This window comes from Micromonospora sp. WMMA1976 (assembly GCF_027497335.1).
GTDB classification, from domain to species: domain Bacteria; phylum Actinomycetota; class Actinomycetes; order Mycobacteriales; family Micromonosporaceae; genus Micromonospora; species Micromonospora aurantiaca.
Genome location: NZ_CP114912.1, coordinates 507,237 through 562,979 on the forward strand (window position 1 = coordinate 507,237; position 55,743 = coordinate 562,979).

Below are 55,743 nucleotides of genomic sequence, written 5' to 3' on the forward strand. Positions count from 1 at the left end.
CCGCAGCCGCCTCGGTGGTGGTGCCGGGCGGGAGCTGCCGTCCGATCACCCCGCTGAAGATGATGTCGGTGGCGTGGCCGAGCACCTTCGGCCCGATGACGCTGAGCCCGACGCTGGCCAGGGCCAGCGCGAGCACGCCGGTGAGCTGGAGCCGGTACGGCCGCAGCCGCGCCAGCAGCCGCCGTGCCGAGGGCCCGAAGTTCATCGCCTTCTCGGCCGGCATGCCCATGCTCATGTGCGGCGGACCGCCGCCGGGCCGCCGCCCGGCCGGTGGCAGCCGCGTCGGCTCGTTCTTCTGCTGGGGAACCGACGAGGTCACGCGGCCACCTCCGCCGTCTGCTGCGACGCGACGATCTCGGCGTACGTGGGGCAGCTCTCCAGCAGTTCCTCATGTCGTCCCATCCCGACGACACCCCCGTCCTCGAGCACGATGATCTGGTCGGCGTCGACGATCGTGGAGACCCGCTGGGCCACGATCACCACCGCCGCGTCCGCGGTGACCGGCTTGAGGGCGGCCCGCAGCCGGGCGTCCGTGCCGAGGTCGAGCGCGGAGAAGGAGTCGTCGAAGAGGTAGATCTCCGGTTTGCGGACGAGCGCGCGGGCGATGGCCAGGCGTTGCCGCTGGCCGCCGGAGACGTTCGTGCCGCCCTGCGCGATCGGCGCGTCCAGCCCGCCCGGCATCTCGGCGACGAAGTCGCGCGCCTGGGCGATCTCCAGCGCGGCCCACAGGTCGGCGTCGGTGGCGTCCGGGTTGCCGTAGCGCAGGTTGCTCGCGACCGTGCCGGTGAACAGGTAGGGCCGCTGGGGCACCAGCCCGATCCGCCGCCACAGCTCGTCCGGGGCCAGGTCCCGTACGTCCACGCCGTCGACCAGGACCGCGCCGGCGGTCGGGTCGACCAGCCGGGGGATAAGTGTGAGCAGCGTGGTCTTGCCGGCGCCGGTGGAGCCGATGATCGCTGTGGTCCGGCCCGGCTCGGCGCGGAACGAGATGTCGTGCAGCACCGGGGCGCTCGCGCCCGGGTACTGGAATCCGGCGCCGCGTAGTTCCAGCTCGCCCCGGCCGGTGACCTCGGTGACCGGGTCGGTGGCCGGCACCACCGACGAGTCGGTGTCCAGCACCTCCTCGATGCGCTCGGCGCAGACGGCGGCCCGGGGCACCATCATCAGCATGAAGGTGGCCATCATGACCGCCATCAGGATCTGCATCAGGTACTGCAGGAACGCGGTGAGCGCGCCGACCTGGATCTGACCGGAGTCGACCCGTGCCGCGCCGAACCAGAGCACCGCGACGCTGGAGACGTTCAGCACCAGCATCACGATCGGGAAGATCAGCGCCTGGAGCCGTCCGATCCGCAGTGCGGTGGTGGTCAGGTCGGTGTTGGCGACCCGGAACCGGTCGGTCTCGTACGGCTCACGGACGAACGCCCGGACCACCCGGATGCCGGTGATCTGCTCGCGCAGCACCCGGTTGACGGTGTCGATCCGGGTCTGCATGAGCCGGAAGCCCGGCACCATCCGGCGGATGATCAGGCCCAGCGCGACGGCGAGCACCGGTACGCAGACCAGCATCAGCCAGGAGAGCCCGACGTCCTCGCGTAGCGCCATCACCACGCCGCCGACGCTCATGATCGGCGCGGCGACCAGCATGGTGCAGCTCAGCAGCACCAGCATCTGCACCTGCTGGACGTCGTTGGTGTTGCGGGTGATCAGCGACGGCGCCCCGAACCGGGCGACCTCGCGGGCGGAGAAGCTGTTGACGCGCCGGAAGATCGAGCCGCGTACGTCGCGGCCGAACGCCATCGCGGTCTTCGCGCCGAAGTAGACGGCGGCGATCGAGCAGGCGATCTGGAGCAGGCTGACGAGCAGCATCCACCCGCCCGTACGCAGGATCTGGTCGGTGTCGCCGACGGCGACGCCGCGGTCGATGATGTCGGCGTTCAGGCTGGGCAGGTAGAGCGAGGCGATCGTGCCGACGAACTGGAACGCCACCACGGCGGCCAGCCATCGTCGGTACGGGCGCAGATGTGTGCGGAGCAGGCGGATCAACACAGATGGCTCCCCGTTGGCGGCTCGGTGTCGGACTCGCTGTCCCGGTTCAACCGACGGAGGTCCCCGTCGGACATGCCGGTGATGATTTCGATCAGGAACTGGCGGATCACCGCCCGGTTGGCCGGGTCGGCGTCGACCGACGTCAGCGGCCGGTCGCTGTGGATCATGTCGCTGATGGCGCGGGCGTGTTCGCCGCCCTTGTCGGTCAGCGTGAGCCGGACCGTGCGGCGGTCCTCCGGGTCGCGGCGGCGGCTGACGAAGCCGTCGCGTTCGAGGGTGTCCACGATGCCGGTGAGCGTGGCGGGCCGGACGAAGCACAGCTCGGCCATCTCCCGGTGGCTCACGTCGCCGGCCCGGAGGAGGATCATCAGGACCCGCATGCCGGCGGACGTGAGCCCGTGTTCGGCGAGGTACCGCCCCCAGTGCTGTTCGACCACGTGACCGGCGATCGAGATCAGCCGGCCGAGTGGCGCGTGGTGCAACGCGTCGGGGAAGCGGACGAGCGGGCCCATGTTCACGAGCGTCAGGTTAGCCCCCGAACCATCAGGGCCCAAACTAATTCTGAGAATCTCCTCAGCCGCGGTCGGCGCGGGCGCGTGGCGGCTCGTCCGGGGCGGTGGCGACGTACTCCCGCATCACCTCGGTGACCTCGCGCAGGAACGCCGTGGTGGCCTCGGCCTGCTCGGGGGTGAGCCGGGCGACCGCCCGGTCGACGCCGACGAGCATCGGACGCAGCGCCTCCAGCACCTCGCCGACGGCGCTCTCGGTCACCTGGAGGCTGAGCCGCCGCCTGTCGTGCGGGTGCGGGGTCCGGGTGACGTGACCGGCCTGCACGAGCCGGTCCACAAGCGTGGTCGCCGAGGCGGATCGGATGCCGAGCCGGTTGCCCAGCTCGACCGGGCCCAGCGGCTCCGGGCTGGAGACCAGGTGGTCGATCGCGGCGGCGTCTGTCGCGTTGAGGCCCAGGCGGCGGGCCAGCGCGGCCCGGGTGTCACCGGCCAGGCGCAGCACGTCGCGCAGTGCGCGGGACGCCTCGCTGCTCGGCGGCGCGACCCGCGCGGACTCTCCGGTTGACGGCACCCCCTCCACGGGATAAAGCTAGCATCTCAGGTAGCTAGAAAATCTAGCTAAAGGGAGGGCGCCATGCGCGGCGACGGGCGCGGCCGCTGGTTCGGCTTGCTGGCCATCAGCCTCGGCGTAGCGATGATCATCGTGGACGCCACGATCGTGAACGTCGCGGTGCCGCAGATCATCCGGGACCTCGACATCACCTCCACCGACGCGCAGTGGGTGCAGGAGGCGTACACCCTGGTCTTCGCCGCGTTGCTGCTGGTCGCCGGCCGCTTCGCCGACCGGTCCGGGCGGCGGCGGATGTTCCTCGTGGGTGTCACCGTGTTCGTGGTCGCCAGCGTGCTCGCCGCGCTCGCCGGCTCCGGCGAGACGCTGATCGCCGCCCGCGTGCTCCAGGGTGTCGGCGGGGCGATGATGCTGCCCACCTCGCTCTCCCTGCTGAACGCCAACTTCACCGGCCGGGAGAAGGGCATCGCGTTCGCCGTCTGGGGCTCCACGATCGGTGGCGCGGCGGCGCTCGGGCCGCTGCTCGGCGGCTGGCTCACCACCACGTACTCCTGGCGGTGGGCCTTCGGCATCAACGTCCCGGTCAGCCTGGCCGTGATCGTGGCGACGCTCGTGCTGGTGGCCGAGTCCCGCGACGAGCGGGCCGAGCGCGGGCTGGACCTGCTCGGTGCGCTGCTCTCGGTGATCGGCATGACCGGCGTCGTCTTCGCGCTGATCGAGGGCCGCACCTACGGCTGGTGGGAGCGGGAGCGGCCGTTCAGCCTCTTCGGGCTGGACTGGACCGCGTCGATCTCGCCGGTGCCGGTGGCCGCGCTGGTCGGCCTCGTCGCGCTCGGGATCTTCCTGGCCCAGCAGGTACGCCGCAACCGGGCCGGCCGTCCCGCGCTGCTCGACCTGTCGCTGTTCGGCATCGGCTCGTTCCGCAACGGCATCCTGGCCGCCGCGATCGTCAGCCTGGGCGAGTTCGGCCTGCTGTTCGCGCTGCCCCTGTGGTTCCAGAACGTGCTCGGCTACAGCGCCTTCCGGACCGGCCTGGCGCTGCTGCCGCTCGCCGTCGGCAGCTTCCTGGCCAGCGGCATCGGCGCGCCGCTGACCCAGCGCTGGGGCGCGGCCCGGGTGGTCCAGCTCGGCGTCGCCGCCGAACTGGTCGGTGTGGCCGGGCTCGGGTTCGTGGTCGCGCCGGACACCAGCTGGTGGGCGCCACTGGGCTTCCTGTTCGTGTACGGCGTCGGCGTCGGCCTGGCCACCGCCCAGCTCACCGGCGTCTCCCTGTCGCAGGTGCCGGTACGCCGCAGCGGCCAGGGCTCGGGCCTGCAGAGCACCGCCCGGCAGGTCGGCTCCGCGCTCGGCATCGCGGTGCTCGGCACCGTCCTCTTCGCCGGCCTCGGCGGGATCCTCGGCGACCGCCTGGCCGACCAGCCCGGGTTCACCCCCGCCCAGCGGGACCAGGTGGTGAGCGCGGTCAAGGAGAGCGCCGGCGCGGCGATCGGCGGGCTGGAGGCGGACCCGCGTACCGCGCCCATAGCCGAGGAGGCGAAGGCGGCGTTCTCCGAGGCCACCCGGTACGCCGCCTTCGCGGGCGCCGGATTCCTGCTGATCGGCCTGGTCGCCTGCCTGCGCCTGCCGACGGTGCGCGCCGAGGAGACCGGGGACAGCCCGCCCGCCGAGGCGGAGCCGGCCCGGGCCTGAGCCGGGTTCCGCCGTTCTCGTCCCGCCGGCTCGGCGCGGGCGGCTGGGTCGGCGGCGGGTCATCCGCCGAGGGCCACCGCCAGCGCCGCGGCCACGAAGACGACCTGGAGCACGGTACGGACGCCGAGCGGCGTCACCGGGCGCCCGGCGAGCGTGAGCCGTCGCCGTGCGGCCGACACGTTCGCCGGGAACATGGCGAGCATCAGCAGTGCCAGCCCGGCGGCCGCCGGGCGCGCGGTGGCCGGGAACAGCAGCGCGAGCGCGCCGGCGAGTTCCAGTACGCCGGTGACGGTGACCAGGAGATCGGGCCGGGGCAGCGCCGGCGGGACCATCGCGATCAGGTCGGCGCGGCGGGACGCGAAGTGGGCCACGCCGGTCAGCACGAACATCAGCGCCAGCCCCACCCGCAGCGCGGGGTGCCACCCGTCCAGGGCGTCCACGCCGAGCAGGCCGGCGATCCGGGCCAGCGCGTTGCCGGCGAACAGTGCGATCAGGGGTGCCATTGTCGATCCCTCCGACGAACATCTTGTCGCTGACAAGATTGCGTCGATGGTGCCATCTTGTCAATGACAAGTTAGGGTGACGGCATGGCCTCGTACCACCACGGCGACCTCCGCCGCGTCCTGCTGAGCACCGCCGCCGAGGCGATCGCCGAGTCCGGTCCGGCCGCGCTGAGCCTGCGTGAGCTGGCCCGGCGCGCCGGGGTCTCGCACGCCGCGCCGGCGCACCACTTCGGCGACAAGGCCGGGCTGCTCACCGCGTTCGCCACCCAGGGCTTCGACCTGCTCGCCGACGCGTTGCGGCAGGCCGGGGACGACCTGCTCGACAGCGGCGTGGCCTACGTCGGGTTCGCGGTGCGGCACCGGGCGCACTTCGACGTCATGTTCCGGCCCGAGCTGTACCGGGCCGACGACCCGGAACTGGTCGCCGCCCGCGCGCGGTCGGGGGCACTGCTGCGCGGCGGGGTGGCCCGGCACACCGGGCGGGAGCCGGACGCCGACGCGCTCGCCGCCTGGTCGATCGTGCACGGCTTCGCCACGCTCTGGCTCTCCGGCGCGCTGCCACCACGGGTGGGCGACGATCCGGAGGCCGCCGCCCGTACCGTGATCAGGCGGTTGTTCGACTGAGCCGGCCGGGCGTCACCAGCTCGTCGGCAGCGGCATCCCCTCGGTGTAGCCGGCGGCGCTCTGCACGCCGACGAGCGCCCGCTCGTGGAACTCCTCCAGGCTGCGCGCCCCCGCGTACGTGAACGCGCTGCGCACCCCCGAGATGATCTCGTCGATCAGGTCCTCGACGCCGGGCCGGTTCGGGTCCAGATACATCCGGGCCGAGGAGATGCCCTCCTCGAAGATCGCCTTCCGGGCCCTGTCGAACGCGCTGTCCTCGGCCGTCCGGGCGCTCACCGCACGCGACGACGCCATCCCGAAGCTCTCCTTGTAGCGCCGCCCGTCGGCGTCGGTGTAGAGGTCGCCGGGGGACTCGTAGGTGCCGGCGAACCAGGAGCCGATCATCACGTTCGAGGCACCAGCGGCCAGCGCCAGCGCCACGTCGCGCGGGTGCCGTACGCCGCCGTCGGCCCAGACGTGCCGCCCCAGCGAACGGGCCGCCGCGGCGCAGTCGAGCACCGCGGAGAACTGCGGGCGCCCCACGCCGGTCATCATCCGGGTGGTGCACATCGCGCCCGGACCGACGCCCACCTTCACGATGTCCGCGCCCGCGTCCACCAGGTCACGTACGCCGTCTGCAGTCACCACGTTCCCGGCCGCCACCGGCACCGGCGGGTCCAGCCGGCGGACCGCCCGCAGCGCCTGGAGCATCCGCTCCTGGTGCCCGTGCGCGGTGTCCACGACGAGCGTGTCCACCCCGGCCTCCAGCAGCGCGGCGGCCTTGCCGGTGACGTCACCGTTGATGCCCACGGCGGCCGCGATCCGCAGTCGCCCCCGGTCGTCGGTGGCCGGCTTGTACAGCGTGGCGCGCAGCGCGCCCTGCCGGGTCAGCACGCCGACCAGGCGGCCGTCGTCGTCCACCACCGGCGCGAGCCGCCGCCGGCCCGCCGACAGCCGGTCGAATCCGGTACGCGGGTCCGCGTCCGCCGGCACGGTGTGCAGCTCGGTCGACATCACGTGCCGGAGCTGGGCGAAGCGGTCCACCCCGACGGTGTCCGCCTCGGTCACCACGCCCATCGGCCGGCCGTCCGCGTCGACCACGACCACCGCGCCGTGCGAGCGTTTCGGCAGCAGGTGGATGGCGTCGCCGACGGTGTCGGTCGGGCCGAGCGTGATCGCCGTGTCGTGCACCAGGTGCCGCTGCTTGACCCAGCCGACCACGTCGGCGACGACCTCGATCGGGATGTCCTGCGGGATCACCGCCACCGCGCCCCGCCGGGCCACGGTCTCGGCCATCCGCCGTCCGGCGACGGCCGTCATGTTCGCCACCACGAGCGGGATCGTGGTGCCGGTCCCGTCGGTGGTGGCCAGGTCGACGTCGAGCCGGGAGCCCACCTCGGACCGGTTGGGCGCCATGAAGACGTCGTTGTAGGTCAGGTCGTGCGCGGGGACCGCGCCGTGAAGGAACCGCACCCGGACATCATTCCCGCCCGGCGGCGCTCCCGCCCTCCGTGGTGGCTCAGACCACCCGCCCCCGCGCTGTTGCGAAGGGGTCCTTCCGCACTCCTCAGGCGATGGTGCAGATCGCGGCGCCGGACGTGATCACCGCGCCGACCTCGGCGGCGAGCCCGCTGACCGTGCCGGCCTTGTGCGCGTGCAGCGGCTGCTCCATCTTCATCGCCTCCAGCACCACGACCAGGTCGCCCTCGGCCACCTCGTCGCCGTCCGCGACGGCGATCTTCACGATCGTGCCCTGCATCGGGGAGGTGAGCGTGTCCCCGCTGACCGCGGCGCCCGCCTTGCCCCCGCCACCCCGGCGGGCCGGCTTCTTCGCGGCGGGCGCGGCTGCCGCCGTACCCGCGCCGAGCCCGGCGGGGAGGACGACCTCCAGCCGCTTGCCGCCCACCTCGACCACGACGGTCTCGCGCTCGGCCGGTTCGTCGGCGGCGCCGGCGCCGGCGGTGAAGGCCGGTACGGTGTTGTCCCACTCGGTCTCGATCCACCGGGTGTGCACGGCGAACGGCTCGGCGGTGAACGCCTCGTCGCGGATCACCAGGCGGTGGAAGGGCAGCGCGGTCGCCATGCCCTCGACCACCATCTCGTCGAGCGCCCGGCGGGCCCGCTCCAGCGCCTCGGTACGCGTCTCGCCGACGATGATCACCTTGGCGAGCAGCGAGTCGAAGTTGCCGCCGATCACGTCGCCGGCCGAGATGCCGGTGTCCACCCGCACGCCCGGCCCGGAGGGCAGGCGCAGCGCGGTGACGGTGCCCGGCGCGGGCAGGAAGTTGCGGCCCGGGTCCTCGCCGTTGATCCGGAACTCGATGGCGTGCCCGCGCGGCGTCGGGTCCTCGGTGAAGCGCAGCTTCTCGCCGTCGGCGATGCGGAACTGCTCGCGCACCAGGTCGATGCCGGCGGTCTCCTCGGTGACCGGGTGCTCGACCTGGAGCCGGGTGTTCACCTCCAGGAACGAGATCGTGCCGTCCGCGCCGACCAGGTATTCCACGGTGCCGGCGCCGTGGTAGCCGGCCTCCCGGCAGATGGCCTTGGCGCTGTCGTGGATCTGGGCGCGCTGGGCGTCGGTGAGGAACGGCGCGGGCGCCTCCTCGACCAGCTTCTGGTGGCGGCGCTGCAGCGAGCAGTCCCGGGTGCCCACCACGATCACGTTGCCGTGCTGGTCGGCCAGCACCTGCGCCTCGACGTGGCGCGGCTTGTCCAGGTAGCGCTCGACGAAGCACTCGCCCCGGCCGAACGCGGCGACCGCCTCGCGGGTGGCCGACTCGAACAGGTGCGGGATCTCCTCCATGGTGCGGGCGACCTTGAGGCCGCGACCGCCACCGCCGAACGCGGCCTTGATGGCGACCGGCAGGCCGTGGTCGACGGCGAACGCCATCACCTCGTCCGCGTTCGCGACCGGGTCCGGGGTGCCGGGCACCAGCGGCGCGCCCGCGCGCTGCGCGATGTGCCGGGCGGTCACCTTGTCGCCGAGGTCGCGGATCGCCTGCGGGGTGGGGCCGATCCAGGTCAGCCCGGCGTCGATGACGGCCTGGGCGAAGTCGGCGTTCTCGGAGAGGAAGCCGTAGCCGGGGTGCACCGCGTCGGCGCCGGAGCGGGCCGCCACATCGATCAGCTTGTCGATGCGCAGGTAGCTGTCGGCGGCGGTGTCACCGCCGAGCGCGTACGCCTCGTCGGCGAGCGTGGCGTGCAGGGCGTCCCGGTCGGAGTCCGCGTAGACGGCGACGCTGGCCAGCCCGGCGTCGCGGCAGGCGCGGATGACGCGGACGGCGATCTCGCCGCGGTTGGCGATGAGAACCTTGCGCACCTTGTGGCTCCTCCCGGGAGGTCGTTGCCGGGAGTTTAGCGGCCGAGCTGCGGGGCCTAACGATCGCTCAGTGTGGGATGCGGCACTGTAGTCAAACTTGGTTATTACGCTTGTCCCGTGTCGGCAACGAGGATGATGATTCTTGGCCTGGTTCGGTGGATGCAGCCGGTGCACGGCTACGACGTGCGCCGCGAGCTGCTCAGCTGGAGCGCGGACAAGTGGGCGAACGTGCAACCGGGCTCGATCTACCACGCGCTGCGCAAACTCACCGACGAGGGCCTGCTCCGGACCGTCTCGGTGGAGCAGGTGGGCGCCCGCCCAGCGCGCACCACGTACGAGGTGACGCCGAAGGGAGAGGACGAGTTCGAGACGTTGCTGCGGGCGCAGTGGTGGCAGCTCCACGAGCCGCCGGACCCGTTCGTGGCGGCGTTCTCCTTCCTGCCGGCGATGCCGCGCGAGGAGGCCGCGGCGGCGCTGCGCAACCGGGCGAACCTGCTCCGGGCCGGGGTCGAGTCGACGCGCGCCTCGCTGGACTCGGACTGGGTGCGCACCCGCAAGCCGGTGCACGTCGGGTGGATGTTCGAGCTGTGGCTGGCCCGCGCCGAGGCGGAGTCGGCCTGGTGCGAGCGGATCGCGGAGCGGATCGAGTCGGGAGTGTCGTACCTGCCCGATGGGATGGAACGGGCTGAGGGCTGGTCGGGCTGGTCCGACGGCTCCCGGTGACACGACATAATCAACGTTGACTAAAAGAGCTATATCGCGTTAGCCTCGGCGGGAATCGCGGGGGATTCGTGCGTCCTCGCGGACGATCGGCGGCCGCTCAGGTCCGCCCGGACGACCAGGAGCAGAAATGATCGAGACCAGGGGGTTGCGGAAGTCCTACCGCTCCCGCGCGGGTCGCGAGACGAAGACAGTGGACGCGGTCCGCGGCGTGAACCTCGACGTCGCAGCGGGGGAGATCTTCGGCTTCCTCGGGCCCAACGGCGCCGGCAAGACCACCACGCTGCGGATGCTCGCCACGCTCATCGAGCCGGACGGCGGCGAGGCCACAGTGGCCGGCGCCGACCTGCGCAAGGACCCGGCCGAGGTGCGCCGCCGGATCGGCTACGTCGCCCAGGGCGGCAGCACCTGGGACGAGTCGAGCGCCCGCGAGGAGCTGGTGCTCCAGGCCCGCCTCTACGGCATCGGCAAGGCCGACGCGCACCGCCGTGCCGAGCGCGCGCTCGAAGCCTTCCAGCTCACCGAGTACGCCGACCGCAAGTGCAAGACCTACTCCGGCGGTCAGCGCCGGCGCGTCGAGATCGCGCTCGGCATCATCCACGAGCCGAAGATCGTCTTCCTGGACGAGCCGACCACCGGCCTCGACCCGCAGAGCCGCGCGCACATGTGGGACGAGATCCGCCGGCTGCGTACCGAGGGAATGACCGTCTTCATCACCACGCACTACCTGGACGAGGCGGACGCGCTCTGCGACCGCATCGCGATCATGGACCACGGCGAGGTGGTCGCCGAGGGCACACCGGCCGAGCTGAAGCGGGAGATCTCCGGCGAGGTAGTGATCGTCGGCCTGGACGCCCCGAGCACCCCGCGCGCCGCCGAACTGCTCGACACCGAGGCGTACGTGAGCAAGCTGGAGACCGTCGACGAGGGCGGCCTGCGTCTCTACGTCGACGAGGGCGCCACCGCCATCCCGCAGGTGTTGCGCCGCCTCGACCACGCCGGGCTGGACCTGCGCTCGATCGAGCTGCACCGCCCCAGCCTCGACGACGTCTTCCTCACCAAGACCGGCCGCTCGCTGCGCGAGTCCTGACCCCCGGAGAAGCTGTCATGAAACTCGCCCGCGACACCTGGCTGATCTTCCAGCGCCAGACGCAACTGCTGCTGCGCAACCCGGTGTGGATCTTCGTCGGCGTCTTCCAGCCGGTGATGTACCTGCTCCTGTTCGCCCCGCTGCTCAAGCCCGCGCTGAACGCGCCCACCCAGGCCGCCGCGTACAAGATCTTCGTACCCGGCCTGCTCGTGCTGCTGGCCATCTTCGGCGGCCTGTTCCAGGGCTTCGGCCTGATCGCCGAGCTGCGCGCCGGCGTGATCGAGCGCTCCCGGGTCACCCCGGTCAGCCGGCTCGCCCTGCTGCTCGGCCGCTCGCTGCGCGACGTGGTCTCGCTGATCGCGCAGGCGATCATCATCACGCTGCTGGCGCTCGCGTTCGACCTGCGCGTGTTCATCGGCAACCTGCTCCTGGCGTACCTGATGCTCGCGCTCATCGCGCTGATGACCTCGGCCGTCTCCTACGGCATCGCGCTCAAGGTCAAGAGCGAGGACGCGCTCGCCCCGCTCATGAACACCGTCGCGCAGCCGGTGCTGCTGCTCTCCGGCATCCTGCTGCCGCTCACCTTCGCCCCCGGCTGGCTCCAGGGCGTGGCCAAGTGGAACCCGTTCTCCTGGGCGGTCGAGGGCACCCGCGCGCTGTTCAACGGCGACCTCGGCAACGACCGGGTGTGGCAGGGCCTCGGCATCATCGCGGTGCTCGCCGCCGCAGGCGTGTTCTGGGCCGCCCGCCAGTTCGCCCGCAGCGTCCGCTGAGCAGGGGGAGAGCTACCTCTCAGCAAGGGCGGGGCACCGGCCGGGCGCGCGTAGCGTGGGCCGGTGCCCCGCCTCACCCGTGACCGGATCACCTGGCTGACCTACGCCCAGCTCGGTCTGTGGGGCTTCTTCCTCTACGGGTTCGGCCCGGTCGTACCCCTGCTCCGCGACGAACAGGGCACCAGCGCCGCCGTCGCCGGCCTGCACAGCACCGGCATCGCGGTGGGCGCGCTCGCCGGCGGCGCGCTGTTCGCCCCGGTCGCCCGCCGCCTCGGCCGTGGCCCGGCCATCTGGCTCGGCCTCGCCGGCGTCGCCGCGGGCGTGACCGCGCTCGGCCTGCTCCGCCCGCTGCCGGCCACGCTCGCCGCCGTCGCGGTCATCGCCACCTTCGGCATGATGGTCGTCAGCGGCGTGAGCGTGGTGCTCACCGCCCGGCACGGCTCCGCCGCCCCGGCCGCGCTCACCGAGGCCAACGCGGCCTGCGCCGGCATGGGCATCCTGGCGCCGCTGACCATCGGCGCCACCGTCGACGCCGGCCTCGGCTGGCGACCCCTGATGGCCGTCGAGGTCGGGCTGATCACGCTCGTCGCGCTCGCGGCCCTGACTTTCCGGGTACGCGTGCCGAAACGCGCCCCCGCTGACGCGGCTGCCGGCACGCCCGTCCCCGTGGCCGCCGCCACCCGGGTGCCGGCCGTCCCCGCGTCCGGGGTGCCCGAAGCCGTCGTGCCCGCTCCCGTCGTGCCCGCTCCTGCCGTGCCCGCGTCTGCCGTGCCCGCCTCCGGGGAGCCCGTTTCCTCCGGCTCCGGGGCGGCGGGGCGGTTGCCGCGTGCGTACTGGATCGCCTGGGTCCTGATGTCGGTCACCGGGTCGATCGAGGTCTGCCTGTCGCTGTGGACAGCCGACGTGCTGCGGACCCACGCCGGGCTGAGCGCGGGCGGGGCGTCGGCGGCGGTCGCCGCGATCGTGTGCGGCATGTTCGCCGGCCGGATCGCCGGTGGCCGGGCCGCGCTGCGCTGGGCGCCGGTGCCGCTGCTGCTCGGCGCGCTCACCGTCTCGATGGCCGGGTTCGCGCTGTTCTGGGGCAGTACGGTCGGCTGGCTGGCGGTCACCGGGCTGGTCGTGCTCGGGCTCGGCAACGCGCTGCACTACCCGTTGGCGATCTCGATCGCGCTCGCAGTCGCAGGCCCGGCCGCCGACAAGGCGGCGGGCTGGTCCGCGTACTCGATGGGTGTGGGTTTCGGGATCGCGCCGGTGGCGCTCGGGTGGGTGGCCGACGGCCTCGGCCCGCACCCGGCGTTCCTGCTGCTGCCCGCGTTCATCGCGGTGGCGGTGCTGCTGACGGTGCGGCTGGGACGTGCCCTGCCCCCGCCGGTCCGCGCGGCTTGATCGACTCCACTACGGCGAGGTGGTGGTATCCGGTGCTCGGGGTTGCCGCCACCTCGGCGAGGTTGTGTTCGGTCGGCTCAGAGCACTCGGGCGAGCGTGACGCCGTCGGCGATCGGCAGCATGACCGCCTCGACGCGGACATCAGCGATGACCGCGTCGTTGAACGCGGCGATCGCCCGGTCGTCGGCGTTGCGCGGGGCGAGCACCCGGCCGTCGCGCAGCGTGTTGTCGACGGCGATCACCGCGCCGGGACGCATGCGGGGCACCAGCTCGTCCCAGTAGATCGGGTAGCCGACCTTGTCCGCGTCGATGAACGCGAAGTCCAGGTAACGCTCGCGGGGCAGCTCGCGCAGCGTCTCGGCGGCCGGGCCGATGCGCAGCTCGATGCGGTCCTGCACACCGGCGCGCTGCCAGTAGCGCCGGGCCACGCCCGTGTACTCCTCGGAGATGTCGAAGCAGGTCAACCGGCCGCCCTCCGCCAGCCCCCGGGCGATAGCCAGCGAGGAGAGGCCGGTGAACGTGCCGACCTCGACCGCCTGCCGTACGCCGAGCAGCCGGGTCAGGAACGTCAGGAACGCGGCCTGTTCGGGCGCTACCTGCATGACCGCCTCGGCGGGCAGGGCCGCCCGGGTCTCCTCGGCCAGTTCCTGGACGATCTCGTCCGGGGCGGACCCGTGGGCCACCAGGTAGGCGTGCAGTTCCGGGGTGAGCGGCAGCGGCTTCGTGGTCATGTCCGGACGTTAGCCGAGATGTTCGATCTCCTGGCCCCCGGGCGCGATCTTCGTCCACAGGTCGACGACGCTCAGCTCCACCTCGGCGAGCAGCCGGCGCAGCAACGGCAGGGACAACCCCACCACCGTGCCCGGATCACCCTCGATCCCGGTCAGGAACGCCCCACCCAGCCCGTCGATGGTGAACGCGCCGGCCACGGCCAGCGGCTCGCCCGTCTCCACGTACGCGGCGATCTCCTCGTCGCTGATGTCGGCGAAGTGCACAGTCGTAGAGGCGACGGCCTCGGCGCGGGACTCGTGCGTCACGTCGATCAGGCAGTGCCCGGTGTGCAGGACGCCGCTTCGCCCGCGCATCCGCTGCCACCGCCGCGTGGCGTCCGCCGCGTCGTCGGGCTTGCCGAGGATCTCACCGTCGAAGGCGAGCACCGAGTCGCAGCCGAGCACCAGCGTGCGCTCGTCCGGCGAGGGCCGCAGCCGATCGCGTACCGCCTGCGCCTTCAGCCGGGCCAGTTCCAGGCACAGATCCTCGGCCCGATCGCTCACCACCTGCGACTCGTCCACGCCGCTGACCAGCACGTCCGGCTCGATCCCGGCGGCCTGGAGCAACTTGCGGCGGGCGGGGGACTGCGAGGCGAGCACGAGGCGCACCGGTACGGAGGTCGACACCCCGCCGACGCTACCGGCTGACCCTCGGCGGCGGGTCGTCGGCACGTCGGCGCCGCCGCCAGAACAGGTAGCCGCCGCCCGCCGCCACCAGCATACCCAGGGTGGCGAGCCCGCGTACCGTGCCGGCGCTGTCACCCTTATCGGGTGCTGCCTCCGCCGACGCGGGTGGCGTGACGTTGGAGGACTCGAAGCCGAGCGGCGGCACGTCTGCGGTGAGCGCGGCGACCAGGTCGATGACGCCGTAGCCGTACTGGTCGTCGCGACCAGGTGGTCCCTTGTCGACGGCGGTGGCGGTCAGGCGGTGGGCGACTTCCTGGGCGGGCAGATTGGGGTACTTGGAGCGGATGAGAGCAGCAGCCCCGGCAACGATCGCAGTCGCGCTGGACGTCCCCGTGCCCTTCGAGTACTTGCCGTCGTAGCTCGTGCTGTAGATGTCGACAGCAGGCGCAACCACATCAATCTCCGGGCCGCTCACCGAAACGGGGGCATGTTCTCCGCTGCGGTCAACGCCTCCAACTGCGATCACACCTGCTGCGCTGGCCGGGTATCCAACGTACCCGTCTTCTGGCCTATTTCCGGCCGCCGCAACGACTACAATATCGGCCAATAAGGCCGCTCGGATTGATCGAACTAGTTCCGGGCTCGATGCGCCACTGCTGGAAATGCTAATGACAGTCGCATTCTTTGCGATAGCAAAATCAATTCCCGCTGCCAGATCATCCGGCAGTCCCGTATTCTCTGCCCCAGACGACTGGATTGGGAGAATTTTTGCACGGGGTGCAATCCCAACCGCTCCTGTCCCATCGCTCTGGCCGTGGGCGGCAATAAGGCCAGCCATGCCCGTGCCGTGGCTGTTTTTGTCGTCGCGGCCATCCCCGGTTGCACCCTGGACTGTGGTAGTGCCCGGTAGCAGGTTGTTGCGTAGGTCTGGGTGAGGGGCGACGCCTGTGTCGGGGACCGCGACAAGGACTCCCTCGCCTTGAGCTATTGAATTAGCGACGTCTGACTTCAAGTAACGAAGGTGCCACTGGTCCGCTCTTACGCGGTTGCCCGGTTCGTCAGCCGATTGAGATGGAATCTGGCGCCCTGGCGCCACGATGGCCAGGACTAAGAGAGCGGCCGCGATTGATCGCGTCACGCTCACCGGTCGAAACCGATTGCAGGACCTGGGTCTATCGGTCCACTGTCGTCGGGGGGACGCATGACTGGATCGACGCCTCGGCTCGTCTCCCAAGGATGATCGGCGTCCCAGACTGGCTTGCCTTCGCTGTCAGGATCCCGTCGGCTCCTAGGATTCGCTGATGCTGAGGGGGAGCCGCCAATCGGGAAAGGGCCCGCTCCGGGCGGTACGGTCCGCCCAGTTCCCGGCCTGGATCCTGCGGCGCCGCTGGGGGCTGTGCCTGCTCCGCCCCCACCAATTACTCCACCCACCGGGTTGACCCGCCGCGGAGCGCTTGGCGCTGGTTGGCTGATGCCTTGGCTCGGGGGTACTCCAACAAATCCGTTAGGTAGAGCTGGACGCCCAGTGCTGCCTGAAGGTGGGCGAGACGTCCCCACGTCACTTGTGGGAAGGTTCGGCTGTGCGGGTGCTGCCGAGCGGTGAAATGAGTTTCGCCCGAGGTTTGCCGTTGGTGAAAGGCCGATCTGCCCTCCAACCCCAGTCGTGGGATGGAGGGCTTGGCTGATCGGTGGCGATGGCGCCAGCGGCGGGACTGGCGCTGCCCCGGGTCCGGCCCCGCCCAATATCGGTCCAACGTTGCTCGAAGGTGTTGTCGGTGACTTGGCCGCTGATGGGGAGATCGTCGATGGCTTGGCGGGTGACCGTCGTGCTGAGGCCGGAACCTGGACTGGCGCAACCGGTGGGATGACCGGCGGGACCTCGCCGTAGGCGTCGGGATCGCTGATCTGGCGGCCTGGGCGGATTGGTGTGGGTGGGCGCTGGAGCATGACCTGGGCGTGCTGGAGTTCGCCGCTCAACCCCGTCATCAACCCGCGCGCCCGTACGTTCAACTGCTCCAGGTCGTCGTCCGTCACCGGGGGCCGCTCCGGCAACCGGCTGCCCGCAACCGCCTTCGGGTCGGCGATCGTCGCCTCGTACGCCTGCTTCTGCCGCAGCTTCTTCGCGTACTCCTCGTGCAGTGGTTGCAGCTCGGCCCGCGCGCTGCCGATGGCCCGGGCGGCGGCCGCCAGCGCGTCGTAGTTCGCGGCGGCCGCGTCGTGGGTGCGCTGCACGCGCTCGATGAGCTGGTCGAGTTCGGCGATGTACGCCCGCGCGGCGGCGTTGGTCTCCGGTGGCCACGCGTCGGCCAGGCCGCGCCGGTATTCGCGCAGGCGGCTCAGGTGGGCCAGGGCGAGGTCGCAGACCTTGCGCCAACCGGCGACCTGCTTCCACTGGCCGGCGGTGTCCTGGTCCTGCACGCACGCCCACATGCTGAGGACGTCCATCAGCCGCCAGTCGGTCAGCCCGGAGGTGCGTCCGCTGCCCCGTTCGATCACGGCAGGATCACCCGGCTCTGTTCGGGGGCGGTGGGGTCGGCCAGTGGCGGCATCGGGCGGGCGACGGTGGCGGACGGCCCGGCGAGCGCTCGTTCCACGTCGGCCACGCGGGCGGAGGAGAACGCGTCGGCGTCGCCGTAGCGGGCGGCGATCCGCCCGGCGGCGTCGGCGAGCCGGCCGGTCGCCGGTGCGAGATCCCAGACCGCGCTCACCGCGGCGGTCTGGGTGTCGTGGTGGGCCTGGAGGAACTGGACCAGCTCGATGAAGGCGTCGGCCGGGTTGGGCACCGGCGCCTTCATGTCGTCGGCGATGTAGGACAGGTGCGGCGAGTAGTTGCGCGTCACCTCGTCCTGGAGGCGGTCGGCGAACTCCCGCATCTGTCGGATGTCGGCCTCGATGCCGCCGTAGCCGCGCAGCCAGCCGGCTGGCTGGTTGTCCTCCGGGATCATCGGAGCCTCCTGCCCGTCACCACACGGTTTCCCTGAGTGAGGTTAATGGCTCGACGCTGATCCCGGCAGCCCCGCCCCGTCGCCGCGAGCGGGAGGTGAGGTCAGCGGGGGAGGCCGGAGGCCCGCCACGCGCCGGGGCCCGCGACGTGCCCGGCCAGGGCGGGGCGTGCGCTGCGCGCCCACTGCGACACGGGGGCCGGCGCGGCGGCCTGGGCCGGGCGGGTGCGCACCACGATCGCGCCGACCAGAGCGGCCAGCTCCTCGGCGGTGGGCACGCCACGGACGATCCGGAACAGCGGCTCCTCGGCAGACATGACCCAAGGGTACGCGTCGCGAATTCGACCTTCGCCGTACAGTGGCGTGCCGACGGTGTGGGCGTCGCAGCGGCCGGGTACGGTTCTCTGCGATGTCGAACGCGCTCCCCCAACTCGTCGCCGACCGGTACCGGCTTCTCACGCCGCTCGGCCAGGGCGGCATGGGCCGCGTCTGGAAGGCGCGGGACGAGGTGCTGCACCGGGACGTGGCCATCAAGGAACTGGTCCCGCCCCCCGGCCTCACCCCGGAGGAGCGCCGCGAGATGCGCGAGCGCTCGCTGCGTGAGGCGCGGGCGATCGCCCGCCTCAACAACGTCAACGTGGTCCGCATCTTCGACGTGCTGCGCACCGACGGCGATCCGTGGATCGTGATGGAGTACGTGGCGTCGAAGTCGTTGCAGGACACCATCGCCGAGGACGGCCCGGTCAACCCGGCCAAGGCGGTCGAGATCGGCCTCGGCGTGCTGAACGCGCTGAAGGCCGCGCACAAGGCCGGCATCATGCACCGCGACGTCAAGCCGGGCAACGTGCTGCTCGGCGAGGACGGCCGCGTGGTGCTCACCGACTTCGGCCTGGCCACCATCCCCGGCGACCCGAACGTGACGCGTACCGGCATGGTGCTGGGCTCGCCCGCGTACATCTCGCCGGAGCGTGCCCGCGACGGCACCGCGGGTCCGGAGGCGGACCTGTGGTCGCTCGGCGCCACGCTCTACGCGGCGGTCGAGGGCAAGTCGCCGTACGCGCGCCCGTCGGCGATCGCCACGCTCGCCGCGCTCGCCACCGAGCCGATGCCGCCGCCGCGCAACGCCGGGCCGCTCAAGCCGGTGCTCCAGGGCCTGCTGCGCAAGGATCCGGACGAGCGGATCACCGCCGAGGTCGCGGAGCGCATGCTGCGCAAGGCCGCCGGCCGTCGCGCCAAGAGCATCTCGCTGCTGGACGGCGTACGCCGGCCCGGGCCCAACGGTCCGCGTGTGCCGCGCCCGCCGCTGGTGCCCGCGCCGCGCCCGGCCGACCAGGCCGAGCGATCGGCGGGCGCCGCGTCCGGGGTCGCCGCAACCGGAGGTACGGCGGCAGCCGCCGACCCGACGGCGAAGGTGCCGGCACCCACCTCGGACGCCGGGCCCACCGCGGTGACCCCGCCGCCCGCCGACCCGACGGCGAAGCTCGACCCGGCGCCCTCGGCCGACGAGACGCTTGTGGACGACGAGGCGCGGGTGGACGGCGTCGACCCGGCGCTGGACGAGACGCGGCTCGACGGCGAACCGGTCGCCGACACCCCGGCGCCGGTGAGCCCGGCCGTGACCGGCTCCGCGCCGGTCAGCCCGGCTCCCGTGCAGGAGGCGTCGTCGACCGGCCGGGCGACGGTGCTGCCGGTCGAGAAGTCCGCGCCGAACCGGCGCAACCTGCTGATCGGCGCCCTGGTAGTGCTGCTGCTCGTCGGTCTGGTGGTGGCTGTGCCGCTGCTGAACAACGGTGACGACGGCGGTGAGCCGACTGCCGGCACCTCGGCGTCGGTGGCGCCGCCGCCCGCGCCGAGCGAGAGCGCGTCGCCGAGTGCCCCGGCGGCGAGCGCGTCGGCCAGCCCCACGCCGTCGGCCAGCCCGTCGGCGTCCGGGGCCGCGTTGCCGGCCGGCTGGCGCCTCTACACCGGCCCGAACGGCTTCAAGGTGCCGATCCCGAACGGTTTCGAGGCGCGGGTCCGCAGCGACAACGTCGTGCTCTACGAGGTCGGTGGCGCTCGGCGGGTGCTGTTCATCCAGTGGACGCCGAACCCGAAGCCCGACGCGTACGCGGACTGGAAGGGCCAGGAGCCGAGCCGGCGTAACTACGTGCGCAACTACAAGCTGGTCGGCATCACCAAGTGCGACGGCTACTACCGCACCTGCGCCGACTGGGACTGGCTGGAGACCCGCGACGACGGCACCCGCTTCCACGTGCGTAACCGGGGTGTGGCGACGGCCAGCAACAGGGGCTTCGCGCTGCGCTGGGAGGTGCCCGCGAAGGACTGGGACGCCAACCTGGCCAACTGGGAGATCATCACCAAGGGCTTCGTGCCGGACCGTCAGAACTGACCGGGAATCCCGCCGCTCACGAAACTCGCTCGCATGGCTTTCCGTCCTCGGGGGTATGAATCCCTCCGACGACGGAAGGAGGCGCGACATGGGTTACCGACGGAGGTACACCGGCCCGCGGCTGGCACTGTGGATGCTCGTTGCGCTCGGCGACGTCGTACTGCTCCTGATCAGCGCCGGTCTGTCCGCGCCGGTCGCGGTCCTCGGCGTGCTGACGCTCACGGTAGTGGGCGTGGCGGCGTGGCGCCTGACGCGCCGCACGCCGGTGCCCGTCCCGGCCACCGCGCGCCGCAGAGCCTGACCTCGGGGTACGACGACAGCGGGACCGCCTCGTGACGAGGCGGTCCCACTTGTGTCGCACGTACGTCAGGCGGTGTTGTTCGCCAGCGCGATCAGCCGGCTGCGGTCACCGTTCCAGTAGTTGCGGTCGACGTTGCCGCTGATCCCGGAGACGGCGCCGGTGCTGGTGTACTGCCAGAAGCTCCACACCGGGGCGCCGGCCGGCAGCGTGCCGGGCGCGCTGGCCCAGCGGGCGAGCCACAGCGGGTGGTTGGCCCACGGGCCGGTCCAGCTGCCCGTGCACTGGTTCCACCAGCTCGTGGTGGTGTAGATGACCGCGTACCGGCCGGTGCGGGAGCGGTAGGTGTTGAGGAAGTCCTGGATCCAGTTGCGCATGCCGGTGGTGCTCAGGCCGTAGCAGTAGCCGCCGCTGTACGGGTTGCCCTCGATGTCCAGCGCGGCGGGCAGCGTACGGCTGTCCGCCGACCAGGCGCCACCGTTGCTGGCCAGGTAGTTGGCCTGGGTGGAACCGGCGGAGATGTTCGGCCGGGCGAAGTGGTACGCCCCGCGGATCACCCCGGCGTTGTACGCGTTGACGTAGTTCGCGTTGAAGTTCGGGTCCTTGTAGCTCGTGCCCTCGGTGGCCTTGATGAAGGCGAACTGGATACCCGAGTTGCGCACGCTGGTCCAGTTGATGCTGCCCTGGTAGCGGGAGACGTCGATCCCGGGCGTGGTCGCGGCGGCGGCCGGTCCGGCGGTCGCCACGAGGGCCACGGCCGCGGTGGCGGCGGCGGCCAGGCCGGCGGCGAGAAGCCGGCGTACGGAGAGTCTGGTGCTGGGCATGGTTGCCTCCAGAGGGACGTCCGTCTATTGACGCCCATCTTTGGAGCTTAGTGCCCTAGATCGCAATAGGGGGAAAGGAAATTTTCATCGACGGCCGTCGTTCGTCCAGGTGGCGCGACGGATGCGGGTCAGCGCAGGTCGCTCGGGTCCATCGCCCAGCGGAACGGCTCGGTGACACTCAGCGTCTCGCCCGCCTTGGTGACGGCATCCTCGACGTAGTGCGCGCCGCCGAGCCGGTGCAGCAGCACGCCGGTCGAGCGACACGGCTCGGGGCGGTAGGCTCCCCGCCCATGCCCCTGATCGACGGTCTCACCACGCTCTGGGACACGCTGACCAGCGCCCAGCCGGACCCGCCGCCGCTGCTCGTGGTGGTCACCGCCGTGGTCGCGCTCGCGGTGGTCGTGGCCCGGCTGCCCTGGCGGATCGCCCGCAACGCGGTGACCATCGCGCACGAGGGCGGCCATGCGCTCGTCGCGTTGCTCACCGGCCGGCGGCTGCACGGCATCCGGCTGCACTCGGACACCTCCGGGCTGACGCTGTCCGCCGGCCGTCCCACCGGGCCCGGCATGATCCTCACGCTGCTCGCCGGGTACGTCGCGCCGTCGCTGCTCGGCCTCGGCGGCGCGTGGCTGCTGGCCGGGAACCGGATCACGCTGCTGCTCTGGCTCGCGGTGGCGCTGCTGCTGGGCATGCTGGTGATGATCCGCAACCTGTTCGGCGTGCTGTCGCTGCTGGTCACCGGCGGCGTGGTGCTCGCCGTCTCCTGGTACACCTCGCCCGAGGTGCAGGCCGCGTTCGCTTGGACGTCGGTGTGGTTCCTGCTGATCGGCGGCGTACGGCCGGTGTTCGAGCTGCACCGGCAGCGCGCCCGGGGCCGGATGCCGCAGTCCGACGCCGACCAGCTCGCCCGGATCACGCCGTTCCCGGCGCTGTTCTGGGTGGGCCTGTTCCTGCTGGTGAGCGTGGGCGCACTCGCCGCCGGAGCGCTGCTGCTGGCCGGCCCGATCCTCGCCGACACGGGCCTCACCGCCTGACCGAGCCGAACCGCATCTCGTCCCGGAGCGGACCGCCTCGCGACAGGGCAGAATCGGACCGTGCGATACGTGATCATCGGAGCGGGCGCGGTCGGCGGCACCATCGGCGTACTCCTGGCCGACGCCGGCCACGACGTGACGCTCGTGGCCCGCGGCGCGCACCTAAACGCGCTGCGGGAACGGGGTCTGACGCTGCGCACGCCGGACCGCGAGGTGACGGGCCGGCTCCCCGCGGTGGCCGGTCCGGACGGGCCGCCACTGCCGGCGGACACCGTGCTGGTCCTCACCGTGAAGTCGCAGGACACCGTGGCGGCGCTCGACACCTGGGCGGACGCCCCGGTCGAGGGCGGCGGAACGGCGGGCGAACGGCTGCCGGTCGTGCTGGCGCAGAACGGCGTGGCGAACGAGCCGGCCGCGCTGCGTCGCTTCGCCCGCGTGCACCCGGTGTGCGTGTGGCTGCCCGCCACCCACCTGGAGCCGGGCGTGGTGGTCGCCAACGGCCATCCGCATCCGGGCATGCTGCACATCGGCCGCTACCCGACCGGCGCCGACGACACCAGCCGCGCGGTCGCCGCCGACCTGACCGCGGCCGGGTTCGTCGCGCCTGTCCGGGACGACGTGATGCGCTGGAAGTACGGCAAGCTGCTCGCCAACCTCGGCAACGGCCTCCAGGCCCTGCTCGGCCGGGACGTGCCCGAGCCGCTGTCGAAGCGGGTACGCGCAGAGGGAGAGGCGGCGCTCGCCGCGGCGGGCATCGCCCACACCACTGTCGAGGAGGAGGCCGCCGAACGGGGCGACCTGGTGTCGCACCGGCCGGTCGGCGGCGAGGAGCGCTCCGGCGGTTCCACCTGGCAGAGCCTGGCCCGTGGTGCCGGCTCGGTCGAGACCGACCACCTCAACGGTGAGATCGTGCTGCTCGGGCGCCTGCACGGCGTACCCACCCCGGCCAACGCGGCCGTGCAGACCGCGGTCCGCCGGGCGGTCCGCGACCGGATCCCGGCCGGCGGCTTCCCGCTCGGCGAGTTGGAGAAATTGCTCGGCTGAGCGGGCAACCCGCGCCGCGCCGCCAGGCGTGTCCCCTCACGAACACGGGGAGGTGGCAGGTGCCCGACAGCGACGGGTTCGACGAGTTCTACCGGGGCAGCCGACAGCGGCTGCTCGGCTTCGTCTACGTGCTCACGGGTGACCTCGCCGAGGCGCAGGACGCCGTGCAGGAGGCGTACATCAGGGCCTGGCAGCGGTGGTCCACGGTGCGCGGGTACGACGACCCGGAGTCCTGGGTGCGGGTGGTGGCGAGCCGGATCGCGGTGAGCCGCTGGCGCAGCCTGCGCAGCCGGGCGCGCGCCTACCTGCGGCACGGCGCGGTGGCGGACGTGCCGGCGCCGAGCACCGAGACGCTGGACGTGGTCGCCGCGCTGCGCCGGCTGCCCGAGGCCCAGCGCACCGCAATCGCCATGCACTACCTGCTCGGCATGCCGGTCGCCGAGGTGGCGCGCGAGACCGAGGCGCCGATCGGCACCGTCAAGGCCCGGCTCTCCCGGGGGCGGACCGCGCTCGCCGGGCTGCTCGCCGTGGTGGACCTGGAAGAGGAGGCGGCAGATGCCTGACGACGTCGCACTCGTGGAGTTGCTGCACCGGGATCTGCGCAACGTCACCTGGCCGGAGCCGGAGGCGATCCGGGCCACCGCCCGGCGGCGCAGCCGGCGCTCCGCCGCGCTCGCTGCGGCTTCGGTGGTGGTCGTCGCGGCGCTCACCGCGACGCTCGTGGACCGGGCCGGCGCGCCGCCACCGCCCGCCGCCGGTGCCGTCGACGGGCGGGGGGAGATCGTGGCCGAGGCGATGCTGGAACCGGCCGACGTCCCGGTACCGACCGGTGAACGGCTCGGCGAGACCGGCCTCGACGAGCCGGTCCGGGTCGACGACCTGCTTCAGGTCTGCGCCCGGGAACAGGGGCGGCCGGCCGAGGAACCGCGCTCGCGCTACTCACGGGGGCAGACCCTGATGGAACCGCCGACCGAGCCCGCTACGACCATCGGATCGGTCCTCACCCAGGACGTCTACCGGATGGAGCCAGGCGAGGCGGGCCGGTTCGTCACCGACCTGGAGGGCACTGTCGCGGCCTGCGGGGCGTGGCGGACGACCGGCCAGGCCTACACCGAGCGGGGGATGGTCAGCGCGGATGTCGTGCACCGCTGGTACGTCGCGGCGACCGGCTTCGCCGGAGACCAGGCGCTGCTGCTGCGGCACGAGGCGAGCGTGCCGCCCGACGAGACGACCGGCTGGCCGCCCGGCTACGCGCCGTTGTTCGAGGACCGGCTGGTCGTACGGGTGGGTGACCTCGTGACGGTGCTGATCCCGTCCGGCCGGCTGCGGACCGACCTGCCCGAGGGCCAGGTGCCCGAGGCCAGGGTGACCGAGGAACAGGTGCGGCAGATGGCGCAGGTCGCGGCCGAGCGGATGTGCGTGGCCGCGAACCCGGGCTGCTGACGCCGGTGCCCCCGCCGCCTCAACGTCGGGGGCACCGGGCCGGCTACAGCGGGATGTTGCCGTGCTTCTTCGGCGGCAGCGTCTCGCGCTTGGTGCGCAGCACCCGCAGCGCCCGCACGATCTGGGTACGCGTCTCGTGCGGCGGGATCACCCCGTCCACGTAGCCGCGCTCGGCGGCGATGTACGGGTTGGCGAGCGTGTCCTCGTACTCGGCGATCTTCTCGGCGCGGACGGCGGCCGGGTCCTCGGCGTTCGCCAGCTCCGAGCGGTAGAGGATGTTCACCGCGCCCTGCGCGCCCATCACCGCGATCTGCGCGGTCGGCCAGGCGAAGTTCAGGTCCGCGCCCAGGTGCTTGGAGCCCATCACGTCGTAGGCCCCGCCGTACGCCTTGCGGGTGATGACGGTGACCTTCGGGACGGTGGCCTCGGCGTACGCGTAGATGAGCTTCGCGCCGCGGCGGATGATGCCGTCCCACTCCTGGCCGGTGCCGGGCAGGAAGCCGGGCACGTCGACGAAGGTGAGCACCGGGACGTTGAACGCGTCGCAGGTACGCACGAACCGGGCCGCCTTCTCCGACGCGGCGATGTCGAGCGTGCCGGCGAACTGCATCGGCTGGTTCGCCACCACGCCTACCGGGCGTCCCTCGACGCGGCCGAAACCGACCACCATGTTCTGCGCGTACAGCGGCTGCACCTCGAGGAACTCGCCGTCGTCGAGCACGTGCTCGATGACCCGGTGCATGTCGTACGGCTGGTTCGCCGAGTCCGGGATCAGCGTGTCCAGCTCGCGGTCCTCGTCCGTGACGTCGAGGATCGCCGGCGCGTCGAAGACCGGCGGCTCGTCCAGGTTGTTCGACGGCAGGTACGACAGCAGCGCCTTCACGTACTCGATCGCGTCCTCCTCGTCGGTGCCGAGGTAGTGCGCGTTGCCGCTGCGGGTGTTGTGGGTACGGGCGCCGCCCAGCTCCTCCATGCCCACGTCCTCGCCGGTGACCGTCTTGATCACGTCGGGGCCGGTGATGAACATGTGCGAGGTCTGGTCGACCATGACGGTGAAGTCGGTGACCGCCGGGGAGTAGACGGCGCCGCCCGCGCACGGGCCCATGATGAGCGAGATCTGCGGGATGACGCCGCTGGCCCGGACGTTGCGGAAGAAGATCTCGCCGTAGAGGCCGAGGGACGTGACGCCCTCCTGGATCCGCGCGCCGCCGGAGTCGTTGATGCCGACGACCGGGCAGCCGATCTTCATGGCGAGGTCCATCAGCTTGACGATCTTCTCGCCGAAGACCTCGCCGAGGGAGCCGCCGAAGACGGTGAAGTCCTGCGAGAAGACGCAGACCTGCCGGCCGTCGACGGTGCCGTAGCCGGTCACCACGCCGTCCCCGTACGGGCGGGTCTTCTCCAGCCCGAAGTTGGTCGAGCGGTGCCGGGCGAACTCGTCCAGCTCGACGAACGAGCCCTCGTCGAGGAGCATCTCGATCCGCTCGCGGGCGGTCTTCTTGCCCCGCGCGTGCTGCTTCTCGACGGCGCGTGCCGACCCGGCGTGCACCGCCTCGTCGAGCCGTCGCTCCAGGTCCGCCAGCTTGCCGGCGGTCGTGTGGATGTTGAACCCGGTCTCGGTAGTCACCCGTGGAATATAACGATGGTTCAGGTCGAAGAGGCTGTGCAGTGCGCCTCACTCGGGCCGTAGGCTGGCGGGATGCCCGGCTCGCCGTACACCGATCTGGACCGACCGCCGCTGTCGGCGGCCCGGCTGCGGCGCGCGCTGGTCGCGCCGCACGGCCCCTGGCGCCGCCTGGAACTGCTCGCCGAGACGGGCTCGACGAACGCCGACGCGGTGACCGCGGCGCGCGCCGGCGAGCCGGAGGGCCTGGTGGTGGTCGCCGAGCGGCAGACCTCCGGCCGGGGGCGGCGGGGCCGCGTCTGGCAGTCGCCGCCGCGTGCCGGTCTCGCGACGAGCGTGCTGCTGCGGCCCGGCGAGGCGGACGCCGAGCGCGGCTGGTCGCCGGTGCCGGTCACCGGGTACGGCTGGCTGCCGCTGCTCGCCGGTGTCGCGCTGGTCGAGGCGGTACGCCTGCTGGCCGAGCTGGACGCGCGGCTGAAGTGGCCGAACGACCTGCTGGTGGACGGCGCGAAGTGCGCCGGGGTGCTGGCCGAGGCGGTGCCGGGGGAGAGCGACAGGCCGCCGGCGATCGTGGTCGGTGTCGGGCTGAACGTGACGCTGCGCGCCGACGAGCTGCCGGAGAACCCGACCGGGCTGCCCGCCACCTCGCTCCAGCTCGCGGGTGCCACCGCCACCGACCGGGATCCGCTGCTGCGGGCGCTGCTGCGCGCGCTCGCCGACTGGTACGAGCGCTGGCGTGACGCCGGAGGGGACGCGGAGGCCAGCGGGCTGCGCGAGGCGTACCTGGCCCGGTGCGCCACCATCGGCCGTCAGGTACGGGTGCTGCTGCCCGACGGCAGCGAGGCGTACGGCACCGCCACCGGCGTGGACGGCGACGGGCAGCTCCTGGTCGAGACGGGCGCCGAGACGCTGCGGCTGGCGGCAGGCGACGTGCTGCACCTGCGGTGAGGGAAGGGCCCCCTGTCAACAACCACGGGTAGCCGTCCGCGCGGCCGATGCCGACCGGATGCGCCGACCGGTTACGGTCAGCGCGTCCTGTTCTGCGAGGAGGTTCCGCCGTGGCGTTCCCCGAAGACGTGCTCACCGAGGACGAGCACGTCGTGTTGCACCTGCACCCGCACTGGAAGGCCCTGATCCGGCCGGTCCTGGTGCTCGTGCTCGCCGTCGCGGCGGTCGTCGCCGGCTGGCTCCTGCTGCCCGACGGCAGCGGCGGCACGATCGCGCTCTACGCGATCGCCGTGGTCGCCCTGGCGCTGGTGCTGTGGCTGGGTCTGTGGCCGTTTCTGGTCTGGCGCACCACGCACTACCTGTTCACGAACGAGCGGGTGCTCCTCCAGCAGGGGGTGCTGTCGCGTAACCGGCGGGACCTGCCGCTGACCCGGATCAACGACCACGCCATGCACCAGCGTTTCGTGGAGCGGCTGCTCGGCTGCGGCACGCTGACCATCGAGTCGGCGGGTGAGCGTGGCCAGTCGGTGCTGCACGACGTGCCGGGCGTGGACAGGGTGCAGACGAAGCTCTACGAGCTGGTCGAGTCGCACCACGACAAGCACAGCCTGGGTGACGGCGAGATGCGCGAGATCCTGGCCGACATGACCGAGGGCAAGTCCCTGCGCGAGCAGCCCTGACCCGTCTGACGGAGAAGGCCGGCACCCCTGACCAGGGGTGCCGGCCTTCTCGTGGTTCAGCGGCGGGCGCGGCGGGGCTGGAGTTCCGCGGCGAGTTCGGCGTCCAGGTCGGCGCCGAGCGCCCCACCGAGTCCGGCGTCCGCCGGTGCGGGGCGACCACGCGGTGGCGGGAAGCCGGCCGCCCGGCCGGTGCCCGGAGCCGGTTCCTCCTCCTCCAGCTCGCTGACCGACTCGGCCAGCTCGGCCACCGGGTCCATCTCGGCGACGTTGTCCCACTCGTCACGCGGCACCGAGTGCCAGGTCTCCTCGGCGTGCTTGGGGACGGGCTGGAAGACGAACGTCCGGTAGGACCAGAAGCGGAACAGCGTGGCCAGCAGGACACCGATGGTCTTGGCGACGTTCAGCGCGAGCAGCCCGTGGACGCCGAGGCCGTACTTGGCCAGGGCCAGGACGCCGAGCTCGATGAGCAGGCCCGCCCCGTTGAAGAGGAAGAACAGGACGTATTCGCGCCGGAGTGCCGATTTCGGTCGATCACGGTACGTCCAGTGACGATTCATCAGATACGACGTGATCGTGGCGACAATCGTCGCGATCACTGTCGCCTTCAGCTGACCGTCACGGAAAACCGTGAGTGCCAGCGCATTGAACACCGCGTAATTGATGACGGTGTTGATGCCGCCGACGATGCCGAATTTGAGCGCCTCGTGGATGAACTTCTGCCAGCGCTCGGGCAGCAGACGGACTCCAGGCATGCGGAACACCTTAGGCAGTTGGCTGGGCCGGCTGGGCCCGGCGGGTCGGGATGGGCGGTTCGTCACGCCCCGGACTCTCGGTCGTGGCTCGTTGCCGGAACGGGAGGTGTTCCCGCCTCGACGAAGACGAACCGTCGGTACGACCAGAACCGGAAGAGCGTGCCCAGGCCGGTGCCGACGATGAAGCTGGCGAGGTTGTCGGCCAGGGGGGTCTGGAACACCGCGGGCCAGATCGCGCCGAGCCCGTAGTGGCTGATCGCCAGGCAGGCCACCGCGATGCCGAGGCCGACCGCGTTGAAGAAGAAGAACAGGGCGTACTCGCGGGCCGGGTTCGACCGCTGCCGGTGCCGCCACGTCCAGAACCGGTTGCCGAGGAAGGCGACTGTCGCGGCGATCACCGTGGAGATGGTCTTCGCGGCCAGCGGCGGCATGTCCCGGCCGCTGGACAGATAGTTGAAGAGGACGAAGTCCACGACGAAGGCGAGCCCGCCGACGGTGGCGAACTTGCTCAGTTCGTGGATGAGGTGACCGAAACGGTCGAGCAGTGCTCCGATCGGACCCCGGCGGGTCTGCGGAGCCCCCGGTTGGTCTCCGGTCATCGTCGCGGCCACCCGCCGAGAGTACCGGTTGTGCGGTAACCGGGCGGACTCCAACGGCGAGTCGGCCACGACGGCTTCGCCGCGGCTGTCTCGCGCGGGCCGCCCGGGTCGGAGAGGCGTCGCCCGTTCTCGATGTCCGTGAGCAGAGCGTAACGCGCTGTGCGAATCTGTGGAGCGCATCACGGAATCGTCTTTCGCGACATGTTCGTACGCTTCCCCGCGATCGGACGTCGGAGTCACTCCGGTGCCGGACCCGGCCGTCGAAGGTTCACCGCAGGATTTGCGTGAAACTGCGCGCGAAAGCGGGTATCAGATCGTGATGCCGCAGCGTGGCCGTACCTTGTGCAGTTCTTCACAACCAGTCCCACTGACTGACGAGGCAGTCCGGTTTACGCTGAGCCCAATCCCAGGTTTCCACGAGGCGGCGTACCAGCCCGCCGGAACTCGTGCACCCCATAGATCGGTCAGCGTCGACCACAAGGAGAAGTGACATGGTTGCTCCGGCTGCTGTTCGGGGTATCGATCAGGCCCCGACGTCCCACCCCAAGCTGCTGGCCTGGGTACGTGAGGTCGCGGAACTGACCACCCCCGACCGCGTGGTCTGGGTGGACGGGTCTGATGAGGAGTGGCGCCGCCTCACCGACGAACTCGTCGAGAACGGCACCCTGATCCGACTGAATCCCGAGAAGAAGCCCAACTCGTTCTACGCGCGTACCGACCCCACGGACGTCGCCCGGGTGGAGGAGCGCACCTTCATCTGCTCCGCCGACGAGGCGGACGCCGGCCCCACCAACAACTGGATGGCGCCGGCCGAGATGAAGCGGACGATGACGGAGCTGTACCGCGGCAGCATGCGCGGGCGCACCATGTACGTCATCCCGTTCTGCATGGGCCCGGTCGAGGCCGAGAACCCCATGTTCGGCGTGGAGATCACCGACAGCCCGTACGTCGTCGCCTCGATGCGGATCATGACCCGGATGGGGTCTTCGGTCCTGGAGGCGATGGGCGACGACGCCGACTTCGTGCACGCGCTGCACTCCATCGGCGCCCCGCTCGCGCCGGGCGAGCAGGACGTGGCGTGGCCGTGCAACGAGACCAAGTACATCTCGCACTTCCCGGAGACCCGGGAGATCTGGTCCTACGGCTCCGGCTACGGCGGCAACTCGCTGCTGGGCAAGAAGTGCTACTCCCTGCGTATCGCCAGCGTGATGGGGCGCGACGAGGGCTGGCTGGCCGAGCACATGCTGATCCTCAAGATCACCTCGCCGGAGGGCAAGGTCTACCACATCGCGGGCGCCTTCCCGTCGGCCTGCGGCAAGACCAACCTCGCCATGCTGGAGCCGACCATCCCGGGTTGGAAGGTCGAGACCATCGGCGACGACATCGCCTGGATGCGGTTCGGCGCGGACGGCCGCCTCTACGCGGTCAACCCCGAGTACGGCCTGTTCGGCGTCGCGCCCGGCACCGACTGGAAGACCAACGCCAACGCCATGCGGACGCTGGACCGGGGCAACTCCATCTTCACCAACGTGGCGCTGACCGACGACGGCGACATCTGGTGGGAGGGCATGGGTGAGCCGCCGGCGCACCTGATCGACTGGAAGGGCAACGACTGGACGCCGGAGAGCGAGAACCTCTCCTCGCACGCGAACAGCCGTTTCTGCACGCCGATCACGCAGTGCCCGATCCTGGCGGACGACTACTACGACCCGAACGGCGTGCCGATCGACGCGATCCTGTTCGGTGGCCGTCGCCGGGACACCATCCCGCTGGTCACCGAGGCCCGCGACTGGGTGCACGGCGTCTACATGGGGGCCACCCTCTCCTCGGAGACGACCGCCGCCGCCTCCGGCGCGGTCGGTGTGGTCCGCCGCGACCCGATGGCCATGCTGCCGTTCATCGGTTACAACGCCGGCGACTACTTCCGGCACTGGATCGAGATGGGCAAGGGCGCGGACGGCGACGAGGCCAAGCTGCCCAAGATCTACTACGTGAACTGGTTCCGCAAGGACGCCGAGGGCAACTTCCTCTGGCCGGGCTTCGGCGAGAACTCCCGCGTGCTCAAGTGGGTCATCGAGCGGCTGGAGGGCCGGGCCGAGGCGGTGGAGACGCCGATCGGCATGGTCCCGGCGCAGGACGCGCTCGACGTCGAGGGTCTGGACATGACCCCGGAGGACGTCCGGATCGCGCTGAAGGTCGACGCGGACGAGTGGCGCAACGAGCTGCCGCTGGTCACCGAGTGGTTCGAGAAGTTCGGGGACAAGCTCCCCGGCGTGCTCTGGGCCGAGCTGGACGCGCTGCGCGCCCGGCTGGACGCGGAGCCGCAGAAGTAACAGGTGTGCCTGTTGCCCGCGCCGGGCAACATCGGATGCCATGAGGACGGCCGCTGAACCTGTCGAGGTCCGGCGGCCGTCCGCCGTCCGGGCGCTCACCACGCTGCTCGCCGTGACCGCGGCGGCCACCGTCGTGGTCGAGCTGCTCAACTACTGGTACGCCCCGGAGCAGGAGTTCGGTCTGGCCGTACGCACCGGCTGGGCGATGCTCCGGTCGCTCGGCTTCCTGCTGCTGATCGGCCACGTGAACAAGGGACGGGTGGGGGCCCGGCCGTTCGGGCTGATCCTGGCGGTGACCACGATCTTCGCGGTCGGGCGGCTGATCGTGCCCCGGCAAGGGGTGCCCGCGCTGCCCGGCCTGGTCGGGTTCGCCGTGCTCACCGCGTTCTGCGTCGCCGTCGTGGTGTTGCTCTACCGCTCCGAGGCGATCCGCGCACACCTGGTCCGGCACCGCAAGGGCCTGGTCGTCGAGGGCGGGACGATCGCCTGGCGGGAGGTGGCGCCGAGGCGCCCGCAGGCGAACGGCTGGCTGCTCACCGCCCGCGTCGCGGCGTTCACCTACAGTCCGCTGATGCTCGTGCCCGCGCTGGTGGCGACGGGTGCCGTGCTGGACGGGCGGCTGGCCGCCGTACCGGCATTGATCTTCTGGTTCGGCGCCGGCATCGCGGTCAGCTACGCCGTGCTGTTCTGTACCGCCTTCCTGCTGCGTGACAAGGCGTGGGCGCGGAAGGGCCTGGTGGCCGTCACGCTCGGCGTCCTCGCGATCGACCTGCCCCTGTGCTGGTGGCTGCTCGGCACCGACGGCCTGATCCGCGACGGCGCCCCCCTGGTCACCGCCGCCGCCCTCACCCTCTGGTCCCTCAACCGAGCCACCCGCACCCCACCCCACCCCGTCGATCATGAAGTTGACGGCGATTTCGATCTCCGTTGATGCCGCCAACCTCATGATCGTCGCCCGGGGCGGGGCGCGGCGGGGCAGGATGAGGGGGTGTGGGACGTCGTGGTGGTGGGGGCGGGGCCCGCTGGGGCCGCCGCCGCGCTCGGCGCGCGGCGGGCCGGGGCGGCGCGGGTGCTGCTGCTCGACCGGTCCGACTTCCCCCGCGACAAGGCGTGCGGGGACGGCATCGCCGCGCACGCGCTGGACGTCCTCGCCGAGCTGGGCGTGACCGGCGCCGTCGACGGCTACGCACCGCTGCCCGCGCTGCGCCTCGTGGGGCCCGGTGGCGGCACCGTCGCCCGGACGCTGCCCCGGCCCGCGTACACGGTGCCCCGCAAGGTGTTCGACGCTCGCCTGGTCGCGGCGGCGGTGGCCGCCGGCGCGGAGTTGCGGCGGCACACCGTACGCCGGGTGGAGATCGCCGCCGACCGGGTGCTGCTCGACGGCGAGCTGCCCGCGCGGGCGGTGGTGGGCGCCGACGGCGCCGGATCGGTGGTACGGCGCGCGCTCGGCCACCCGGTCAACCCGGACCGGCACCTGGCGCTCGCCATCCGGGGCTACGCGCCCGCGCCGGCCGGGCCGCCGGAGCAGCTGATCGTGACGTCCGCGGCGCGCTGGCCCGCGTACGCCTGGGCCTTTCCGATCGGCGACGGTCGCGCGAACGTCGGGTACGGGGAGGTGCTGCGCGGCGAACCGCTGACCCGCGCGCACCTGCTGGACCGGATGGCCGCGCTGCTACCGGACGTCGACCCGGCGACGGTGACCGACCTGCGGGCGCACCACCTGCCGCTGTCCACCCACCGCCCGGCGCCCGGCCGGGGCAGGGTGCTGCTGGCCGGGGACGCGCTGTCGCTGATCAACCCGTTCACCGGCGAGGGCATCTTCTACGCGCTGCGCTCGGGCGCGCTGGCTGGCGCGGCGGCGGCCGGCTCCCCCGCCGAGGCCGCCCGGGCGTACGCCGCCGCGCTGCGCGCCCGGCTCGGCACCCACCTGCGGCACAGCTCGGTGGCCGCGTGGCTGGCCCGGCGGCGCCGGGTGGTCGACGCGGCGGTCGGCGCGGCCCGGCGCGACGAGCGCGTCTACCGCACGGTGGTGGAGCTGGGACTCGGCGACGGCCGCCTGGACGCGCGCACCCTGATGGCGATCGGGGCGGACCTGCCGCGACCGCGCCGGACCGTCTCACCCTCAGGTGATATGCCACCGAGACACTGATCTCTCCCGCGGGTCGCTACCCTGCAAGGTGATGACTCTGCGGAAACTCCTCTACTCCGTGTACGAGCGCCGGCTGACGGCGAAGCTCGCGGGCAAGCCCGTACCCGCACACGTCGGCGTGATGTGCGACGGCAACCGCAGATGGGCCCGGGAGATGGGCTTCGTCGACCCGAACGACGGCCACCGGATGGGCGCCGAGCGGATCAAGGAGCTGCTCCGCTGGTGCGACGCGGCCGGCGTCGGGCACGTCACACTCTGGTTGCTCTCCACCGACAACCTGTCCCGCCCGGCCGCCGAGCTGGACCCGCTGCTCCAGATCATCGAGGACCTCAGCACCGAGCTGGCCGAGGAGGGCAACCCCTGGCGGCTGCGGATGGTCGGCGCGCTCGACGTGCTGCCGGCGCAGCACGCCGCCGCGCTCAAGGCCGCCGAGGAACGCACCCGCGACCGCGACGGCGGGGCTCAGGTCAACATCGCGGTCGGGTACGGCGGGCGGCGCGAGATCGCCGACGCGGTCCGCTCGCTGCTGGTGGAGCACGCGGCGAACGGCGGCACGATCGAGGAGCTGGCCACCTCGATCAACGTCGACCACATCTCCGAGCACCTCTACACGAAGGGGCTGCCGGACCCGGATCTGATCATCCGGACCAGTGGCGAGCAGCGGCTCTCCGGCTTCATGCTCTGGCAGAGCGCGCACTCGGAGTTCTACTTCTGCGAGCTGAACTGGCCCGACTTCCGCAAGGTCGACTTCCTGCGGGCCCTGCGCTCCTACGCCACCCGCCAGCGCCGCTTCGGCACCTGACCCACCCTCGCCCCGGCCGCCCCGCCCCGCCCTCGCCCCGCGCGCCTCGGCGATCTTGCACTCTCGGCCCCGAAAGCGTGGCTTATGCCCCCTTTTCCGGGGCGGCAAGTGCAAGATCGCGGAGGAGAGACGGGCCCCGGGGCCCGGGGGGTCAGCGGAGGTGGGGCAGGGCTGAGGTGAGGAAGTCGGCCAGGGCGGCGGGGGAGTCCAGGGTCAGGTCGGCGGCGTCGGCCACCTCGTGACCGGTCTCCGGGTTGGCGACCGCGACGCAGACACCGAGGAAGTCGGGATCGGCGGCGGCGCGGGCACGCAGCGCGGCGAACGCCTTGATGTCGGAGACGTCGTCGCCGAAGTACCAGGCGCCACCGGCGTCCCGGACCGTCTCGCCGATCACCATGCCCTTGTCCCGGTCGACCGGAGGCTTGAGTTCCAGCACCATCCGGCCCGGCTGGGCGCGCAGCCCCAGCCGCTCGGCCTGGGCCCGGCCCCACTCCTGCACCAGGTCGCCGAGCTGCGGGGCGGTACGCCAGTGCAGCGCCACGGAGAGCCGTTTGAACTCGACGAGCGCGCCGGGCGGCAGTTCGGCGCGGGCCTGCTCGGCCAGCTCCGACATGGTCGGCACCCACGGCAGGGCGGCCGGCTCGGTGACCGTCTCGCCGCCGGAGTGGCTGTGCTCCAGGCCGTAGAGCCCGTACAGGTCGATGCCGGCGAGGCCGCCGAGGTGGTCGCGGAGGAAGTCCACCGGGCGTGCGGAGACGATGGCGATCCGGCGGACGTGCGGGGCGAGTGCCTCCAGTGCGGTGAGCACGTTGGGTGCGGGCCGTACGGCCGTGGGATCGTCGTCGACGGGCGCGAGGGTGCCGTCGAAGTCGAAGAAGAGGACGACGTCACCCGCGCGGGCGGCGGTCGCACGCCAGGCGTGCTCCGCGTTCAACGGGGTCTTCGGCTGCTGGTTGCCCAGATTCAACGGCGGCACGCGCGTCAGCGTACCCCGCGCCGGGCGGCGTATTCGTGGCCGAGATGTGACGTCGGAACGACGTGGTGATCAGCGTTCGGCGGCTCCTCGTCCCCGGCGACCGAACGGCACCACTGCTGCCTCCTGCCCGTGGCTGAGCAGGTAGCCCTCCACGAAGCCGGTGTTGCGGTCGCCGGTGTGCGCCTCGATCTCGTTGAGCCGCGCCACCAGGAACTCGGTGAGCGCGCTGACCCGGTCGTTTAGTCGATCGTGCAGCTCGGCGACGACGGCGAGGATCACCGCGGTGCCGGCTGTGGTGAGCGCGAAGAGGTTGACGACCAGGGGAAGCTGCCCGCCGTCCAGTACGCCGACCACCACGTTGCCGGTCACGCACGATGTCAGCGACACCACCGCGACCACGACTGCCAACCATTTCAGGGTCATGGACAGACCCCTCCTTCTGTCCCGCAGGGCTGGGTTCGGCTGTGTCCCGTCCCCCCGCCGATGACGAGCCCCTAGCAGTACAAACGTGGACGCTAGCGGGTCCGATCCGTCCCCGCGGCGAAACGATCGGGTCCGACCTTCCGTTCTTTCGCCATCTGAGGAACTACCCGGCCTGTTTACCCCTATTTCGGACACCGCCCGGCAGCGTCGGGCGATATGCGAGGTAACGAATGGTTTCTCGAATGTGGAACTTCTCCGCGTCGGAGACGTTCGGGTCGACCAGCCGGCGCAGCAGCGCCTCCACGTCCGGGTCCATCGGGGGCGGGGCCGGCGCGGTGCGCGGTCCGGCGGCCCGGTCCCAGCCGAGCGCGGTGAACGCGACGGCCGGATCGAGTCCCAGCCCTTCGCAGAAGGCGACGACGCGTTCCGCCTCCGGGTCGCTCGCCCAGTCGCCGCGTACCCATCGGTTGATGGTCTGGCGGGAGACGCCGGTGCGCCGGGAGACCTCGGTGCCGCTCCAGGCCCGCAGCGCGCGGGCGTCGTCGAGCGCGCGCCGGACGAAGGTGGCGAACGCGATCTTCCGTGCGTTGGTCGTCTCGGTCACCCCGTGACGGTACGGCCAGTCGGTCCCGGGAGGGCGGCTCGGCACGCTGCTGTCACGCCGACGTGACGTCGGTGGCGGATTTCCGGTAAACGATCCAGTGCTGCTCCTGAGGGGTGTCACCCGGGCAGAATAGATGGACGCCAGTACGGCGGCAAAGGCCTGAAAAGCTGATACTGTCACGCTCATGAGACAACTTACGGTGTGTCACGTGCTTGAGACGACGAGTGCTCACATGCGTCACTCCGCGGGTGCCGAGGGGGTCTCGTGACCGAGCTCGCGACCCGTGCCCAGGCCTTCGGGCTGATCGCGGACGGAGTGTCCGCCGGGCTGAGCGCCCCCTGGCGTCTCTATCTCGCCCGCGGGTGCCGGTACCTCTCGCTCAGCGTCGGCGACCGGGGGGAGTGGGACGCCTGGCGTACCCACCTCGGCTGCCCCGAGCTGAGCGTGCGGGTCTACGACTCCGGCGGTGAGATCCGCCGGGCGTCGGTGGCCGAGGTGATCCTCGACGGATGCCGGATCAGCGTCGAGCTGGTCGAGGAGGTCAGCACCGACGACCTGGAACGGCTGCTGGTGGTCGACCCGCTCCCCGGGGCGGACGAGCGATGACCCCCTTTCTCGCCGTGGTGCTCGTCCTCGTGCTCGGCTCCACCTGCTACGCGGCCGGCCGCCTGCACGGCCAGCTCAGCTACCGCATCGGCTACCGGTTCGGTTACCGCCAGGGCTACTTCGACGGTGACCGGGGCGCCTGGAACCGCCGCCGGCGCGACGCCCAGGCGGCCATCGCCTCCGCGTTGTCCGGTCCCAGTCCCACGGTGGTGACGTCGGCCGGCCGCTCGGCCGTGCCGTTCGCCGGCACCTCCGTACCCGCGGCGGTCGCCGCCCGGCCCGGCTCCGCTCCGGCCGTCCGCGTCACCGCCACCGCCCAGTTCGGCGGCGTCGGGCGGGTGGGCACCACGTACACCGGATCGTCGTTCGGCGCGGCCGGCGCCGGACCGCGGGCCGGGACGCTGGTGCGCCGCCAGGGCTGAGGCCCGCGCCGCGTCGCGGCGCCGCAGTGGACGACCGGCCGGGGTGCGCGCAGGGGGCATGCATCCCGGCCGGTTCCGGTCCGCCGGTCACTCGAACGGGTGTACGTCAGGCGAAGACCGGACGATGATCCACGCGCGCCTCTAGCCCCGCGGCCCCGGTGCGATTAGCGTCTAGGCATGGCACGGGGTTTTCCCGGGCCAGCCGGACAGCCCGGACCTGCGTCCTCGCGCACGGGGCCCGCATCCGACCCCGTGTCCTCCGGGCACCGGAAGAGGCGGAACTCGGGTGGCCGGGTGCCCATCCGCGGAGCAGGCCTGTGACCACTCGCCGTACCCCCGCCGGAGCCGAGCAGACCCCGGCCTCGACCGCCCCGACCCGCCGGACCACCCGCAGCCGCCGCGGCGCCGCCGCCGAGGCCGAGGAGCCCCGACCAGCCGGCCCGGCCTTCGTCCTGGACACCTCGGTCCTGCTGTCCGACCCGGCCGCCTTCCACCGCTTCGCCGAGCACGAGGTGGTGCTGCCGCTGGTGGTCATCTCCGAACTGGAGGGCAAGCGGCACCACCCCGAGCTGGGCTGGTTCGCCCGTCAGTCGCTGCGCATGCTGGACGAACTGCGGGTGCGGCACGGCCGGCTGGACCGCCCGGTGCCCGCCAACGACCAGGGCGGCACGCTGCGGGTGGAGCTGAACCACACCGACGACGGGGTGCTGCCGCCCGGCTTCCGCAACGAGTCGAACGACGCGCGCATCCTTTCCGTGGCGCTCAACCTGGCCGCCGAGGGGCGTGAGGTCACGCTCGTCAGCAAGGACATGCCGCTGCGGGTGAAGGCGGCCTCGGTGGGCCTGCGCGCCGACGAGTACCGGCACGGCCAGGCCAGCGATCCGACCTGGACCGGGATGGCCGAGCTGGACCTGGCCGAGGAGGAGATCGGCCGGCTGTACGCGGGCGAGGCGCTCGACGTCGACGCGGCGGCGGGCCTGCCCTGCCACACCGGCCTGGTGCTGCACTCGGGGCGGGGCTCGGCGCTGGGACGGGTGCTGCCGGACAAGACGATCCGGCTGGTCCGGGGCGACCGGGAGGCGTTCGGCGTGCACGGGCGCTCGGCGGAGCAGCGGATCGCACTCGACCTGCTGCTGGACGAGTCCATCGGCATCGTGTCGCTCGGCGGGCGGGCCGGCACCGGCAAGTCCGCGCTGGCGCTCTGCGCCGGCCTGGAGGCGGTGATGGAGCGTCGCCGGCACAAGAAGGTGATCGTGTTCCGTCCCCTGTACGCGGTCGGCGGCCAGGAACTCGGCTACCTGCCCGGGTCGGAGTCGGAGAAGATGTCGCCGTGGGCGCAGGCCGTCTTCGACACGCTCGGCTCGGTGGTGCACGAGAACGTGCTGGAGGAGGTCACCTCGCGCGGGCTGCTGGAGGTGCTGCCGCTGACCCACATCCGCGGCCGGAGCCTGCACGACGCGTTCGTCATCGTGGACGAGGCGCAGTCGCTGGAGCGGGGCGTCCTGCTCACCGTGCTGTCCCGGATCGGTCAGGGGTCGCGGGTGGTGCTCACCCACGACGTGGCCCAGCGGGACAATCTGCGGGTCGGCCGGCACGACGGGGTGACGGCGGTGATCGAGGCGCTGAAGGGGCATCCCCTCTTCGCGCACGTCACCCTCAGCCGATCGGAGCGTTCTCCGATCGCCGCTATGGTCACCGATCTGTTGGAGGACATCCCCGGCTGACTGCCGCTTTTGCCCCACTTTGTCCGCATTTTAAGGGTGACGCAGATCACTTTTAGGCCCGGCCATTTCCCACCGGCCTCACTGTGCGCAATGGTGTCCATCGAGCGTCACCTACCACTCGGGAGCCGGACACGGCCCGAAGTCACACCGGTACCGGTGCGCTCACGGCACCGGCGTGACCCGACCCGGCCATGCGCGTGCCGTGTCCCTGCCCCCGACGAAGGGAAACTTCGTGAGTCGGCTCTGGAGCCGGTTCGGCGCCCGTACGGCCGCTGTCGCGCTGCTCTCCGTGGGCGTCGCCGGCGGCTTCTATCTGGGTGAGGATCGACAGACCCAGCAGCAGGGCCTGACCGCGCAGGTCGGCCTGGAGGTCGACCAGGCGGAGTACGCGTACCAGCGCGACCGGCTGTCCGACCACCGCGTGGACTCGTCCCGGCAGCGGGCCGCCGAGTACCAGGCGAAGCTGCGTGCCGCCGCGGCGGCGAAGGAGGCCGCCGAGCGGGCCAGGAAGGCCGAGGCGGCCGCCGCCACCCGCAAGAAGGAGCGGGCCGCGGCCGAGGAGGAGGCGGAAGCCAAGGTCAAGCCGTACGACGGCCCGATCCCGTCCTCGTGCGCGGAGTACAGCGGCAACCGGAAGATCGGTTGCGCCGTCATGCTCGACAAGGGCTTCGGCATCGACCAGTTCCCCTGTCTGGACAAGCTCTGGACCAAGGAGAGCGGCTGGAACCCGAAGGCTTCCAACAGCTCGTCCGGGGCGTACGGGATCCCGCAGGCCGTGCCGGGCAGCAAGATGGCCTCGGTGGCCGACGACTGGAAGACCAACCCGGCGACCCAGATCACGTGGGGGCTCGGCTACATCAAGGGCCGGTACGACACCCCCTGCGGCGCCTGGCAGAAGTCACAGAGTTCGGGCTGGTACTGACATCACGACGGCGGCGGGACACGCGGGGAGACCCGGTGTCCCGCCGTCGTCGTACCGGCCCCGACTGGCGGCCTGCCGCTTTTGCTGATAGCTCTTGGTAGGTGACCTGGCACGGCGGCCCCAGCGGCGACCCCTACCGGTTCGGCACCGACGCGTTCTACGCGGCGCTCGGCCGGGCCTTCGTCGCCATGTGCGCGGTCGTGCCGGTGCTGTTCCTCATCGAGGCGCTCGACGTCGGCCTGCGACTCGGCCTGGACTACACCGCCGGCATCATCCCGCAGCGGCTCCAGGGCCTGGACGGCGTCTTCTTCTCACCGTTCCTGCACGCCGGCTGGAACCACCTCTACAGCAACAGCATCCCGCTGATCCTGCTCGGCACGTTCGTGCTCGCCGCGGGCACCCGCCGGTTCCTCTGGTCCACCGCCGTCATCATCCTGGTCAGTGGCCTGGGCGTCTGGTTCACCGGCTCACCCAACTCGGTGGTGGTCGGCGCCAGCGGCGTCATCTTCGGCTACCTCGGCATCCTGCTCACCCGGGGCGTGGTGGAGCGGAGCTGGTGGAACTTCGCCGTCGGCCTGCTGGTCGGGTTGCTCTACGGCTGGCAGCTGCTCGGCATCCTGCCCACCGACGAGCGCATCTCCTGGCAGGGCCACCTGTTCGGGCTGCTCGGCGGCGTGGTCGCGGCGATCCTGTTCCGCCGCCGCAACGACACCGGCGAATCCGACCGCCTCGGCTCACCCAGGATGACGCTGCCCTGACGGCGCGTTGATCGAAGCGCGGGACATGCTTGCCCGGGGCCACCCGCCCGCCTACCGTTTCGGCATCAGCACGGGGTGATCCGAAGCGGAAAGTGACGGTACGCCATGCGCGAGGTCGATGTCGCCGTGATCGGGGCCGGTCCCGCCGGGCTCTTCGCCGCCTACTACGCCGGTTTCCGCGGACTCTCCGTGTCGGTGATCGACGCGCTGCCCGAGCCGGGCGGCCAGGTCACCGCGATGTACCCGGAGAAGCTGATCCTCGACGTCGCCGGCTTCCCCGCGATCAAGGGCCGTGAGCTGGTCACGAACCTGGTCGCCCAGGCCGCGCCGTTCCACCCCGACTACCGGCTCGGCGTACGCGCGGAGAAGCTGTCCTACCTCGACGGCCGGCCGGTGCTCGGCCTCGCCGGCGGTGAGCAGCTCACCTGCGGCGCGGTGCTGGTCACCGGCGGGCTCGGCAGCTTCACGCCCCGGCCGCTGCCGGTCGCGGAGAGCTTCACCGGCGGCGGGATCGTCTACTTCGTGCCGCAGCCGGCCGAGCTGACCGACCGGCACGTGCTCATCGTCGGCGGCGGCGACTCGGCGTTCGACTGGGCCGCCACGCTCGCCCCGCTGGCCCGGTCGGTGACGCTGGTGCACCGGCGGGACCGCTTCCGGGCGCACGCCGCCACCATCGAGCGTGTCCGCGCGCTGCCGGTGCGGATCGTGGTGAACGCCGAGGTGAGCCGGCTGTACGGCGAGGAGACGGTCACCGGCGCCGAGCTGACCGTACGCGGCGGCGAGGTGGAGACGCTGCCGGTGGACACCGTGGTGGCCGCGCTGGGCTTCACCGCCGACCTCGGCCCGCTCGCCGAGTGGGGGCTGAACCTCGACCGGCGGCACATCGTGGTGGACAGCGCGATGGCCACCAACCTGCCCCGGGTGTTCGCGGCCGGTGACATCACCGAGTACCCGGGCAAGGTCCGCCTGATCGCCACCGGCTTCGGCGAGGCCGCCACCGCCGTCAACAACGCGGCCGTCGTCATCGACCCGACCGCGCACCTGTTCCCCGGTCACTCCTCCGACGGCACCTGACGCCGATCGGCGTCAGGGCAGGCCGACCAGGTCCGCCATCAGGCCGATCTGGTGGTCGAAGTACTCGTCGCGGTGCGGTAGCGCCCGGTTGATCCGGCCGAACAGCTCGAAGCTGATCAGCCCGAACAGCTGGGTCCAGCCGGCCATGCCGCGGGCCAGCAGCGCGGGTGGCACGTCCATGCCGAGCAGCCCGACCAGTTCGGCCACGTCGCCGCGCAGCGGCTCGGGCAGTTCGTCGTCGGGCGGGGCGAGCCGGCCGGAGGCCAGGCCGTCGCGCAGGATGCCGACCAGGGTCACCGGAGGGCGCTGGGCCGGCGCGACCGTGTCGTCCGGGGCCGCGTACCCGGGCACCGGGCTGCCGTAGAGCAACGCGTACTCGGCGGGGTGGGCCAGCGCCCACGTACGGGCCGCCCGGCAGGCGGCGAGCCACCGTCCGCGCAGGTCGGCCTGGTCGGCGGCGGCGTCGGCCGCCTCCACCGCGTCGCCGAGCGCGTCGTACGCCTCCAGGATGAGCGCGGTGAGCAGGTCGTCGCGGCTGGGGAAGTAGCGGTAGATCGCCGAGGAGACCATGCCGAGGTCGCGGGCCACCGCGCGCAGGGAGAGGTTCGCGCCGTCGGTGTCCAGGTGGCGGCGGGCGACCGTCTTGATCTCTTCGATCATCCCGGCGCGGACCCGGGCGCGGAGCGAGGGAGCGACCATGCCGTCACTCTGCCACGGATGAGAGCAGCAATCAAAAGAGAGAGCACTGCTCTTGACGTGGGCTGCTCGCATGAGTCATGCTCTGTTTCGAGAGCGGTGCTCTCGCTTCGAACAACTGCTTCAGTGAAGGTGGACCTGTCATGGCACTGCACGTGATCGTCGGCGCCGGCCCCGTCGGCACCGCCACCGCCCGCCTCCTCGCCGAGCGCGGCGAGCGCGTGCGCGTGGTCACCCGGCGCGGCACCGGCCCCGAGCACCAGGCGATCGAGCGGGTGGCCGCCGACGCCGCCGACGCGGACCGGCTCGCCGCGCTCACCGAAGGCGCTGACGCGCTCTACAACTGCGCCAACCCGGAGTACCACAGGTGGCGGACGGACTGGCCGCCGCTCGCAGCCGCCCTGCTCACCGCCGTCGAGCGCAGCGGCGCCGTGCTCACCACAGTCGGCAACCTCTACGGGTACGGCCCGGTCGACGCCCCGATGACCGAGGCCACCCCGCTCGCCGCCACCGGCGTCAAGGGCCGGGTCCGCAACCGGATGTGGGCCGACGCCCTGGCTGCCCACCGCGCCGGCCGGGCCCGGGTCACCGAGGTACGCGGCTCCGACTACATCGGCCTCGGCGGCAACTCGCTGCCGATGATGGTGCTGCCCAAGGTGCTCGCCGGGCAGCGGGTGTTCCTGCCGGTCGCCTGGGACGCCCCGCACACCTGGACGTACGTGGGAGACGTCGCCCGTACCCTCGTCGCCGCCGCCACCGACCCGCGGGCCTGGGGACGAGCCTGGCACGTGCCGAGCGCGCCCCCGATGTCCATGCGGGCGCTCGCCGACCGGGCGGCGAAGCGGGCCGGGGCGCCGGCACCCCGGCTGATCCGAATGCCCTACCCGGTGCTCTGGCTCGGTGGCCTGGCCGACCCGTTCGCCCGGGAGCTGCGGGAGACGGCGCACCAGTTCGCCGGGCCGTTCGTGATGGACTCCACCGCCGCGAGCGAGACGTTCGGGATCGAGGGGACGCCGCTGGACCGGGTGGTCGACGAGATGGTCACCGGCCTGCGGGCCGCCGCACCCGCCGCCGCCCGTTAGGGGCGGCGGGCCGGGCCGAGGGCGGCGACGAGCACCGCGACCAGGGTCAGCGCCGCGGTGGCCAACCCGACACCGTCGCCCGGTCGACAGCGTCGGCGGTGCCGCCGCCCGGTCCGGCTCACTCCTGCTCGGCCAGCGGGCGTCCGTCGAAGTCGACAGCCGAGTAGAGGGCGAGCTTCTCCAGGCGGTGGTATGAGTCGATCACCCGGATCGTGCCGCTCTTGGAGCGCATCACGATCGACTGGGTGTACGCGCCACCGGAGCGGTACCGCACGCCGCGCAGGAGGTCACCGGAGGTGACACCGGTGGCCACGAAGAAGCAGTTGTCGCCGGTGACCAGGTCGTCGGTGAACAGCACCCGGTCCAGGTCGTGCCCGGCGTCCAGCGCCTTGCGGCGCTCCTCGGCGTCCTTCGGCCAGAGCTTGGCCTGCATCATGCCGCCCATGCACTTGAGCGCGCACGCCGCGGTGATGCCCTCCGGGGTGCCGCCGATGCCCATCAGCACGTCCACGTCCGACTCGCCGCGGGCCGCCGCGATGGCGCCTGCGATGTCGCCGTCGGAGATGAACCGGATCCCCGCGCCGGTACGCCGGATCTGCTTGACCAGGTCGTCGTGGCGCGACCGGTCCAGCACGCACACGGTCACCTCGGCGGCGTCGGTGCCCTTGACCTTGGCGATCCGGTTGATGTTCTCGGCCACCCCGGCGTTGATGTCCACCACGTCGGCGTACATCGGGCCGACCGCCAGCTTCTCCATGTAGAAGACCGCGCTCGGGTCGAACATCGCGCCGCGCTCGGCCACCGCGAGCACCGCCAGCGCGTTCGGCATGCCCTTGCTCATCAGCGTGGTGCCGTCGATCGGGTCGACCGCCACGTCCACCTCGGGGCCGGTCCCGTCGCCGACCTCCTCGCCGTTGAACAGCATCGGGGCGTTGTCCTTCTCGCCCTCACCGATCACCACGACGCCGCGCATCGGGATCGAGTTGATCAGCTTTCGCATGGCGTCGACAGCTGCGCCGTCGCCGCCTTCCTTGTCGCCCCGGCCGACCCAGCGGCCGGCGGCCATCGCCGCGGCCTCGGTCACCCGGACCAGATCGAGGGCGAGGTTGCGGTCGAGATCCTGGGGCGTCCGCGTCCTGGTGGTTGTCATGGCGGCCTCCTCGCGACGTTGCGGGGTGGGACCGGCGGCCACCGCCGCCGGTTTTGTCGCTGATCCTCACACGATCTCAGGTTCGCCGTCCCGGCGGGGCGGAGGAGGCCAGGATCACGTCCCCCGGTGGGCTGCGACAATGGCCCGGTGGAAGCCGCACAGCCTGCCGACCGCACACCGACCGACGCCACCCCGCCGGACGGCCAGCCGCCGGTCCGACCGGACGGCGGCCCGGCCCCGTCCGAGGGGCAGCCCGCGCTGGTCGAGCCGGCTGCCGCGGCCGGCGAGCCCGCGCCCGCCGAGCCCGTGGTCGCCCCGGCGGCGGGCAAGGCCCGGTCCGAGCGGTCGCCGAAGGACATGGCGCTGTCCCTGCTGATCCTGCTGGTCCCGATCGCGCTGCTGCTCGCCTTCTACCGGGGCTTCCTCGGGGGCGACTCGCCGGTCACCGTCGACCCGGCGCCCGCGCTGGAGCAGGCCCGCTCCGCGAACGCCTTCCCGGTCAGCGAGCCGACCGGTCTGGGCGACGACTGGCGTACGGTCAACGCCCGATTCCGGACCGAGCCGGACGGCTCGACGCTGCGGATCGGATACGTGACCCCGGAGGGCCGGGGCGCGCAGCTCGTGGAGAGCAACGTCCCGGCGGAGAAGCTGCTGCCGGCCGAGCTGACCGAGGGGCAGCCGCAGGGCGCTGCCGACCTGCCCGGCGGGCTGAGCTGGCAGCGCTACACGGCACGCGGCAACGAGCAGGCGCTCGTCCTGCTGGAGCCGAACCGTACCGTGATCGTGGTCGGTGACGCGGGCGAGACGGAGCTGCGCAAGCTCGCCACGTCGCTGCGCTGACATCCTCCCTCCGGGTGAGGCGGGATTGCGGATCCCCGCTTCCGGGAACAGAAGGGACATCGAGCCCGGACGACCCACCTGGAGAGGTTGACGTGAAGATACGACGCTTCAGCGCCACCGCGTTCGCCGCGGCGCTGCTCATTCCCGGCCTGGCGGCCTGCAACGGCAACGGGACGACGTCCGACGCCTCCGCGACCCCGAGCGCCTCCGGCAGCGTCGCACCGAGCGCCACGGCGTCCAGCAGCGCGGCCAAGCAGGCCCTGCTCGACTCCACGAACGCGATCCGCGAGGGGAACTTCAAGTTCTCCATGACCGGCGCGGGCTCCACCGCCGAAGGGCAGGTGCACGAGCCGAGCCAGAGCGCCGACATGCGGATGACCATCGGCGACCCGTCGTCAGACCTGATGATGAAGCTCGACCTCATCCACGCGAAGCCGGACAGCTGGGTCAAGCTGGAACTCGGTGGCACCGCCGCCGCGCAGATCCCCGGCGTGAAGAACCTCAACACCGGCAAGTACCACCACCTCGACCAGAACCGGATCAAGGGCAACCGGGCGCTGGGCTTCGACTTCGAGAAGCTCGACCCGGCCGGCAGCGCCGTCCTCACCCAGGGCATCACCGAGGTACGGCAGACCGGCGAGGGCGCGTACGAGGGCACCGTCGACGTGTCGAAGGCCGCCGAGGCGGGTTCGCTCGACCCGGCCGTGATCACCGCGCTCGGGGCGCAGGCCCAGTCGGTGCCGTTCACCGCCAAGGTCGACACGCAGGGGCGGCTCAGCGAGATGGTGCTCAAGATCCCGGCCGCCGGCCAGAGCGCCGCGCAGGACCTGAAGATCACCTACACCGACTACGGCAACGCGGCCCCGGCCCAGAAGCCCTCGGCCGACCAGGTCGTCGAGGCGCCCGCCGAGCTGTACAACCTGTTCAACTGAGGTCCGCGGTGGGGTTCGGCGAGCGCGCCGGACCCCACCGTCAGTCCTCGGCGCGCTGGCGGGCGGCGTCGATGCGGGCGCGCGCGCCGTCCAGCCAGCGCTGACACACCCCGGCGAGCTGCTCGCCGCGCTCCCAGAGAGCCAGCGACTCCTCCAGCGAGGTGCCGCCCGCCTCCAGCTTCTCCACCACCGAGGCCAGCTCGGCGCGGGCCTGCTCGTAGCTGAGCTGTTCGTCCTGCTTCCTGCCGGTCATCGTCTCTCTTCCCTCAGCCGTCGACGGTCGCGGTCAGCTCGCCCTCGGCGAGGCGTACCCGCAGTGGATCGCCCTTGGCGACCTCGGAGGCCGCGCGGACGACGTGGCCGTCGGCGCGCTGCACGATCGCGTAGCCGCGCTCCAGCGTGGCGGCCGGGGACAGCGCGCGCAGCCGGGCCAGCGTGTGCCGCAGGTCGTCGGTGGCACCCCGCAGCCGGTGCTCCAGCGACCGGCCGGCGCGGTCGCGCAGCGCTGACACGTCCACCGCCCGCTGTTCGACCATCACCTGCGGCCGGGCCAGCACCGGGCGGGAGCGCAGCAGGTCGATCCGGTGCTGCTCCCGGTCGACCAGGTGACGAACGGCCCGTTCGAGCCGGGACCGGGCCTGGCCGATCAGTCGGACCTCCTCGGTCAGGTCCGGCACGATGCGCTTCGCCGCGTCGGTCGGGGTGGAGGCGCGCACGTCGGCGACGTAGTCGAGCAGCGGCGCGTCCGTCTCGTGGCCGATCGCGCTGACCACCGGTGTGCGGCAGGCGAAGACCGCCCGGCACAGCGCCTCGTCGGAGAAGGGCAGCAGATCCTCGATGCCGCCACCGCCCCGGGCGATGACGATCACGTCGACGGCCGGGTCGGCGTCGAGCACCTTGAGCGCGCCGACGATGTCGGGTACCGCGCTCGGCCCCTGCACCGCCACGTTGATCGTGCGGAAGTCGACGGCGGGCCAGCGGCGGCGGGCATTGGTCAGCACGTCCCGCTCGGCCGCCGAGGCGCGGCCGGTGATCAGGCCGACCCGGCCCGGCAGGAACGGCAGCCGCCGCTTGCGGGACCGGTCGAACAGGCCCTCGGCGGCGAGCAGCTTCTTGAGCTTCTCCAGCCGGGCCAGCAGCTCGCCGAGGCCGACCTGGCGGATCTCGTCGGCGCGCAGGCTGAGTGTGCCGCGCGCGGCGTAGAACTCCGGCTTGGCGTGCAGCACCACCCGGGCACCCTCGCGCAGCTCCGGCGCGCCCGCGTCCAGCACGTCGCGGTTGGTGGTGACGGTGAGGCTGAGATCGGCCGACGGGTCGCGCAGCGTGAGGAAGACGGTGCTCGCGCCGGGGCGGCGGCTGATCTGCGCCACCTGGCCGTCGACCCACACCCAGCCCAGGCGGGCGATCCAGGCGCCGACCTTCTGGCTGACCACCCGGACCGGCCAGGGCTCCTCGGCCGTGCTCCGTCCGTCCGGGCTGCTCCGCCCGTCCGGCGCCCCCCGGCCGTCCTCTCCCGCGCTCACCCGCCCACCCTACGGCCCGGGACCGACAGCGCCCGCGCGTGCCTCGCGGCCGCTGCCGTGCGGGAGGGCGGCACGTACGATGGGCGGGTGACTGACGCTGAGACGACTCCCCGGACCGGCAAGCGCGTGCTCCTGGCCAACCCCCGCGGCTACTGCGCGGGCGTGGACCGGGCGGTGCAGACCGTCGAGGAGGCGCTGAAGCTCTACGGCGCGCCGATCTACGTGCGCAAGCAGATCGTGCACAACAAGCACGTGGTGCGCACGCTGGAGGCCCAGGGCGCGATCTTCGTGGAGGAGAACGAGGAGGTGCCGGAGGGCGCCACCGTCATCTTCTCCGCCCACGGCGTCGCCCCCGAGGTCTACGACCAGGCCAAGCAGCGCTCGCTGCGGGCGATCGACGCCACCTGCCCGCTGGTCACGAAGGTGCACCACGAGGCCCGGCGGTTCGCCGCGCAGGACTACGACATCCTGCTCATCGGGCACGAGGGGCACGAGGAGGTCATCGGCACCGCCGGTGAGGCCCCCGCCCACATCCAGCTCGTCGACGGCCCGGACGGCGTCGACAAGGTCACCGTGCGCGACCCGGAGAAGGTGGTCTGGCTGTCCCAGACCACGCTGTCGGTGGACGAGACGCTGGAGACCGTGGCCCGGCTCAAGAAGCGGCTGCCGCTGCTCCAGTCGCCGCCCAGCGACGACATCTGCTACGCCACCTCCAACCGCCAGCACGTGGTCAAGGAGATCGCCCCCGAGTGCGACGTGGTGGTCGTGGTCGGCTCGCGCAACTCCTCGAACTCGGTCCGGCTGGTCGAGGTGGCGCTCGACGCCGGAGCCCGCGCCGGCTACCTGGTCGACTTCGCGCACGAGATCGAGGACGCCTGGCTTGCCGGGGCGAGCACTGTGGGTGTGACCTCCGGCGCGAGCGTGCCCGACGAGCTGGTCCAGCAGGTGCTGGCGCACCTGGCCGAGCGCGGCTTCGGCGACGTCGAGGAGATCACCACCGCGGACGAGCGGCTGACGTTCTCGCTGCCGCAGGAGCTCAAGCGCGACATGAAGGCCGCCGCCGCGGCCCGCGGCTGACCGGGAACGGATCGGCCGTCCGCCGCGTCCAACCGACCATGAAGACTCCTCGTACGGTGCTCGTCGCACTGCTCGCCGGCCTCGCGCTGACCGCCTGCGCCGCACCCGGCGACGGGTCCGCCGATTCCAGCCCGAGCCCGAGCCCGAGTACGACGGGAGCCGCCCCCGTGACCAGCCAGCCCGACCCCGGCACGAGCCCGAAGCGTCCCGGCCCCTCCTGGAAGGGTGGCCCGTCGACCCCGCCGGGGGTCGGCGGCACCGTCATCAGCGGCACCGTGCAGGCCGGCGTCGAGCCGAACTGCCTGTTGCTCGACGGCCACCTGCTCGTCGGCGGGCCGCGCGACGTGCTCAAGCCCGGCGCCCGGGTCGAGGTCACCGGCCGCCCCGAGCCGGGCATGATGACCACCTGTCAGCAGGGCACCCCGTTCGTGGTCGAGTCCGCCCGCCGCGCCTGACCGCAAGCACGAAGGAGCCCCGCCCCCTCCGAGAGGGGACGGGGCTCCTTCGTGTCAGCGGCTCAGTTGACCGCGAGGACCTCGACCGAACCGCGGCCGACGACCGCGCCCTCGGTGGTGGTCACGGCCATGTCGCCGTACAGCTCCCGGCCGGCGGCCGGGGTGGACAGGGCGGTCACCGCACCGGTGAGGGTGGCGGTGGCGCCGTTGGCCAGGGACAGCGGCGTGGACGGCGCGGAGAGCGTGCCCAGCGCCGGGGACGCGAACGAGTCCCGGTAGTCGTACGCGGTGCTCGGGTCACTCATCGAGTAACCGTCGACCACGACCCGGTAGGTGCCGGGCGTCGGGTTGGTCAGCGTGACCGCCTCCTCCGAGTCACCGTCGGCCGACTGGCCCACCTGCGTGGTGCCGCGGAAGACCGTCAGGTCCAGGTCGGCGCTCAGGTCGGACGGGTTGCCGATCCGGGCGGTGAACGAGGTGGCGCCGGCGGGCACCTCCACCGTGTACTCCTGGGTCGCGCCCTCGGTGATGCTGGGACGCTCGGACCGGACGCTCGCCAGCGGACCGCCGACGCCGGTCACCTGGACCGGGCCGAACGTGTTGGTCAGGCTCCAGCTCACCGAGGCCGGGGTGCCGGCGGTGACCGACGGGAGCTGGACCACTGCCGGCTCCACAGTGACGCCCTGCACGCGGGCCTGGAGCCGGAACGGGTTGTCCAGCGCCGGCGAGGTGCGACGCGCCTCCACCTCGATCTCCCACACGCCCGGCAGCGGGTTCTGGTAGTCCCGCTCCTGCGGCTTGCAGACCGCGGCGTCGGAGAAGTTGGTGTAGCAGGCGGTGCTGGCGGTGCTCTCGACCGGCACGCCGTACGGGTTGATGGCGATGAAGCGGGTCTGCGAGCCGGTCGCGATGCCGGACAGGTTGACCTGCAGCGCGCCGGCACCCGGCGGCACCGTCACGAAGTACGACCGGAAGCCGTTGCGCTCGACCGAGCCGTCGGCCGAGAACGAGTACGCCGGAGCGGCGACCGGGTTCGAGGCGATCACGACGGTGGCGACCTCGAAGTCGACGACGGAGGTGGCCGGGTCGTCGACGGTCATGATGGCGCCGTGCGCACCGGCCGTCATCGGCTTGGCCTTCACCTTGACCGTGACGGTCTTGTTCAGCGGCAGCCACACCACCTTGGGGGCGCTGTAGGTGCCGTCGTTGCCGCGGAAGGCGACCTCGTGCTTGACGCCCTTGTTCGGGCCGCTGGTGCGGGTCAGCTTCACCTCGTAGTGGCGGCTCTCCTTGACCTTCTGGCCACCACGGTCGGCGGCGCAGCGGTTGTAGAGGCCGGTGCCGACGTTCGGGTTCGGCACGAACGTGCCGGAGGCCCGGTCGTAGCGGGTCAGGTTCGGCGACAGCTCGGTGCAGACCGGCGCCTCGGAGGTGTAGGTGCGGGTCTGCACGCCCTTGGCGAGCAGGCTCCACGCGCCCGGTACGTCGAACATGCCGTAGCCCTGCGCGTACGTCGGGACGCCGCTGATCGGGTCCGCCGAGGTGTAGACGGCCCGGCGCAGCGCGGCCGGGGTGACGCCCTTGCCGGTCGCCTTGGCGGCCGACAGCAGCAGCGCGGCGGCACCGGCGGCCTGCGGGGACGCCATCGAGGTGCCGTTGAGCATCTGGTAGCCCGGGGGCAGCGAGTAGCCCGCCTCCGGCACCGGGTTGCCCGGCTGCCAGGTCGGCGCGGTGGAGATGGCCGAGCCGGGGGCGGCGATGTTCGGCTTGAAGCCGCCGTCCTCACGCGGGCCGCGCGACGAGAAGTTGAACAGCGCGTTGTCCTTGCGGACCACCGAGCCGTAGTTGGCCAGCCAGGTGTCCTTGCTGACGCTCGCCGCCACGCTGACCACGTCGGTGGCGACAGACGGGTCACCGACGGTGTTCACGCCCGGACCGGAGTTGCCGGCCGAGATGAACAGCTGCACGCCGTAGGTGTTGATCAGGTCGTTGTAGAGGACCGCACGGGCGTTCGAGCCGTCGTTGAGCGCCGGCAGACCGCCGATCGACATGTTCACCACGTCGACCTTGCGGTTGATCACCAGGTCGGCCATGCCGGTGGTGAGCGCCGCGGCGGTGCAGCCGCCACCCCAGGAGCAGGCGCGGGCGGAGACCAGCTTGGCACCCGGCGCGGCGCCGTCGAAGGCGCTGTTGCCGAGCATGTCGTTGGCGGCGGTGATGCCGGCGACGTGGGTGCCGTGGGTGCTCTCGATGATGCCGATGTTGACGTAGTCGACCAGGCCGGGGCCGCCGACCGGGGCGGTGTTCACGTTGCGCCGGTACTCGACCACGAACGGGATCTGCTCGCGGACCGCAGTGGCCGGGTTGTCGGTGCCGAAGTGGCCGACCTGGAACTTCTCCTTGTACGGCCGCATCACCTCGTCGTCGGTGAAGTCGTTGTTCTGGTTCGCGTCGACGCGGACGTCACCGGTGGTGGGGTTGTAGAGGACGCCCCAGAAGTCGGTGGTGTCGCCGTCGCGGTTGAGGTCGCCGCGCGCGTCGCTGTTCGCGGTGATGTTCTCGCGGAACACGTTGAACCGGTAGTTGCCGGCCGGCGCCGTCCAGGTGCCCAGCGAGGTGGTGAACGTCGGGCCGCTGACCTCGGTCAGCATGGGGCGCCAGGAGGCGTCCTCCAGCGGGTCGGTGGCGGTGACCCAGTCGACGATCTTGCGCTCGCCGGTGGTGGTCTGCTGGAGCGCCGGGTGGTCGAGGTCCACACCGGAGTCCATGATGCCGATGGTGACGCCGCGGCCGTCCCACTGCGGGTTCGCGGCCTTGAAGGCCTCCGCGCCGGTCTCGTTCGTCGGCATGTACGGGTTCACCGCGCCGGTGTCGCCGCCCGGCCCGGCGAGCGTCTCGGCCTGCGAGGCGGTCTTGGCACCCTTCGGCGCCGCCTCGGGCGCCGGGTCGGGGAGCTTGATGGTCTCGTCCAGGTCGACGGCGGCGACACCCGGCAGCGTGGCGGCCTTGAGCGCCTTCGCGGTCGGGACCTTCGCCAGCACGTAGCCGATCTGGTCGTACCGCTGGCTGACGGTGGCGCCCAGGCCGGTCAGGCCGTCGACGACCTTCTTGGCCGAGCCCTTCTTCGCCGCGATGATCATCGTGACGGTCGGCGCGTTCTTCGCCTCGGCCTCGTCGAGCAGCTTGGCGTCGTGGGCGCCCAGTGCCTTCGCGGCGGTCGGCTGCGAGGGCGGGGTGGCGGGGGCGGCGCTCGCGGTGCCGGCGCCACCCCCCACGGTCAGGGCGCCGGCCGCGAGGACCGAGGCCAGGAGCGCGGCGGACGGTCGCCGGCTGCGCGTGCGGGGTTTACTCAACGTTCTCTTCCTCCAGAGAACAGGGCCCTCGAGGGGCAGGGCACGTGTGACGGTGATCCTGCGTGTCAGGACGGCAGGTGTCACTACTCGGCCTGGGTTTGTGACCAGTCCGTGATAGAAATCGGCCTACGTCATCACGTGCGGCGTGTTAGGCGTCGACGTCCGTCGACCTCTCGGCCGATGTGGACGGCGTGCCCAGCAGCTCCGGTGCCTGCGGCTGCCTCGGCGCCAGCTCGACCTGCGCCGGCGCGGCCAGCTCGTCGTCGGAGACGCCCAGCTCGGCCAGCTTGCGGGCGCTGACCAGCACCCGCGCCTCCAGGGACCCCACCGCGCGGTTGTACGCCGTCACCGCCCCGCTCAGCGAACTGCCGAGCTTGCCCACGTGGTCACCCAGAGTGGACAGCCGCCCGTACAGCTCGCGGGCCAGCGAGTGGACGGTGGCGGCGTTACGCGCCAGCGCCTCCTGCCGCCACGAGTAGGCGACGGTGCGCAGCAGCGCCACCAGCGTGGCCGGCGTGGCGAGCACCACGTTGCGGGCGAACGCGTGCTCCAGCAGGGACGGGTCGCGTTGCAGCGCCACGTCGAGGAACGGGTCCGCCGGTACGAACAGCACCACGAATTCGGGCGTCTGGTCGAACGCCGACCAGTAGGACTTGGCCGCCAGGCCGTCCACGTGCGCGCGCAGGTGCCGGGCGTGCGCGTCCAGGTGGGTGTCGCGCCCCCGCTCGTCGCGCGACTCCATCGCGGTCAGGTACGCGTCGAACGGCGCCTTCGCGTCCACCACCACCGTCCGGCCGCCGTGCAGCCGTACCACCAGGTCGGGGCGTACCCCCTGGTGGTCGGTCGCGGCGGTGACCTGCTCGCTGAAGTCGCAGTGTTCGAGCATGCCGGCGGCCTCGACGATCCGGCGGAGCTGGTGCTCGCCCCAGCGGCCACGCACCTGCGGCGCGCGCAGCGCGGCGACCAGCTGCTTGGTCTCGGTGCGCAGCTCGCCGGAGACGGCGCTCATGGACCGCACCTGTTCGCGCAGTTCGGCGTACGCGTCGACCCGGTCCCGCTCCAGCTCGGCCACCCGCTGTTCGTAGCGGCGCAGCGTGTCGTGCAGCGGCGCCACCGCGCGGGCGACCGCCTCCTGGGACTGCGCCGTCGCCTCGTAGCTCAGCGCCCGCATGGACTGCTCCAGCCGCCCCTCACCGGCCTGGGTGGCGGCGAGCGTCGCCTCCAGGCGGGCGATGTCAGCCGCCGCGCGCGCCCGCGCGGCCAGCCAGCCCACCGCGCCGCCCGCGGCGAGGCAGAGCACCACCACGGCCAGCGTCGCAAAGCTCATGGCCAAGAGCTTGCCAAACGGGTACGACGAGCGCCCGGTGGGTACGTTCGAGTCATGGAGTTCGCGTTGTGGCTGGTCCTGATCCTGCTGCTCGGAGGTGCGTTCGTGTTCTGGCGGAGGGGGAGCAGATCGCGCCGGTCGAACGAACTGGCCGACGCCCGCGCCGAGGCGCAGCGCTGGTACGAGCGGCTCGGCGGCCAGCTGATGAACCTGCACGGCGACGCCCCGGCGGTCCGGCAGGCGCTCGCCGACGCCGGTGAGCGCTACAACGCGGCCGGTTCGCAGCTGGAGCAGGCGACCACGCCGCGCCAGTTCGGGCTGGCCCGGGAGACCGCGCTGGAAGGGCTGGCGTACATCCGGGCGGCGCGGACCGCGATGGGCATCGACCCGGGCCCGGAGCTGCCGCCACTCGCCGCCGCCCAGGGTGCCGGCGCGCTCACCAAGGAGCGCCAGGTCGACGTGCAGGGGCAGACGTTCCGCGCCGGCCCGCAGCCGGGGAACGCGACGCCCTACTACTACCCGGGTGGCCGGTTCCAGGGGCGGCCGGTGCCGGCCGGCTGGTACTCCACGCCGTGGTGGAAGACCGCGCTCGGCGCGGGTGTCGGTGTGGTCGGCGGTCTCCTGATCGCGGACGCGCTGTTCTCACCCGCGTTCGCCGATCCCGGGTACGACGCCGGCTACCAGGAGGGCTTCGGCGACGGCCAGGACTTCGGCGACCAGAGCGACATGGGCGGCGGCGACGCGGGCGGCGGTGGCGACTACGCCGGTGGCGACTTCGGCGGCGACTTCGGTGGCTTCGGCGGCGGCGACTTCGGTGGTGACTTCGGCGGCGGCGACTTCTAGCCGGCCCCGGCGGGGCCCTCGCTCGCACGAGTGCCCCGCCCGGGACGGGATCAGCCGGTGTTGCGCATGCCGGCGGCGATGCCGTTGACGGTGGTCAGCAGCGCCCGCTCCAGCGCCGTACCGTCGTTCGGGGCCCGCCGCCCACCCGGCGCGGTCGCCACCGCTCGCCCGGCCGCACCTGATTCGCGGTACTGCCGCAGCAGCGCCACCTGCAGGTGGTGCAGCGGCTCCAGGTAGGTGTCCCGCACGGCGAGCGTGCGCTGGAGCACGGGCGAGTTGTCCAGCAGCGCCGGTGCGGCGGTGACCGCGAGCACCTCCTGCTTGGTCAGCTCGTACTCCTGCTCGATCTTGTCGAAGATCGGGTGCAGCTTCTTCGGCACCAGCGTCTCGACGTACCGCCGGGCGATCGTCAGGTCGGTCTTGGTCAGCATCATCTCGACGTTCGACAGGAACGTGCGGAAGAAGTGCCAGTTCCGGTTCATCTCGGCG

The 55,743-nt window shown here is 72.1% G+C and carries 57 protein-coding genes and 1 pseudogene (2 of these 58 running past the window's edge); 31 read left to right on the forward strand and 27 right to left on the reverse strand.

The genetic code is table 11. The annotated features are described in order from the left end of the window. The 4 genes from O7546_RS02520 to O7546_RS02535 form a co-directional block, all read right to left on the reverse strand. Positions 1–235: the 5' portion of an ABC transporter ATP-binding protein gene (locus O7546_RS02520; protein ID WP_228531325.1), read on the reverse strand. Its footprint begins 1,733 nt before the window's first position; the window shows 235 of its 1,968 coding nt (coding positions 1–235); its start codon is at positions 233–235; its stop codon lies off the left edge, out of view. A gap of 80 nt (positions 236–315) precedes the next feature. Beyond that, complete coding sequence (locus O7546_RS02525) at positions 316–2,049, reverse strand: ABC transporter ATP-binding protein (RefSeq protein WP_194798611.1); 1,734 nt, start codon at positions 2,047–2,049, stop codon at positions 316–318. Next, entirely contained in the window at positions 2,043–2,561 is a 519-nt protein-coding gene (locus O7546_RS02530; RefSeq protein ID WP_135243310.1) for a MarR family transcriptional regulator, read from the reverse strand. Before O7546_RS02530 ends, O7546_RS02525 begins: the two co-directional genes overlap by 7 nt. Positions 2,562–2,622: 61 nt before the next feature. Further along, positions 2,623–3,138: a MarR family transcriptional regulator gene (locus O7546_RS02535; protein ID WP_194798610.1), complete on the reverse strand. Its 516-nt coding sequence runs from the start codon at positions 3,136–3,138 to the stop codon at positions 2,623–2,625. Positions 3,139–3,192: 54 nt separating this feature from the next. Between O7546_RS02535 and O7546_RS02540 the strand changes: the two genes are divergently transcribed. Further along, positions 3,193–4,815 (forward strand): DHA2 family efflux MFS transporter permease subunit, encoded by a 1,623-nt coding sequence (locus O7546_RS02540; protein ID WP_281600415.1) that lies wholly within the window; start codon positions 3,193–3,195, stop codon positions 4,813–4,815. 59 nt (positions 4,816–4,874) lie between these two features. Here O7546_RS02540 and O7546_RS02545 read toward each other — a convergent pair whose 3' ends face one another. Further along, the gene (locus tag O7546_RS02545) at positions 4,875–5,318 is read right to left on the reverse strand and encodes a DoxX family membrane protein (RefSeq protein ID WP_281600416.1); all 444 of its coding nucleotides are present in this window, start codon (positions 5,316–5,318) and stop codon (positions 4,875–4,877) included. Between the two features lie 84 nt (positions 5,319–5,402). Between O7546_RS02545 and O7546_RS02550 the strand changes: the two genes are divergently transcribed. Further along, positions 5,403–5,942, forward strand: a complete 540-nt coding sequence (locus O7546_RS02550) for a TetR/AcrR family transcriptional regulator (RefSeq protein WP_262012562.1) — start codon at positions 5,403–5,405, stop codon at positions 5,940–5,942. Positions 5,943–5,954: 12 nt separating this feature from the next. Here O7546_RS02550 and O7546_RS02555 read toward each other — a convergent pair whose 3' ends face one another. Together O7546_RS02555 and O7546_RS02560 are read right to left on the reverse strand one after the other, a co-directional pair. After that, positions 5,955–7,394 (reverse strand): GuaB1 family IMP dehydrogenase-related protein, encoded by a 1,440-nt coding sequence (locus O7546_RS02555; protein WP_194798606.1) that lies wholly within the window; start codon positions 7,392–7,394, stop codon positions 5,955–5,957. A gap of 94 nt (positions 7,395–7,488) precedes the next feature. Further along, a complete protein-coding gene (locus O7546_RS02560; protein ID WP_269696121.1) occupies positions 7,489–9,240 on the reverse strand; it encodes a biotin carboxylase N-terminal domain-containing protein in 1,752 nt (583 codons plus the stop codon). A gap of 132 nt (positions 9,241–9,372) precedes the next feature. Between O7546_RS02560 and O7546_RS02565 the strand changes: the two genes are divergently transcribed. The 4 genes from O7546_RS02565 (at position 9,373) to O7546_RS02580 (ending at position 13,209) form a co-directional block, all read left to right on the forward strand. After that, positions 9,373–9,963 (forward strand): PadR family transcriptional regulator, encoded by a 591-nt coding sequence (locus O7546_RS02565; RefSeq protein ID WP_269698038.1) that lies wholly within the window; start codon positions 9,373–9,375, stop codon positions 9,961–9,963. Between the two features lie 127 nt (positions 9,964–10,090). Next, positions 10,091–11,050, forward strand: a complete 960-nt coding sequence (locus tag O7546_RS02570) for an ATP-binding cassette domain-containing protein (RefSeq protein ID WP_269696122.1) — start codon at positions 10,091–10,093, stop codon at positions 11,048–11,050. A 17-nt stretch (positions 11,051–11,067) separates the two neighbouring features. Next, on the forward strand, positions 11,068–11,823 hold the full coding sequence (locus O7546_RS02575) for an ABC transporter permease (protein WP_013284036.1): 756 nt from the start codon (positions 11,068–11,070) through the stop codon (positions 11,821–11,823). A 63-nt stretch (positions 11,824–11,886) separates the two neighbouring features. Continuing rightward, positions 11,887–13,209, forward strand: coding sequence for an MFS transporter (locus tag O7546_RS02580; protein ID WP_281600417.1), 1,323 nt, complete (start codon positions 11,887–11,889; stop codon positions 13,207–13,209). A 77-nt stretch (positions 13,210–13,286) separates the two neighbouring features. Here the strand turns inward: O7546_RS02580 and O7546_RS02585 are convergent, their stop codons facing one another. From O7546_RS02585 to O7546_RS02595, 3 genes are read right to left on the reverse strand one after another with little or no spacing between them, the layout of a single operon-like run. Further along, positions 13,287–13,940 carry an O-methyltransferase gene (locus tag O7546_RS02585; protein WP_091330207.1) on the reverse strand — a complete coding sequence of 218 codons (654 nt, stop codon included), beginning with the start codon at positions 13,938–13,940 and terminating at the stop codon, positions 13,287–13,289. Between the two features lie 9 nt (positions 13,941–13,949). Further along, positions 13,950–14,606 (reverse strand): Maf family protein, encoded by a 657-nt coding sequence (locus O7546_RS02590; RefSeq protein ID WP_281600418.1) that lies wholly within the window; start codon positions 14,604–14,606, stop codon positions 13,950–13,952. A 10-nt stretch (positions 14,607–14,616) separates the two neighbouring features. Further along, complete coding sequence (locus tag O7546_RS02595) at positions 14,617–15,744, reverse strand: S8 family serine peptidase (RefSeq protein WP_281601134.1); 1,128 nt, start codon at positions 15,742–15,744, stop codon at positions 14,617–14,619. An 807-nt stretch (positions 15,745–16,551) separates the two neighbouring features. Here O7546_RS02595 and O7546_RS30720 point away from each other — a divergent pair. Then, on the forward strand, positions 16,552–16,806 hold the full coding sequence (locus O7546_RS30720; RefSeq protein ID WP_308212780.1) for a hypothetical protein: 255 nt from the start codon (positions 16,552–16,554) through the stop codon (positions 16,804–16,806). 292 nt (positions 16,807–17,098) lie between these two features. Here the strand turns inward: O7546_RS30720 and O7546_RS02605 are convergent, their stop codons facing one another. Both O7546_RS02605 and O7546_RS02610 read right to left on the reverse strand, forming a co-directional pair. Next, positions 17,099–17,551: a hypothetical protein gene (locus O7546_RS02605; RefSeq protein WP_121684324.1), complete on the reverse strand. Its 453-nt coding sequence runs from the start codon at positions 17,549–17,551 to the stop codon at positions 17,099–17,101. 101 nt (positions 17,552–17,652) lie between these two features. Continuing rightward, positions 17,653–17,865 (reverse strand): acyl-CoA carboxylase subunit epsilon, encoded by a 213-nt coding sequence (locus O7546_RS02610; protein WP_194798600.1) that lies wholly within the window; start codon positions 17,863–17,865, stop codon positions 17,653–17,655. 92 nt (positions 17,866–17,957) lie between these two features. On the opposite strand from O7546_RS02610, the gene O7546_RS02615 reads away from it, so the two are divergent. Together O7546_RS02615 and O7546_RS02620 are read left to right on the forward strand one after the other, a co-directional pair. Continuing rightward, on the forward strand, positions 17,958–19,937 hold the full coding sequence (locus O7546_RS02615) for a serine/threonine protein kinase (RefSeq protein WP_281600420.1): 1,980 nt from the start codon (positions 17,958–17,960) through the stop codon (positions 19,935–19,937). Positions 19,938–20,025: 88 nt separating this feature from the next. Continuing rightward, positions 20,026–20,238: a hypothetical protein gene (locus tag O7546_RS02620; protein WP_194798598.1), complete on the forward strand. Its 213-nt coding sequence runs from the start codon at positions 20,026–20,028 to the stop codon at positions 20,236–20,238. A 65-nt stretch (positions 20,239–20,303) separates the two neighbouring features. Here the strand turns inward: O7546_RS02620 and O7546_RS02625 are convergent, their stop codons facing one another. Further along, positions 20,304–21,059 (reverse strand): GH25 family lysozyme, encoded by a 756-nt coding sequence (locus O7546_RS02625; RefSeq protein WP_194798597.1) that lies wholly within the window; start codon positions 21,057–21,059, stop codon positions 20,304–20,306. 290 nt (positions 21,060–21,349) lie between these two features. On the opposite strand from O7546_RS02625, the gene O7546_RS02630 reads away from it, so the two are divergent. Genes O7546_RS02630 through O7546_RS02645 form a run of 4 tightly spaced genes read left to right on the forward strand, consistent with a single transcriptional unit; the run spans position 21,350 to position 24,580 of the window. Further along, positions 21,350–22,093 (forward strand): M50 family metallopeptidase, encoded by a 744-nt coding sequence (locus tag O7546_RS02630; protein WP_194798596.1) that lies wholly within the window; start codon positions 21,350–21,352, stop codon positions 22,091–22,093. Positions 22,094–22,153: 60 nt separating this feature from the next. Then, positions 22,154–23,137: a ketopantoate reductase family protein gene (locus O7546_RS02635; protein WP_194798595.1), complete on the forward strand. Its 984-nt coding sequence runs from the start codon at positions 22,154–22,156 to the stop codon at positions 23,135–23,137. A 59-nt stretch (positions 23,138–23,196) separates the two neighbouring features. After that, positions 23,197–23,700 (forward strand): SigE family RNA polymerase sigma factor, encoded by a 504-nt coding sequence (locus O7546_RS02640; RefSeq protein ID WP_194798594.1) that lies wholly within the window; start codon positions 23,197–23,199, stop codon positions 23,698–23,700. Continuing rightward, positions 23,693–24,580, forward strand: coding sequence for a hypothetical protein (locus tag O7546_RS02645; RefSeq protein WP_194798593.1), 888 nt, complete (start codon positions 23,693–23,695; stop codon positions 24,578–24,580). The genes O7546_RS02640 and O7546_RS02645 overlap by 8 nt, the downstream gene beginning before the upstream one ends. A 43-nt stretch (positions 24,581–24,623) precedes the next feature. Here the strand turns inward: O7546_RS02645 and O7546_RS02650 are convergent, their stop codons facing one another. Next, the gene (locus tag O7546_RS02650; RefSeq protein ID WP_013284052.1) at positions 24,624–26,207 is read right to left on the reverse strand and encodes an acyl-CoA carboxylase subunit beta; all 1,584 of its coding nucleotides are present in this window, start codon (positions 26,205–26,207) and stop codon (positions 24,624–24,626) included. Positions 26,208–26,279: 72 nt separating this feature from the next. Here O7546_RS02650 and O7546_RS02655 point away from each other — a divergent pair, with 72 nt between their 5' ends. Further along, a complete protein-coding gene (locus tag O7546_RS02655; protein ID WP_194798592.1) occupies positions 26,280–27,152 on the forward strand; it encodes a biotin--[acetyl-CoA-carboxylase] ligase in 873 nt (290 codons plus the stop codon). Between the two features lie 110 nt (positions 27,153–27,262). Continuing rightward, a complete protein-coding gene (locus tag O7546_RS02660; RefSeq protein WP_194798591.1) occupies positions 27,263–27,832 on the forward strand; it encodes a PH domain-containing protein in 570 nt (189 codons plus the stop codon). 56 nt (positions 27,833–27,888) lie between these two features. Here the strand turns inward: O7546_RS02660 and O7546_RS02665 are convergent, their stop codons facing one another. From O7546_RS02665 to O7546_RS30725, 3 genes and pseudogenes are all read right to left on the reverse strand, one after another. Next, the gene (locus O7546_RS02665) at positions 27,889–28,584 is read right to left on the reverse strand and encodes a GtrA family protein (RefSeq protein ID WP_269696128.1); all 696 of its coding nucleotides are present in this window, start codon (positions 28,582–28,584) and stop codon (positions 27,889–27,891) included. 62 nt (positions 28,585–28,646) lie between these two features. After that, a complete protein-coding gene (locus O7546_RS02670; protein ID WP_194798954.1) occupies positions 28,647–29,183 on the reverse strand; it encodes a GtrA family protein in 537 nt (178 codons plus the stop codon). 260 nt (positions 29,184–29,443) lie between these two features. After that, positions 29,444–29,539, reverse strand: a pseudogene (locus O7546_RS30725) (GtrA family protein); the annotation flags it as partial. A 135-nt stretch (positions 29,540–29,674) separates the two neighbouring features. Here O7546_RS30725 and O7546_RS02675 point away from each other — a divergent pair. Genes O7546_RS02675 through O7546_RS02690 form a run of 4 tightly spaced genes read left to right on the forward strand, consistent with a single transcriptional unit; the run spans position 29,675 to position 34,467 of the window. Continuing rightward, the gene (locus O7546_RS02675; protein WP_194798589.1) at positions 29,675–31,516 is read left to right on the forward strand and encodes a phosphoenolpyruvate carboxykinase (GTP); all 1,842 of its coding nucleotides are present in this window, start codon (positions 29,675–29,677) and stop codon (positions 31,514–31,516) included. 40 nt (positions 31,517–31,556) lie between these two features. Then, positions 31,557–32,447, forward strand: coding sequence for a hypothetical protein (locus tag O7546_RS02680; protein ID WP_194798588.1), 891 nt, complete (start codon positions 31,557–31,559; stop codon positions 32,445–32,447). 57 nt (positions 32,448–32,504) lie between these two features. Further along, positions 32,505–33,665, forward strand: a complete 1,161-nt coding sequence (locus O7546_RS02685) for a geranylgeranyl reductase family protein (protein ID WP_281600421.1) — start codon at positions 32,505–32,507, stop codon at positions 33,663–33,665. Positions 33,666–33,696: 31 nt separating this feature from the next. Then, positions 33,697–34,467: an isoprenyl transferase gene (locus O7546_RS02690; RefSeq protein ID WP_194798586.1), complete on the forward strand. Its 771-nt coding sequence runs from the start codon at positions 33,697–33,699 to the stop codon at positions 34,465–34,467. Positions 34,468–34,618: 151 nt separating this feature from the next. Here O7546_RS02690 and otsB read toward each other — a convergent pair whose 3' ends face one another. The 3 genes from otsB to O7546_RS02705 all read right to left on the reverse strand — a co-directional run bounded on the left by otsB (position 34,619) and on the right by O7546_RS02705 (position 36,470). Then, on the reverse strand, positions 34,619–35,443 hold the full coding sequence (gene otsB / locus O7546_RS02695; protein ID WP_194798585.1) for a trehalose-phosphatase: 825 nt from the start codon (positions 35,441–35,443) through the stop codon (positions 34,619–34,621). Between the two features lie 69 nt (positions 35,444–35,512). Beyond that, a complete protein-coding gene (locus tag O7546_RS02700) occupies positions 35,513–35,866 on the reverse strand; it encodes a hypothetical protein (RefSeq protein WP_013284062.1) in 354 nt (117 codons plus the stop codon). Positions 35,867–36,029: 163 nt separating this feature from the next. Next, the gene (locus tag O7546_RS02705; protein ID WP_194798584.1) at positions 36,030–36,470 is read right to left on the reverse strand and encodes a helix-turn-helix transcriptional regulator; all 441 of its coding nucleotides are present in this window, start codon (positions 36,468–36,470) and stop codon (positions 36,030–36,032) included. 264 nt (positions 36,471–36,734) lie between these two features. Here O7546_RS02705 and O7546_RS02710 point away from each other — a divergent pair, with 264 nt between their 5' ends. The 6 genes from O7546_RS02710 to O7546_RS02735 all read left to right on the forward strand — a co-directional run bounded on the left by O7546_RS02710 (position 36,735) and on the right by O7546_RS02735 (position 41,976). After that, positions 36,735–37,076: a hypothetical protein gene (locus tag O7546_RS02710; RefSeq protein ID WP_013284064.1), complete on the forward strand. Its 342-nt coding sequence runs from the start codon at positions 36,735–36,737 to the stop codon at positions 37,074–37,076. Next, the gene (locus tag O7546_RS02715; protein ID WP_194798583.1) at positions 37,073–37,498 is read left to right on the forward strand and encodes a hypothetical protein; all 426 of its coding nucleotides are present in this window, start codon (positions 37,073–37,075) and stop codon (positions 37,496–37,498) included. The genes O7546_RS02710 and O7546_RS02715 overlap by 4 nt, the downstream gene beginning before the upstream one ends. A gap of 317 nt (positions 37,499–37,815) precedes the next feature. Further along, a complete protein-coding gene (locus tag O7546_RS02720) occupies positions 37,816–39,222 on the forward strand; it encodes a PhoH family protein (RefSeq protein WP_194798582.1) in 1,407 nt (468 codons plus the stop codon). Between the two features lie 232 nt (positions 39,223–39,454). Next, entirely contained in the window at positions 39,455–40,144 is a 690-nt protein-coding gene (locus O7546_RS02725) for a transglycosylase SLT domain-containing protein (RefSeq protein ID WP_194798581.1), read from the forward strand. 101 nt (positions 40,145–40,245) lie between these two features. Then, a complete protein-coding gene (locus O7546_RS02730) occupies positions 40,246–40,902 on the forward strand; it encodes a rhomboid family intramembrane serine protease (RefSeq protein WP_013284068.1) in 657 nt (218 codons plus the stop codon). Between the two features lie 105 nt (positions 40,903–41,007). Beyond that, positions 41,008–41,976 carry an NAD(P)/FAD-dependent oxidoreductase gene (locus O7546_RS02735; protein WP_194798580.1) on the forward strand — a complete coding sequence of 323 codons (969 nt, stop codon included), beginning with the start codon at positions 41,008–41,010 and terminating at the stop codon, positions 41,974–41,976. Positions 41,977–41,988: 12 nt separating this feature from the next. Here O7546_RS02735 and O7546_RS02740 read toward each other — a convergent pair whose 3' ends face one another. Then, on the reverse strand, positions 41,989–42,675 hold the full coding sequence (locus O7546_RS02740; protein WP_194798579.1) for a TetR/AcrR family transcriptional regulator: 687 nt from the start codon (positions 42,673–42,675) through the stop codon (positions 41,989–41,991). Between the two features lie 140 nt (positions 42,676–42,815). On the opposite strand from O7546_RS02740, the gene O7546_RS02745 reads away from it, so the two are divergent. After that, positions 42,816–43,754, forward strand: a complete 939-nt coding sequence (locus O7546_RS02745) for an NAD-dependent epimerase/dehydratase family protein (RefSeq protein WP_269696132.1) — start codon at positions 42,816–42,818, stop codon at positions 43,752–43,754. A 118-nt stretch (positions 43,755–43,872) separates the two neighbouring features. On the opposite strand, the gene glpX is transcribed toward O7546_RS02745, so the two are convergent. Next, entirely contained in the window at positions 43,873–44,904 is a 1,032-nt protein-coding gene (glpX, locus tag O7546_RS02750) for a class II fructose-bisphosphatase (RefSeq protein ID WP_194798577.1), read from the reverse strand. A 147-nt stretch (positions 44,905–45,051) separates the two neighbouring features. On the opposite strand from glpX, the gene O7546_RS02755 reads away from it, so the two are divergent. Together O7546_RS02755 and O7546_RS02760 are read left to right on the forward strand one after the other, a co-directional pair. Further along, positions 45,052–45,744, forward strand: a complete 693-nt coding sequence (locus O7546_RS02755) for a DUF4245 domain-containing protein (RefSeq protein WP_194798576.1) — start codon at positions 45,052–45,054, stop codon at positions 45,742–45,744. 92 nt (positions 45,745–45,836) lie between these two features. Next, positions 45,837–46,676, forward strand: coding sequence for a hypothetical protein (locus O7546_RS02760; protein ID WP_281600422.1), 840 nt, complete (start codon positions 45,837–45,839; stop codon positions 46,674–46,676). Positions 46,677–46,716: 40 nt separating this feature from the next. On the opposite strand, the gene O7546_RS02765 is transcribed toward O7546_RS02760, so the two are convergent. Both O7546_RS02765 and xseA read right to left on the reverse strand, forming a co-directional pair. Then, the gene (locus O7546_RS02765) at positions 46,717–46,929 is read right to left on the reverse strand and encodes an exodeoxyribonuclease VII small subunit (RefSeq protein WP_194798574.1); all 213 of its coding nucleotides are present in this window, start codon (positions 46,927–46,929) and stop codon (positions 46,717–46,719) included. 13 nt (positions 46,930–46,942) lie between these two features. Then, positions 46,943–48,199, reverse strand: a complete 1,257-nt coding sequence (gene xseA / locus O7546_RS02770) for an exodeoxyribonuclease VII large subunit (protein WP_194798573.1) — start codon at positions 48,197–48,199, stop codon at positions 46,943–46,945. An 87-nt stretch (positions 48,200–48,286) separates the two neighbouring features. Between xseA and O7546_RS02775 the strand changes: the two genes are divergently transcribed. Together O7546_RS02775 and O7546_RS02780 are read left to right on the forward strand one after the other, a co-directional pair. Beyond that, entirely contained in the window at positions 48,287–49,276 is a 990-nt protein-coding gene (locus tag O7546_RS02775) for a 4-hydroxy-3-methylbut-2-enyl diphosphate reductase (protein WP_194798572.1), read from the forward strand. A 38-nt stretch (positions 49,277–49,314) separates the two neighbouring features. Continuing rightward, positions 49,315–49,731, forward strand: a complete 417-nt coding sequence (locus O7546_RS02780; protein WP_194798571.1) for a hypothetical protein — start codon at positions 49,315–49,317, stop codon at positions 49,729–49,731. A 62-nt stretch (positions 49,732–49,793) separates the two neighbouring features. Here O7546_RS02780 and O7546_RS02785 read toward each other — a convergent pair whose 3' ends face one another. Together O7546_RS02785 and O7546_RS02790 are read right to left on the reverse strand one after the other, a co-directional pair. Then, positions 49,794–53,084: a S8 family serine peptidase gene (locus O7546_RS02785; protein ID WP_194798570.1), complete on the reverse strand. Its 3,291-nt coding sequence runs from the start codon at positions 53,082–53,084 to the stop codon at positions 49,794–49,796. A gap of 148 nt (positions 53,085–53,232) precedes the next feature. Next, positions 53,233–54,411: a DNA recombination protein RmuC gene (locus O7546_RS02790; protein WP_194798569.1), complete on the reverse strand. Its 1,179-nt coding sequence runs from the start codon at positions 54,409–54,411 to the stop codon at positions 53,233–53,235. A gap of 54 nt (positions 54,412–54,465) precedes the next feature. On the opposite strand from O7546_RS02790, the gene O7546_RS02795 reads away from it, so the two are divergent. Then, the gene (locus O7546_RS02795; RefSeq protein ID WP_269696135.1) at positions 54,466–55,254 is read left to right on the forward strand and encodes a hypothetical protein; all 789 of its coding nucleotides are present in this window, start codon (positions 54,466–54,468) and stop codon (positions 55,252–55,254) included. Between the two features lie 50 nt (positions 55,255–55,304). Here the strand turns inward: O7546_RS02795 and ppc are convergent, their stop codons facing one another. After that, positions 55,305–55,743, reverse strand: the final stretch of a protein-coding gene (gene ppc / locus O7546_RS02800) for a phosphoenolpyruvate carboxylase (RefSeq protein ID WP_194798567.1). 2,348 nt of this gene lie beyond the right edge of the window; the window shows 439 of its 2,787 coding nt (coding positions 2,349–2,787); its start codon lies off the right edge, out of view; its stop codon occupies positions 55,305–55,307.

Coding starts and splice junctions, on each gene's coding strand:
- O7546_RS02790 (WP_194798569.1), bottom strand. CDS start 54,411: ATGAGCTTTGCGACGCTGGCCGTGGTGGTGCTCTGCCTCGCCGCGGGC.
- O7546_RS02645 (WP_194798593.1), top strand. CDS start 23,693: ATGCCTGACGACGTCGCACTCGTGGAGTTGCTGCACCGGGATCTGCGC.
- O7546_RS02550 (WP_262012562.1), top strand. CDS start 5,403: ATGGCCTCGTACCACCACGGCGACCTCCGCCGCGTCCTGCTGAGCACC.
- O7546_RS02745 (WP_269696132.1), top strand. CDS start 42,816: ATGGCACTGCACGTGATCGTCGGCGCCGGCCCCGTCGGCACCGCCACC.
- O7546_RS02690 (WP_194798586.1), top strand. CDS start 33,697: ATGACTCTGCGGAAACTCCTCTACTCCGTGTACGAGCGCCGGCTGACG.
- O7546_RS02780 (WP_194798571.1), top strand. CDS start 49,315: ATGAAGACTCCTCGTACGGTGCTCGTCGCACTGCTCGCCGGCCTCGCG.
- O7546_RS02765 (WP_194798574.1), bottom strand. CDS start 46,929: ATGACCGGCAGGAAGCAGGACGAACAGCTCAGCTACGAGCAGGCCCGC.
- O7546_RS02740 (WP_194798579.1), bottom strand. CDS start 42,675: ATGGTCGCTCCCTCGCTCCGCGCCCGGGTCCGCGCCGGGATGATCGAA.
- O7546_RS02610 (WP_194798600.1), bottom strand. CDS start 17,865: ATGTCTGCCGAGGAGCCGCTGTTCCGGATCGTCCGTGGCGTGCCCACC.
- O7546_RS02700 (WP_013284062.1), bottom strand. CDS start 35,866: ATGACCCTGAAATGGTTGGCAGTCGTGGTCGCGGTGGTGTCGCTGACA.
- O7546_RS02630 (WP_194798596.1), top strand. CDS start 21,350: ATGCCCCTGATCGACGGTCTCACCACGCTCTGGGACACGCTGACCAGC.
- O7546_RS02670 (WP_194798954.1), bottom strand. CDS start 29,183: ATGACCGGAGACCAACCGGGGGCTCCGCAGACCCGCCGGGGTCCGATC.
- O7546_RS02605 (WP_121684324.1), bottom strand. CDS start 17,551: ATGATCCCGGAGGACAACCAGCCAGCCGGCTGGCTGCGCGGCTACGGC.
- O7546_RS30720 (WP_308212780.1), top strand. CDS start 16,552: ATGACCTGGGCGTGCTGGAGTTCGCCGCTCAACCCCGTCATCAACCCG.
- O7546_RS02585 (WP_091330207.1), bottom strand. CDS start 13,940: ATGACCACGAAGCCGCTGCCGCTCACCCCGGAACTGCACGCCTACCTG.
- O7546_RS02540 (WP_281600415.1), top strand. CDS start 3,193: ATGCGCGGCGACGGGCGCGGCCGCTGGTTCGGCTTGCTGGCCATCAGC.
- O7546_RS02530 (WP_135243310.1), bottom strand. CDS start 2,561: ATGGGCCCGCTCGTCCGCTTCCCCGACGCGTTGCACCACGCGCCACTC.
- O7546_RS02565 (WP_269698038.1), top strand. CDS start 9,373: ATGATGATTCTTGGCCTGGTTCGGTGGATGCAGCCGGTGCACGGCTAC.
- O7546_RS02795 (WP_269696135.1), top strand. CDS start 54,466: ATGGAGTTCGCGTTGTGGCTGGTCCTGATCCTGCTGCTCGGAGGTGCG.
- O7546_RS02625 (WP_194798597.1), bottom strand. CDS start 21,059: ATGCCCAGCACCAGACTCTCCGTACGCCGGCTTCTCGCCGCCGGCCTG.
- O7546_RS02715 (WP_194798583.1), top strand. CDS start 37,073: ATGACCCCCTTTCTCGCCGTGGTGCTCGTCCTCGTGCTCGGCTCCACC.
- O7546_RS02620 (WP_194798598.1), top strand. CDS start 20,026: ATGGGTTACCGACGGAGGTACACCGGCCCGCGGCTGGCACTGTGGATG.
- O7546_RS02735 (WP_194798580.1), top strand. CDS start 41,008: ATGCGCGAGGTCGATGTCGCCGTGATCGGGGCCGGTCCCGCCGGGCTC.
- O7546_RS02570 (WP_269696122.1), top strand. CDS start 10,091: ATGATCGAGACCAGGGGGTTGCGGAAGTCCTACCGCTCCCGCGCGGGT.
- O7546_RS02615 (WP_281600420.1), top strand. CDS start 17,958: ATGTCGAACGCGCTCCCCCAACTCGTCGCCGACCGGTACCGGCTTCTC.
- O7546_RS02545 (WP_281600416.1), bottom strand. CDS start 5,318: ATGGCACCCCTGATCGCACTGTTCGCCGGCAACGCGCTGGCCCGGATC.
- glpX (WP_194798577.1), bottom strand. CDS start 44,904: ATGACAACCACCAGGACGCGGACGCCCCAGGATCTCGACCGCAACCTC.
- O7546_RS02675 (WP_194798589.1), top strand. CDS start 29,675: ATGGTTGCTCCGGCTGCTGTTCGGGGTATCGATCAGGCCCCGACGTCC.
- O7546_RS02665 (WP_269696128.1), bottom strand. CDS start 28,584: ATGCCTGGAGTCCGTCTGCTGCCCGAGCGCTGGCAGAAGTTCATCCAC.
- O7546_RS02575 (WP_013284036.1), top strand. CDS start 11,068: ATGAAACTCGCCCGCGACACCTGGCTGATCTTCCAGCGCCAGACGCAA.
- O7546_RS02655 (WP_194798592.1), top strand. CDS start 26,280: ATGCCCGGCTCGCCGTACACCGATCTGGACCGACCGCCGCTGTCGGCG.
- O7546_RS02680 (WP_194798588.1), top strand. CDS start 31,557: ATGAGGACGGCCGCTGAACCTGTCGAGGTCCGGCGGCCGTCCGCCGTC.